Genomic DNA, 57,671 nt, shown 5'->3' with positions numbered 1-57,671 from the left:
TGTTTTGCCAGAACCCGGAGCGCTGGTCGGACAGCGTCACCGCCATCCTGATGCCCGAGGGCCACAACGCCGACGACCTGCGGCGCGTGGCGCTGGAACGCTTCAACGTCTCGCTGGGCGGCGGGCTGGGCAAGCTGGGCGGCCGCGTCTTCCGCATCGGCCATCTGGGCGATTTGAACGAGGCCATGGTGATCGGCACGCTGGGCGCGGTGGAGATGGCCATGCAGGTGGCCGGCGTGCCGCACGCGAAGGGCGGCGTGCAGGCGGCGGTGGAGGTCTATGCGAAGGGTTAGCGGGCGATCCGCGGAGGCGGAATCGCCGTAGCGGTGAATCGCCCGCTCAGCGGATGCTAACCCCGCACGAACACCAGCCCGCGCGCGCGCGCGGCATTGACCGTCAGGCTGCGGCCATCCGCGGCCAGCACCGCATCCGCCCAGCCCTCGAACAGCACCGAGGGCATGTGCACCCGCAGATGCCGCGGCGACAGCGCCGAGAGGCGCCAGGGCCCGGCATTCCGCAGCGGGCCCTGGGCGTGCAGCGCCTCCCCCTCGATGTGCCAGCGCGCGCCGAGTTCCGCGCAATGCCATGTGCCGTCCAGCGCCGGCGGGGGCACGGCTTCGGCGCGGCGGAAGCGCAGCATCTGGCCGGCATCCACCTCCACCTCCAGCACGCCGTCGCGCGGGGGGCCACCTGGAAGGGGAAGGCGCCGCGCCGGGCCGTGAGGCGGCCATCCTCGCCAGGGATCAGGGTGAAGGGCACGCCGTGCATGCGCGCCAGCAGGTCCGGCTCGATGTCCAGCGACAGCCCCGCCTCCTCGCACAGCCAGGTTCCGGCCATGCCCTCGCTCGGCACATGCGGCGGGGGCGGGCGCAGGGCGGGGTCGCCCTGCAGCGCGGCCTCCAGCACCTGCAGGGCCATGTGGTGCGGATCGAGCGAGGCATTGTTCGTGATGACGATGACGGTCAGCCGCCGTTCCGGCACGCGCAGGAAGGCGGTCTTGTAGCCGGGCCAGAGCCCGCCATGGCTGACGGTCTGGATGCCGCGCCAGTTCTCCACCTCCAGCCCCCGCGCGTAGCGGTTCATGGCGCCATTGGCGAAGGGCGCCGTCTCCTCGATCATCCCCTCCAGCTCGGATTGCAGGGTGCCCAGCGAGAGGCAGCGCGCCCAGAGCGCCAGATCCTCCACGCCCGAGACAAGGCCGCCCTCGCCCCCCAGCGGGAAGCCATGCGGCGCGCGGCGCCAGCCCCCGGCGCCATCGGGCAGGTAACCGGTGGCCAGCCCTGGCACGGGCACCGAGAGGTCCGGCGTGTGGCGGGTGCGCGTCATGCCCAGCGGGCCGAAGATGCGCCGTTCCAGGAACACCGCCAGCGACTGCCGCGCCACGCGCTCCACCACCTGGCCCAGCAGGCGGAAGCCCGTGTTGGAATAGAGGAAGCGCGTGCCGGGGGCGAAGTTCAGCCCCTCCTGCCGGGCGATGAGCGCGTCCAGCTCCACCTCGGTCACCGGCGTGGCCAGGTCCGCGCCGCCCAGCCGCGCCAGTTCCAGCACGTCGCGCAGCCCGCCGGCATTGCGCATGGCCTGGTCCAGCGTCACGGCGCCGAGTTCGGCGGGCAGCCAGGGCAGGTGGGCTCCCAGCGTGTCGTCCAGCCGCAACAGCCCATCGCGCGCCAGCATCAGGATGGCGGCGCAGGTGAACTGCTTGGAGACGGAGGCGATGCGGAAGGTGGTGGGGATGCCGATGGGCGCGTTCAGCTCGATGGAGGCAAGGCCCGCGGAACGGCGCAGCAGCAGCATGCCGTCGCGCGCCACCCCCACTGCGGCCCCGGGCGTCTCGGCCAGCGGGACGAGCATTTGACCCACACGCCGCTCCAGCCGCAGCAGGTCGAGATCACGCATCCATGTAAACTCCCAGGCAACAAATCCTTACAATGTTTCCCGCCCGCGGCGCCATGGCGGAAACACGGCGGGGTTGTGCGCCCGGACCGCCGGGCCACATGCTGCGGCGGAGGGTTGCCTGCAACTGCGCCGTTCCCGCCACCGGCCCGGAGGTATATCCTGCCCGCCGACCGTCGTGTTCACGGAAGAAATGGGGCCTGCCCGATGAAGTTGAAGCTGCGCACTGCCACCGCCCTCGCGGGTGCCTTCGCGGCCGGCATCCTGGCCGGGCCGTTCGTGGGCGCCATCGCGCAGCAGGATGGCGGCCGGGCCGAGACCTACCGCCTGTTGCAGCTCTTCGGCGATGTCTTCGCCCGCGTCCGCGCCGAATATGTCGAGCCGGTGCAGGACCGTGACCTGGTGGAGAACGCCATCAACGGCATGCTGACCGGGCTCGACCCGCACAGCGCCTACCTCAACCCCCGCAATTTCCGCGACATGCAGGTGCAGACCCGCGGCGAGTTCGGCGGGCTGGGCATCGAGGTGACGCAGGAGGGCGGCTATATCCGCGTCATCTCGCCCATTGACGACACGCCGGCGGCGCGCGCGGGCATCCGTCCCGGCGACAACATCACGCACCTCAACGGCAATTCCACCCAGGGCATGACCCTGCAGGAGGCCGTGGACACGATGCGTGGGGAGCGCGGGACCTCCCTGCGCCTGACCATCCGGCGCGAGAACACGCCCACCGCCATCGAGCTGACCATCGTCCGCGACGTGATCCGGCCGCAGATCGTCCGCTTCCGGATGGAGGGGAACGACATCGGCTACATCCGCGTCACCTCCTTCAACGAGCAGACGGAGGCCAATGTCCGCCGCGCCCTGTCCAGCCTGCGGCAGCAGGCCGGCAACAACCTGCGCGGCCTGATCCTGGATCTGCGGAACAATCCGGGCGGGCTGCTGGACCAGGCGGTGCAGGTGACGGACAGCTTCCTGGACCAGGGCGAGATCGTCTCCACCCGCGCCCGCCGCAGCGAGGACGCGCAGCGCTGGAACGCGCGCAGCGGCGACATCGCGAACGGGCTGCCCATGGTGGTGCTGGTGAATGGCGGCAGCGCCTCGGCCAGCGAGATCGTGGCCGGCGCCCTGCAGGACCACCGCCGCGCCGTGATCCTGGGCGTGCGCAGCTTCGGCAAGGGCTCGGTGCAGACGGTGATGCCGCTGGGCGGCAACAATGGCGCCATCCGCATCACGACGGCGCGGTACTACACGCCCTCCGGCCGGTCCATCCAGGCCACCGGGATCGAGCCGGACATCGAGGTGCTGGCCAGCCGCGCCACCACCACCACGGCCGAGGCGAACCCCCAGCGCGAGCGGGACCGGGAATCCAATTTGCGCCGCGCGCTGCGGGCCGAAACGACGACGCCCACCACGCCGCCCACGGTCCAGCCCGCGCCGCTGAACCTGCCGGCCGGCCTGGCCGACCGCATCCAGCGCGAGCCGCCCGAGGGGTTCCCGACGCTGGACCTGACCCGGCCGGAGACGGATTTCCAGCTCCAGCAGGGGCTGGTTCTGGTGCGTGGCCTGGTGGCCAACCCGCCGCGCCGGGCGCAGCGCTAGCCAGCGTCCGATCGTCCCCGGTGGAACCGGGGGCGTGAATCGGCCGCAGGGCAAGCGACCTAGGCCAGTCGCCGCGCCGCGAAGCTCTGGACCAGGCGCCATTCCTCACCCTCCCGCGCTTCATGGACCCAGGTGAAGGCGGAGGGTGTGATGTCGCGGAAGCTCCAGCGGCGGGCGGGCGCCACGTCGGACGTCGTCTCCAGCACCACGGCATCGCCGTTTCGCCGGGCCGTGAAGGTCAGGACGGCCCCGTGCATGGGCCCGACCCATGTGGACCGCCAGGCGCCCAGGGCCGGGTCATGGAAGCGCAGGCTGGTGCCGTATTCATAGGCGCTGACCTCACGCCGGCCGCGCGGCGGGACGATCCAGACATCCTGGATGCCGCGGCCCTCCAGCACCCGCGCGAAATGCCATTCGCCCTCCTCCTCGCGGATCAGGGCCTTGTCGGGTCCGTACCAGCGCACCTCCAGCGCCCAGCTGCCGATGAAGGGTTCGAAGATCCGCTGGTCCGGCGGGATGTCGGCATGGGGCGCGGGCGAGAGCAGGGCGTCTGCGAAAATCTGCGGGTCCATGGGCGTTCCGATCAGGCGTCGGTGGCGGCCCGACGCCGTGGCTCCTTGTCATGGAACATTACCATGGGCGGGCCGCCGGGCTGGTGTTTCGGCGCCGCCGTTGCGAAAATCTTCACGCAATCCGGTGAATCCAGCCCCATGCGCCCATTCCTGACCCCGCCCGACCCGCGCCGTGGCTGAAGGGCCGGAACCCGTGGCGCGCCGCCCATGGGGCTGGCGCCTGCTGGGCCTGTTCTGGGCCGCGGTGCTGGTGGCGCTGCTCGGCGGCGGGGTGGTGCTGGTCGCGCTCGGCCCCCCGCCGGCCGAGGAGGAGGTGGTCACCGAGTCCCCGCCGGACACCATGACGCCGGAGCCGCCGCCGGAGGCCGCGCCCGAGCCGCCACCCCCACCCCCAACCCCACCCCCCGTCGCGGCCCCGCCCGCCACGCCGCCGCGCCTTGCCTTCGCGCGCCCCGCCCCCGCCGCCCAGGGACGCATTCCGGTCGCCATCATCGCCGGCGGCCTGGGGATGAGCGCGGAGGTCACGGCCCAGGCCATCCAGTCCTTGCCCGTGGCGGTGGGCCTCGCCTTCAGCCCCTATGCGACCGAGCCAGGGCCCCTGCTGCAGCAGGCCCGGCTGCGCGGCTTCGAGACGCTGCTGGCCCTGCCGCTGGAGCCCACCGGCTTCCCCCTGAATGACCCCGGCCCCCGCGCCCTGTTGACCGGCGTGTCGCGCGCCGAGAATGCCCAGCGCCTCGAATGGCTGCTGCGGCGCCATGGCGGGCATGTGGGGGTGGTGGGCGCGCTGGGCCCGCTGCGCGGCGAGCGCTTCGCCGCCCTGCCCGACCAGTTCGACGCCATGCAGCGCCAGGTGGAGGCGGCGGGCTTCCTCTACATAGACCCTCGCCCGGGCCAGCCGGCGCCGCGCCTGGTCTGGGGGCGGAGCGTGGATGTGGTGCTGGACGCGCCCTCCACCCGCGCCGAGATCGAGCTGCGCCTGTCCCAACTGGAACGCGCGGCACGCGAGCGGGGCTCGGCCATGGGCTATCTGGGCGAGGCGACGCCGGTGGCGGTGGAGCGTGTCTCGGCCTGGGCGGCGGCCGTGGCCGCGCGGGGGCTTGTGCTGGTGCCGCCCTCGGCGCTGATGTTGCCGCCCCGTCCGGAGAATTGACCGTGAGCCTGCCCTATCGCCCCAATGTGGGCGCCGTGCTGTTCAACCCGCAGGGCCTCGTGCTCGTGGCCCGCCGCGCCGACATGCCCAATGCCGAGGGTGCGGCCGGCGGCTGGCAATTGCCCCAGGGCGGCATGGATGAGGGCGAGGACCCCGCCGTGGCCGTCTTCCGCGAACTGGAGGAAGAGGTGGGCACCGCCCATGCCGAAATCCTGGCCGAGCACCCCGAATGGCTGACCTATGACCTGCCGCCCGAATTGCTGGGCAAGGCGCTGGGCGGCAAGTGGCGCGGGCAGAAGCAGAAATGGTTCGCGCTGCGCTTCCTGGGCACGGATGCGGACATCCGCCTCGACCTGGACCCGCACCCGGAATTCGACGCTTGGCGCTGGGCGCATCTGGCTGAGCTGCCGGCCATGGCGGTGCCGTTCAAGCGCGCGATCTATGAGCGGCTGGCGGTGGATTTTTCCCGGTTTGCCGGCTAGCGCCTGATCCGCGAAGGCGGCATGCCGGAGCGGTGAATCAGCCGCTCGGACAAGGCCACCCTTGCGGCGGCGCGTGAACGCGCGAACATGGGGGCGAAGCCTGAAGGACGCCCCGCCTTGCAAAAGTTCCAGAGCACCGAGCGCTACATCGCCCCGCGCGAGCTGGAGGTGGCCGTCAACGCCGCCGTGGCGCTGCAACGCCCCCTGCTGGTGAAGGGCGAGCCCGGCACGGGCAAGACCGTGCTGGCGCAGGAGGTGGCGCGCAGCCTCGGCATCCCGCTGATCGAGTGGCACATCAAGTCCACCACCAAGGCGCAGCAGGGCCTCTATGAATATGACGCCGTGTCACGCCTGCGCGACGGGCAGCTCGGCGATGAGCGGGTGCGGGACATCTCCAACTACATCATCAAGGGCAAGCTCTGGGAGGCCTTCGAGCACGAGACGCCCGTGGTGCTGCTGATCGACGAGATCGACAAGGCGGACATCGAATTCCCGAATGACCTGCTGCTCGAACTCGACCGCATGCAGTTCCATGTCTACGAGACGAAGCAGACGGTGGTGGCGCGGCATAGGCCCATCGTCATCATCACCTCGAACAACGAGAAGGAGCTGCCGGACGCCTTCCTGCGCCGCTGCTTCTTCCACTTCATCCGCTTCCCCGACCGCGAGACGATGGAGCGCATCCTGGCCGCGCATTACCCCGATCTGCGCGCGGAACTGGCGCGGGAGGCGCTGAACGTCTTCTTCCAGATGCGCGAGGTGAACGAGCTGAAGAAGAAGCCCGCCACCAGCGAATTGCTGGACTGGCTGAAGCTGCTGATGATCGAGGACATGCCGCCCGAGGCGCTGCGCAGCAGCGACACCAAGGTGGCCATCCCGCCGCTCTATGGCGCGCTGCTGAAGAACGAGCAGGATGTGCATCTGTTCGAGCGGCTGGCCTTCCTCTCCCGCGCGCGGAGATAGGCCATGTTCGCCCCCTTCATCCTGGAATTGCGGAAAGCCGGCCTGCCCGCCTCCATCACGGAATGGCTGGCGCTGATGGGCGCGATGAAGGCGGGCGTGGCCGATTACGACATTGACGACTTCTACTACCTGGCGCGCACCACGCTGGTGAAGGATGAACGCCACCTTGATCGCTTCGATCGCGTTTTCGGCGAGGTGTTCAAGGGGCTGGAGCCGCCCACCACGCTGACCGGCGAGGTGATCCAGCGCGAACTCCCCGAGGAATGGCTGAAGAAGCTGGCCGAACGCATGTTCACCGCCGAGGAGATGGCCAAGATCAAGGCCATGGGCGGCTTCGAGAAGCTGATGGAAACGCTGCGCGAACGCCTGGCCGAGCAGAAGAAGCGCCACCAGGGCGGCAACCGCATGATCGGCACCAACGGCACCAGCCCTTTCGGCGCCGAGGGCTACAACCCGGAAGGTGTCCGCATCGGCCAGGAGGGTTCACGCCAGCGCCGCGCCGTGAAGGTCTGGGACAAGCGGGAGTTCCGCGACCTGGACGATGATGCGGCGCTGGGTTCGCGCGCGATGAAGCTCGCTCTCCGCAAGCTGCGCCGCTTCGCGCGCCAGGGCGAGGCGAATGAGCTGGACGTGGACGGCACCATCGGCGCCACCGCGCGCAACGCCGGCACGCTGGACCTGAAGATGCGGCCCGAGCGGCGCAACGCGGTGAAGGTGCTGCTGCTGCTGGACATCGGCGGGTCCATGGACGACCACGTGATGGCGTCGGAGGAATTGTTCAGCGCAGCCAAGTCCGAGTTCAAGCACCTGGTCCACCTCTACTTCCACAACTGCCCCTATGAGCGGTTCTGGAAGTCCAACCGCCGCCGTGCCGAGCAGACGGTGACGACCTGGGAAATGCTCCGCACCTATGGCCCCGACTGGCGCGTGGTGTTTGTCGGCGATGCCTCGATGGCGCCCTATGAGATCGTGGAGCCGGGCGGCAGCGTGGAGCATTGGAACGAGGAGGCGGGGAAGGTCTGGCTGCAGCGCATCACGTCGCACTTCCGCCGCGTGGCCTGGATCAACCCGACGCCCCAAAAACATTGGGGCTACACCACCTCCATCAACCTGATCCATGACGCGGTGGAGGGGCGGATGTTCCCGATGACGCTGGAGGGGCTGGATGGGGTGGCGAGGGCGCTAAGGTAGCGTTCGATCGTCCCGGCGCAGCCGGGGCGTGAATCGGCCGCTCAGATGGCGTTCGATCGTCCCGGCGCAGCCGGGGCGTGAATCGGCCGCTCAGATGGCGTCCGATCGTCGCTGGCGTAGCCGGCGGCGTGAATCGGCCGCTAAGGGAACGCCGGCCGCGCCTTACCATCTTACTATCTTACCATCTTACCCGTGATGGTCGCGGCGGGCGCGGTGCGCCCATTGGCGGCCTTCACCATGCGCCCGCGCGCGCGGAAAAGTCCAGGACAACTACCCGTTTGGCCGCAGGATCTGCCGCAGCACACTCCCCTCCGCCAGCCGGTCGAAGCCTTCATTCATCCCCTCCAGCGTGACGAAGCCGGAGCGCAACCGGTCCACCGGCAGCTTGCCGCGCCGGTAGAGGTCCAGCATCAGCGGCAGGTCGCGCTTGGGCACGCAGCTTCCCATGTAGCTGGTGCGCAGGCTGCGCTCCTCGCTCACCATCGCGGCGGGGGCGACGGAAAGGCGGGCGTTCACGTTCGGCAGCCCGGCCGTGATGGTCTCGCCCCCGCGCGCCGTGATGCCCATGGCGAGTTCCAGCGCCGGTATGACGCCCGCCGTCTCGATCACGGTGTCCAGCCCGCCGCGCGTTGCCTCGCGTACCGCGGCCGCGCAGTCTTCGTCGGCCAGGAAGGCGTCGGTGGCGCCCCATTGCCGGGCCAGCGCCAGCTTCTCCGCGCTGCGGTCCACCGCCACGATGCGCGCGGCACCGGCGGCCACGGCACCCAGCAGCGCGCTCATTCCCACGCCGCCGAGGCCCACCACCGCCACCTCCGCCCCCGGGCGCAGCTTCGCCGTGTTGAAGACGGCCCCCGCGCCCGTCATCACCGCGCAGCCGAAGATGGCGGCGTCCTCCAGCGGAATGTCCTGGTCTATCTTCACCAGGCTGTCGCGCATCACCACCGCATATTGCGCGAAGAGCGACAGGCCGGAATTGTGGTTCACGGCCCCGCCGTTCAGCCGCGCCAGGCGCCGCGCGCCGGACATCAGCGTGCCCTTGGCCCGCGCGTCGAAGGAGGCGCCGCAGATATTGGGCTTGCCGCGCGCGCAGTCCCGGCATTCGCCGCAGCTGGTGACGAACAGCGCCACCACATGGTCGCCAGGTTGGAGGCCCGTCACGCCAGGCCCGCATTCGCGTACGATGCCCGCGCCCTCATGCCCGATGATGATGGGCAGCGGGCGCGGGCGCTGGTTCTCGATGGTGGAAAGGTCCGAATGGCAGAGGCCGGCGGCGGCGATCTCGATCAGCACCTCGCCGGGGCCGGGGGTGCGAGTTCCACCTCCTCGACCGAGAGCGGATGGGTCTCCGCATAGGGGCGCGGCAGCCCCTGGGCATAGAGCACGGCGGCCTTCATGCGCATGGTCGTTTCCTTCGGCCCGGGTCCGATCGGCGGCGGTACGCCGACGTGAATCGGCCCCGCAACAACGCGCACGCTGGACGCCGTGCGCCCGGCTGTCCAGCATCGCCCCAGGGAGAAAACGCCAATGACCTGGGACCTCTACGCCATCCGCTACGCCACCAATCCGCGCCGCCTGGCGCGGGACAATTTCATCAGCGCCACCGGCGACCCGCATGACGCCGCCATGCCGATGGATTTCTTCATCTGGTGCGCGGTGAAGGATGGGCGGGCGGTCGTCATCGACAGCGGTGCCGACGCCGCCACCTGCGCCGCGCGCGGCAATGATTTCCTGCGCTGCCCGGCCGAGAGCCTCGCCGCCATCGGGGTGGACGCGACGCGGGTGGAGGATGTGGTGTCCACCCACCTGCACTGGGACCACGCCGGCAATTTCGGAAAATTCCCGCGCGCGCGCTTCCACGCCCAGCCCTGCGAAATCGCGCACGCCACCGGCCCCTGCATGTGCCAGCCCTTCCTGCGCCGCGCCTATGATGTGGAGCATGTGGTGGGCTTCGTCCGCCTGCTCTACGCCGACCGCGTGCGCTTCCACGGCGCGGAGGGCGAGGTGGCGCCCGGCATCACGGTGCGGCAGGTGGGCGGACATGCGCCCGGGCTTCAGGTGGTGCGGGTGCACACGAAGAAGGGCTGGGTGGTGCTGGCGTCCGACGCCATGCATTTCGCGGCCAATGCGCGCACCGGGAACCCCTTCCCGGTGGTGGTGAATGTGAAGGACTATCTCGACGCGCTGGCCCTGCTGCCGAAGCTGGGGGACCACGTGATTCCGGGCCATGACCCGGAGGTCATGGCGCGGCACGAGGAGGTGGCGCCGGGGATCGTCAGGCTGGCATGAGGCGCCCGTCGCGCATCGTCAGGATGCGGTCGGCCAGGTCCAGCACGCGGTTGTCATGCGTCACCATCAGCGTGGTGGTGCCGCGCGCCCGGCCCAGCCGCTTCAGCAGCGCCACCACGGCCAGGCCGTTCTCGGCGTCCAGCGCGGCGGTGGGTTCGTCGGCGAAGATGATCTCGGGGCTGCCGGCCAGCGCGCGCGCCACCGCCACGCGCTGCTTCTGCCCGCCCGAGAGCCGCGCCGGGTGGTAGTGCAGCCGGTCCTCCAGCCCCACCAGCGACAGGGCGCGGGCGGCGGCGGCCTCGGCCGCGGGCACCGCGCCGTGCACGTCGAGGGCGAGGCGGACATTCTGCAGCGCCGTCAGGCTCTCATGCAGGTTGTGCGCCTGGAAGATGAAGCCCATGCGGCGCCGCGCCTCGGCCAGCGCGGCGGCGGAGGCGCCGGCCATCTCCCGCCCCAGCACGCGCACGGATCCGGCCTGCACCGAACGCAGCCCGCCCAGCAGCGTCAGCAGCGTGGTCTTGCCGGAGCCCGAGGCGCCCATCAGCACCACCAGCGCCCCGCGCGCGATGTCGAGGTCGAGGCCGAACAGCACCTGGCGCCGCGCCTCGCCCGCGCCGAAATGGTGGTCCAGGCCGCGCACCGTGATGGCGGGGTCCATCAGAACAGCTCCGCCGGGTCGGCGCGGACGAGGCGCCGCGTGGCCAGCGCGCCCGATGCCACGCACATCACCACCGTGCCGAGCAGGACGCCCAGCAGGCGTTCGGGCGGCATCAGCACGTCAATGCCCGTCACCGCCGTCAGCAGCGCGTAGAGCCCGTAGGCCATGAGGCTGCCGGGGATGAAGCCGAAGGCGGCCAGCACCACCGCCTGCTCCATGATGATGCCGAGGAAGAAGCCCTGCCGGTAGCCCATGGCCTTCATGGTCGCGTATTCGCGCAGATGGTCCGCCACGTCCGAGGACAGCACCTGGTAGACGATGATGAGGCCCACCAGCGCGCCCATCAGCACGCCCATGCCGAAGATGATGCCCACCGGGCGCTGCGTGGTCTGGAAGGTCCGGTCGCGCGCCAGGGCCACGTCCAGGGTGCGGGCCACGGCGTCGGCGCCCGGCAGCGCGGCGTTGATGCGCGCGGCCAGCGCCGCCGCATCCTGCCCCGGCGCGGCGCGCACCAGGATCAGGTTGGGCGCGCGAAGCGAGCGGTTGCGGAACAGGCCCATGAAGCTCTGGTCCGACATCACCAGCCAGCCATCGCCGCTGAAGCTGCCGCCGATGCGGAAGCTGCCATGCAGCGTCAGGCTCCGGCCCTGGAATTCGAAGCGCTGCGGCGTGCCGGCGTCGAGGCCGGCGAAGACCCCGGGCGGCACGTTGCGCGTGGCGCGGTCAATGAAGGCGGCGCCGGGCAGGGTCAGCACGTCGCGCCGGCCTTCCAGCGCGCGCAGCGAGGGCAGGCGCGGGTCCACCCCCATCACGTCCAATGAGCGCGCGGAACCATCGGCCGAGCGCCATTCCAGCTTGCCCATGAAGACGGGTGCGGCGGCGGCGACGCCGGGCACCGCCAGCGCGTCCAGCATGCGCTGGCGCGGCAGGGGGCTGCCATCGGTGAGCGTGTTCGCATCGGGCGCCTGGATCAGGATGTCGGCCTCCAGCGCGGCATAGGGAAGGCCCACGGTGCCGGTCAGCGCGCCCATGAAGCCCAGCTGCATGAAGACCAGCAAATTGGCGAAGCCCACGCCCAGCACGGCGGCGAGGAAGCGGCCGCGCCGGTGCGCGAGCTGCAGCCAGCCGATGGGCAGCCGCCCCAGCAGCCGGGTGGCCAGCGCGATCACGGCGTGATCCGCGCCGTGACCTGGAGGTTGACCAGCGCCGCCGCGCGCCTGGCGGCTTCGCCCTCCAAGGCCACCACGGCGCGCACCACGCGCGCATCGGTGGCGGCGGCGGGGCTCGGGTCGGTCAGGGTCTGGCGCTGCACCTCGCGGCCCAGATGGTCCAGCGTGCCGTGCAGCGGCGCCTCCAACGCTGGCGAGGCGAGCGTGACTGGCGCGCCCGGGCGCAGGCGGGCCACGCGGTCCTCATGCACCTCGATCTCCGCGATCATGTCGTCGAGGCGCGCGAAGGTCATCAGCCCGGCATTGCCCGGCCGCTCGCCGGGGCGGGCGTGCAGGGTCAGCACCGTGCCCGCGCTGGGGGCCCGGATGGTGGCGCGGGCCAGGTCGGCCGCGGCGCGGTCGCGCTCGGCGGCGGCGGCGTCGAGGTTGCGGCGGGCCAGCAGGATGTCCGGCTGGGTGTCGGGCGGGCCGGCGTGGCGGGCCAGGGCGGCGCGGGCGCGGGCAGCGTCCTGCTCGGCCTGGGCGTGGGCCAGGCGCCGCTGGTCCAGCGTCTGGGCCGGCGTGGCGCCGCGCGCGGCCAGGGCCTCCGCGCGCTCCAGGTCGCGGCGGAGCACGGGGAGGGAGGCCTCGGCGCGGGCGAGCGCGGCCTCCGCCTCGGCCAGGCTGGTGGCGACGGAGAGCAGGGTCTGGGCGAGGGCCGCCTCGCGCTGGGCGCGCTGCGCCTCGGCGGCGGCCAGGGCGGCGGCGAGGGCGGGCGCGCTGTCGAGCGTGGCGAGGATGGCGCCCTCCTCCACCGTGTCGCCTTCGCGCACCCGAAGCTCCGCCAGCCGCGCATCACCACCACCGAAGGGGGGAGCGATGGTGATGACGCGGCTGCGCGGCACCAGCCGGCCGATGGCGAGCACCGGGGGTGGGCCCGCCTCCACGGATCGGGCTGGGCCCCCCTCCGCGGAGCGGAGCTGGTGTGTTTCCACGGCGGGGGCCGCGGGCGGGGGGGCGATGCGTGGCCAGGCCATGACGGCCACGGCGCCCACGGCCAGCGCCGCGAGCAGCCCGCCGAGCCCGCCCAGGCGACGGCGCGCGGGGGAGGCGCCACCTCCATCGGCAAGGCGCCGTCACGGGTGGTATCGAGGGCCACGCACCATGTTCCTTTGCGATATTGACCCTTTGGTCATTATCATGGTGCGCGCGTAAGGGGAAGCAGTAATGACCGATGGGTCAGCAAAGCCGCGCCGGCGGCGGAAGGAGGCGCGGCCGGGTGAAATCCTGGAGGCGGGCCTCGCCGAATTCACCGAGCGTGGCTTCGGCCCGGCGCGCATGGAGGACATCGCCCGCCGCGCCGGCGTGGCGAAGGGCACCGTGTTCCGCTACTTCCCGACGAAGGAGGCGCTGTTCGAGGCCGCTGTGCAGTCGCGCCTGGGCCCCGTGCTGGCCGGCGCCGAGGCGGCCCTGGCCGACCCGCCCGGCACGGCCACGGAGATGCTGCGCGCCCTTATCATCGAGGCGCATCGCGGCGTGATGGACAGCGACATGCCGCAGATCATGCGCATGGTGCTGACCGAGGGGCCGCGCTTCCCGCAACTGCTCGAAGCCTATCACCGCCTGTCCATGGCGCGCGGGCAGGAGGTGATCCAGCGGGTGCTGGCGCGCGGGGTCGCGGCGGGCGAGTTCCGGGACAGCGCCCTGCTGCGGGCGCCCATGCTGATCATGGCGCCCGCGCTGATGGCCGCGATGTGGCGGCTGAACTTCGAGCGGCTCGACCCCCTGCCCCGCGAGGCCCTGCTGGAGGGCCACCTGGAGATGGTGTTCGGCGCGCTGGCCTCCGATGGGAGGCGCGGCGAACCCGCCGTCAGCCCACCGGGTTCACCAGCTCCCCGATCCCCTCGACCGCGATCTTCACCACGTCGCCGGTCTTGAGCACCTGGGGCGGGTCCATGGCATAGCCCACGCCCTCGGGCGTGCCGGTCATGATCAGGTCGCCGGGGCGCAGCGTGAAGCCCAGCGAGAGGTGGTGCATGATCTGCCCCACGTCGAAGATCATCTTGCTGGTGCGCGAGGATTGCCGCATCTCGTCATTCACCCAGAGCTGGATGGCGATGTCGGAGGCGTCCAGCTCATCGGCCGGGATGATCCAGGGGCCCATGGGGCAGGAGCCGTCGAGCGACTTGCCCTTGAACCACTGCCCGTAGCGGCGCTGCAGGTCGCGCCCCGTCACGTCATTCGCGATGGTCCAGCCGAAGACGTGCTTCAGCGCGTCCTCGGGCGCGATGTTGGTGCCGGCGGTGCCGACGACGATGGTCAGCTCCGCCTCATAGTCCAGCCACTTCGTGATGCCGGTGGCGCCGTGGTCCGGGATGGTGGCGCCATGGGCGATGACCGTGTCCGGCGCCTTGGTGAAGAATTGCGGGAATTTCGGCAGCTCGCTGTTGGTGATGCCCCGCGTGCGGTCGCCTTCGGCCACATGGTCCATGTAGTTGCGGCCCACGCAGAAGACGTTGCGCGCCGGGCGCGGAATGGGCGCGCAGAGCGTGACCTCCGACAGCGGCAGCCGGGCGGTGGCGGCGGGGGCGGCCATGGCGGCGCGGATGGCGGAAAGCGCCTCGGCGCCCCCCTCGATCACCTGCGTCATCTCGGCATAGGGCAGGCCGGCGGCGGCGAAATCCAGCACCTCGCCGTCATTGAGCAGGGCGCCGGCGCGGGCCGGGCCGCCCCCGTGCGGGGCAAAGGTGACGAGACGAAGCGCCATGTCGTGATCCTTCCGGAAGGGTTTCCCGAATAGGGACGCGCCCGGCGCGGCTTGGCAAGCCGGGGGGGTGTTCATGGATTGGCAAGGCGGGGCGCGCAGGAAGGGCGTGGCCGACATCTTCCCGCCCCCAAGGAGCTGCCAGCCCATGACCTCGCGCTTCCTGGCCCCGCGGCGTGCCGTGCTGAAAGCGGGCCCGCTGCTGCTCGCCCGCCCGGCCGTGGCCAACCCGGTGGACGCCCTGCGCAGCCAATGGTCCCGCTTCCGCGACCAGTTCATGGCGCCGGAGGGCCGGGTGGTGGATACGGGCAATGGCGGCGTCTCCCACTCCGAGGGGCAGGGCTGGGCCATGCTCTGCGCCGTCCGGGCCGATGACCCCATCAGCTTCCACCGCCTGCATGGCTGGACGATGCGTGTGCTGAAACGCCCGCAGGATGAGCTGTTTTCCTGGCGCTATGCCCCCGCCCTCGCCACGCCGGTGAGTGACGCGAACAACGCAACCGATGGTGACCTGTTCATCGCCTGGGCGCTGCTGGAGGCCGGCGCGCGCTGGGGCGATGCGGGGCATGCGGCGCAGGGCGCGGCCTTGGCGCGCGACATCCTGCGGCGCCTGGTGCGCATGGTGGGGGCGCATCTGGTGCTGATGCCCGGCCTGCGCGGCTTCGAGCACCAGGCGCATGTGGTGCTGAACCCATCCTATTATGCCTTCCCGGCCATTCGTGCCCTGGCCGCCGCCGTGCCGGACCCCGCCTGGCTGCGGCTGGCGGCGGACGGGCTGGGCCTGCTGCGCCGGGCGCGCTTCGGCCGCTGGGGCCTGCCGCCCGACTGGCTGAAGCTGGAGCGGGAGAATGGGCGGGTCCGTCCCGCTTCCGGCTGGCCGCCCCGATTTTCCTACGACGCGGTGCGGGTGCCGCTCTATTTCGCCTGGGTGGGGCTGACCGAAGAGCCGGCGTTGACCGCCGCGGCACGCTTCTGGTCCGACCGGGCGCACCGGCATCTTCCTGCCTGGGCCGATCTCACCAATGATGTTGTATCGCCCTACGCGGCTTCGCCCGGCATCGCGGCGGTCGCGCAACTGATCCGCGTGTTGCGGTCGCCAGCCACAATCCAGACGTGCCCCACACAAGAAGGCGGCTCCGTTTCCGATTATTACTCCGCCTCGCTGTCCTTGTTGGTTGCATTGGCTGCAAGAGATTCGGGTCTATGCTGATCAAACGTCAACATTTTTGTGCAAAGATGACGAAAATTGCTGTTTCCCGATCGGGGTTTCCCGTCCATGTTAGACGCGCACCGAGGGTTCGAAAGCCAGCATCGCCATGGAGAATGACGTCGCCCGTATTCGCGCGGCCCTGAATACCCCTGGGCTGAAGTATCGCAGCTTCGGCAACCAACCCGTGCGCGGTGAGCCCGAGGCCCCGCCTCCCGCCGAGACCATGCCCGCCCCGAATGCGGAAGGGCCTTCCGAGGCCGTGCCCGAGCCGCGTCCCGCCATGGGCCCCTTTGGTCCGCTGGGCGCGGGGATGGGGCCGTTCGGACCGCTCGCCCATGCCGAGCCCGCCCCGACGCCGGCCGAGACCGCGCCTGCCGCCGCGGTTGAACTGGCCGCCGCTCCCGTCGTGCCGGAGCCCATGGTCGAACCCATGATCGATTGGGCCGCGCTCGCCGCGGCGGCGGCCGAGCCTGAACCCGCGCCGCCGCCGGCCCCCATCGCCCCGCCCGCCATCGCCCCGGTCGCCAATGCCCCGGTCGCCAACGCCGTGCCGCCCGCGCCCCCGCCGCCGCTGCTGGACCTCGCGCCCGCCCCGCCGCCGCCCCAGCCATCCCCTCCGGTCCAGGTCATGGCCCCGCCGCCGCCTCGTCCCACGCCGGTCCCGGCGCCCACGCCCGCCAGCAGCGGCTTCTCCCTGCTGGATGCGCTGTCGAGCCAGGAGATGGGCGCGCCCACGCCTCCTCCCGCCCCGCGCAGCACGCTGGCCCTGTTGCGTGGCGCCGTGGCGGCCGAGGACGCGCCCGCGCCCCCGCCGCCGCCCGAACCCTTGCCCGCGGCCGAGGTCACGACGCCGCTCGCGGAGGTGATGCGCATGATAGCCGAGGGGCTCGCCGCAAGGCAGGATGCGCGTGCCGCCAAGGCACCCCCCGCACGCTAGTCCCTGGAGCCTCCATGCCCCTTCTCTGTTTCGCCTCGCCCAAAGGTGGTGTCGGCAAGACGACGCTCGCGGCGAATATCGCCGATGCGCTGCGCCGCCAGGGGCGCCGTGTGCTCGTCATGGATTTCGACCCGCAGAACACGCTGCGCCTGCATTTCGGCGTGCCGCTGACCGATACGGGCGGCTTCATGGTGGAGCTGCCCAAGCGGCCGGACTGGCGCGACCTGGTGCGGCAGACCGCCTCCGGCGTGATGCTGCTGCCGCATGGTTCGGGCGACATCCGCGGCACGCTCGGCCTGGCCCACGCGCTGGAGCGTGACCCGGAGCTGCTGGCGGCACCCATGCGCTCCATCCTGGGCGACCCCAACCTGCTGGTGGTGGCGGACACGCCGCCGGGCGCCTCCCACGCGCTCAACATCATCGCGCCCATGGCGAGCCTGGTCTGCACCGTGCTGCTGCCCGATGCCACCAGCGCGGCGCTGATCCCGGACATCGAGAGCGGCCGCTTCCTCGGCGCGGGCACCATGGCGACGCTGTTCGCCGGAAGGCTGCGCGTGGTGCTGAACGGGGTGGACCCCAATGCCCGCCTCTCCCGCGCGGCGGCCGAGACGGTGGCGCGGCATATCGGCCCCCGCCTGCTGGGCGCCGTGGCGCGGGATGAGCTGGTGGCGGAGGCGCTGGCCGCGCAGCGCCTAGTGCTGGACCTCGCCCCCGCCAGCCAGGCGGCCGAGGACCTGCGCGAGATCGCGCGCGGGATCGAGGCCGCGCTGCCCAGCGGGCCCGACGCCTTTGGCGCCGGCTGGGGCGCGCGTTGAGCGCGGCACCCTCCCGCAGGTCCGAATGGCTCGCCCGGCTGCCGCTGGCGCGCACGAAGCTGTTCGGCACGCTGATGGCGCTCTTCGGCGGCGTCTTCGCGCTGCTGGTCATCGTCGTGCCGATGGAGGCCGAGCAGCAGGCGGTTTTCGGCCTGCTGGGCTTCCTGGTCTTCCTCATCTTCAACCGGCTGCCGGGCCGCACCGTCACCATCATGCTGGCGGTGCTCTCGGCGCTGGTGTCGCTGCGCTACATCTACTGGCGCGTCACCGAGACGCTGGACTTCCACGGCTTCTGGCAGACCTTCCTCGGCACCGGGCTGGTGCTGGCGGAACTCTATGCGCTGGTGGTGCTGGTGCTGGCCTACGTCCAGCTGCTCTGGCCGCTGGAGCGCAAGCCCGCCCCCATGCCGGACGACCCGGACGAATGGCCGGTCGTGGACGTTTTCATCCCCACCTACAACGAGGCGCTGGAGGTGGTGCGCCCCACCGTCTTCGCCGCGCTGGCGATGGACTGGCCGGCCGACAAGCTGCGCGTCCACCTGCTGGACGACGGGCGGCGCGACGAGTTCCGCCGCTTCGCCGCCGAGGCCGGCTGCAACTACATCATCCGCCCCGACAACAAGGGTGCCAAGGCCGGCAACATCAACCACGCCATGGCGCAGACCGATGGCGAATACATCGTGGTGTTCGACTGCGACCACGTGGCGACGCGCGCCTTCCTCCAGCTGACGATGGGCTGGATGCTGCGCGACAAGGGCTTGGCCATGGTGCAGACGCCGCACCATTTCTACAGCCCCGATCCCTTCGAGCGGAACCTCGTGGTCGGCCGCAAGGTGCCCAATGAGGGCCTGCTCTTCTACGGGCTGATCCAGCAGGGCAATGATTTCTGGGGCGCGGCCTTTTTCTGCGGCTCCTGCGCCGTGATCCGGCGCGCCGCGCTGGAAGCGATTGGCGGCGTGCCGACGGAGACGGTCACCGAGGATTGCCACGCCTCGCTCAAGATGCAGATGGCGGGCTGGCGCACGGCCTATCTCCGCGTGCCGCTGGCGGCGGGCCTCGCGACGGAGCGCCTGGTGCTGCACATAGGCCAGCGCATGCGCTGGGCGCGCGGGATGATCCAGATCCTGCGGATCGAGAACCCGCTATTTGCCCGCGGGCTCAACCTCCCGCAGAGAATCTGTTACTTTTTGTCAACCATTCATTACCTTTTCCCGCTGCCGCGCTTCGTATTCCTCACCGCGCCGCTCGCCTTCCTGATCTTCCAGGAGAACGTGATCGCGGCCTCGCCGCTCGCGATCGTGGCCTATGCGGGGCCGCACATCATCCACTCCATCGTGACCGCCTCGCGCATGCAGACCACGACGCGCCATTCCTTCTGGTCCGAGATCTACGAGACGGTGCTGACCGTCTATCTCCTGCCCGTGATGCTCGCCACGCTGCTCGACCCCAAGCGGGGCAAGTTCAACGTGACCGACAAGGGCGGCACGCTGGAGGAAGGCTATTTCGACATCCGCGCCGTCGGCCCCAGCATGATCCTGGCGCTGGCGCTGATCACGGGGCTGATGCTGGGGGTCTATGGCCTCTCCACGAACCCGCCCGCCAGCCTGGAATTCCAGGCCTATGCGCTGAACGTGTTCTGGGCGCTGCTGTGCCTGATCTCGGTTCTGGCCGGCATCGCGGTGGGGCGTGAGCGGCGGCAATTGCGCGAGCGCGCGCGGGTGCGCGCCACCGTGCTGGCCAGCGCCATCCTGCCCGATGGCCGCCGCGTCGAGGGCGTGACCGAAGACCTTTCCCTGGGCGGTGCCGCCCTGCGCCTGGACCGCCCGGAGGGCGTGGAGGATGACGCGCTCGTGACCATCGAAGTGGATACCGGCATGGACCGCACCCGCGTGCCGGCCGAGGTGCTGCGCTGGCAGGAGGGCCGGCTGCAGGTGCGCTTCGCCCCGCAGGACATGCGCGACGAAGGCGCCATCGTGCGCGTCGTGCTGGGCCGGGCCGATGCCTGGGTGGATTGGGACGACGTGCCGGCCGACCGCCCCCTGCGCTCGCTGCGGGACGTGGTCTTCACCATCGGCGGGCTCTTCGCCGGTGAATCCCAGTTCTCCCGCCCGCGCCATGCTGCGGCCAAGCCCGTCCAGGCCGCGCCGCCCGTGGCCACCTTCCAGGAGGAGGAGGAGGACGAGGAGGAGGCCCCGCCGCCCCGCCGCCGCCGCTTCTGGCACCGCACCGCCGCCACGGCCACGCTGGTGCTGGGGCTGCTGGTGCCGGGCTTCGCGCTGGCCCAGGGCGCCCCGCCGCCGCTGGCGCCCCTGCCGCCCCCGCCGGGCGCCACCCGCCCGCAGGCGGCGCCGCCCGCGGCGCCCAGCCTCGCGCCCCCGCCGGCGCCGAGCCTGGCGCCCGTGCCGCCCCCGGCCGCCCCGCTGACGCTGGTGCCGCGCCCCGCCGCCCCCTTGGGCGCCCCCTCGGCCGCCCCGCCGCCCGTCGCGGCCCAGCCGCCCGCCGCTGCCGCGCCCGCGGCGCAGCCCTTCGGCCTGCCCGGCCTGTTCGGCGCCGCCCCCGCCACGGGCATCCGGCAGGAGACGCGCACGCTGAGCCAGCTCGGCCTCGCCGGGCCCATGCAGCTGCGCGGCGTGTCGGATTTGCAGGGCGTGCTGTTCGGCGTGCGCGGCGACGAGGTGGTGACGCAGGCGGTGCTGCTGCTGGAGGGCGCCACCTCGCCCGCGCTGATTCCCGAGCTCAGCCAGATCGCCATCACCATGAACGAGCAGTTCGTGGGCGCGGTGCAGCCCGACCGTGGCCGCCCGGCCTTCGGCCCGCTGGAATTCCCGATCAACCCGGCCTTCTTCTCGGACGCGAACCGGCTGAACTTCCGCTTCTCCGGCCGCTACGCCATCGAGTGCAACGACCCCGTCTCCGGCCTGCTCTGGGCCTCCATCTCCAACAACTCCACGCTGACGCTGACGCTGGAACGGCTGCCCACGGTGCGCGACCTGGCGCGCCTGCCCGAGCCCTTCTTCGACCCGCGCCTGCTGCGCGAGCCGCTGGTGCTGCCCATAATCATGCCGGGCAGCCCCTCGGACGACATGATCCGCGCCGGGGCCATCGTCTCCTCCTGGTTCGCCATCCAGGCGGATTATCGTGGCGCCACCTTCCCCGTGGCCTCCGAGATCCCGATGCAGGGCAATGCGGTGGTGTTCCTGGCGGGGCTGGACAGCGTGCCGGGGCTGGCCATTCCGCGCCTGGATGGCCCGACGCTCGCGGTGGTGGACAACCCCAATGATCCGCTGGGGCTGCTGCTGGTGGTGGCCGGGCGCACGGGCATCGAGATGGTGGCCGCCGCCACCGCGCTGGGCGCGGGCCGCGAGGCGCTGACGGGTGAACTCGCCTTGGTCAGCGCGCAGGACATCCCGGCGCGCCTTCCCTATGACGCGCCGCGCTGGGTCCGCACCGACCGCCCCGTGCGCTTCGGCGAGCTGATGGATCCCTCGGAGCTCCAGGCCTTCGGCTATGTGCCCGGCCCCATCCAGGTGCCCTTCCGCACGGCGCCCGACCTCTACACCTGGCGCGGCCGGCCCCTGCAGGCCGATATCCGCTTCCGCGCGCCGCCCGGGCCCATCCTGGATGTCGCGGTGTCGCGCATGGATGTCGCCATCAACGACGTCTTCCTCCGCTCGGTGCCGCTGGCGGGTTCCGATCCGGGCTGGCCGCTGAGCTGGGTGCGCGAGCAGTTCTTCTCGACCGATCGCGGCCAGGCCAATGTGGGCATGCCCACCTATCTGATGTTCGGGCAGAACGAGTTGCAGCTGCGCTTCGACATGCGCCCGCTGCACCGCGGCGACTGCGTGGCCGTGCCGGGCGACATCCGCGCGGCGGTGGACCCGGACAGCACGCTGGACCTGACGCGGGCGCATCGCTTCGCCACCCTGCCCAACCTCGCGCATTTCGTCAGCTCGGGCTTTCCCTTCACGCGGCTCGCGGATTTCGCGCAGACCGCCGCCGTGATCCCGGAACGCCCCACGGCGGCCGAGCTGGAATCGGTCTTCACCCTGATGGGCAAGCTGTCGGCCATCGTGGGCTACCCGCCCATCGGCATGCAGGTGGCCCGGCCCGACGGGTTGCAGGCGGTGGCCGACCGCGACCTGCTGGTGTTCGGTGAGCTCTCCCGCCAGCCCGCCCTGGCGCGGCTGCTGGCCGATGGCCCCATCCAGATGGAGGGCAACCGGCTGACGGTCCGCGTCAATGACGGGCTGCCCGCCTTCCGGCACATCTTCGGCGGTGAGCGGCAGGAGATGGTGGACCGCGTCTCCGCCCAGCTCGCCGCCCCCGGCGAGGCGCTGGGCGCGCTGATCGGCTTCCAGAGCCCGCTGCGCGCGGGCCGGTCGGTGGTGGCGCTGACGGGCTCCAGCCAGGAGGGGGTGGAGGCGATGATCGTGGCGCTGCGCGACCGCGAGCAGCTGCCGCGCGTGCAGGGGGACCTGGCACTGCTCTCGGGCGGGCGGGTGGATGCCTTCCGCATCGGCCCGACCTATACGGTGGGCTTGCTGCCGCCCTGGCTCTGGCCGGAATACTACCTGGGCAACAACCCCTGGACGCTGGTGCTGGTGACGACCCTGGCGCTGATCCTGCTGGCGGCCCCGCTCTACTGGGTGCTGCGCCGCCGCGCCGCGCGCCGCCTGAGGGAGCGTTCGCTGTGACGCCGCGCCGCGCGCTGCTGGCCACGCCGGCCCTCGCCCTCGCGGCGGGCGGTGCGCGCGCGCAGGGCACGGGGGATTCCCTCGTCCTCGCCGGGCAGCAGGGCTGGCTGTTTCCCTTCTGGGACAACCTCACCCAGCTGGACGAGGTGGCGATGCGCCAGGTCCTCGCCCTGCACACGGAAGTGATCGCCCTGCTCAAGCGCGGCAACATCGAGGTGGCCTACTGCCTGATCCCGATGAAGGCGCGCATCTATCGCCGCTTCCTGCCGGCCGGGCGGCGCATGGCCCCGGTGGTGGAGCGGCGCTATTCCAACCTCGTCTCGGCGCTGCGGGCGGCGGGCGGGCTGGTGCCGGACCTCGCGGAGGCGCTGGGCCAGGCCTCCGCCACCGACCCGCATTGGCCGGTCTTCTTCCGCAGCGACACCCACTGGACGCCGGTGGGCGCCGAGATCTGCGCGGTCGCTTTGGCAAGGGCCATGCGCGCGCAGTTCCGCCTGCCGCCGCCGCCGCAGGCGGGGGTGCGGCTGGGCAGCATCCGCATGCTGCGCCTGGCGGTGGGGGACCTGGTGCAATACCTGCCGCCCGAGCAGCGCGGCGCCTTCGGGCCGGAGGAAAGCCCCATCCGCAACGTGCTGCCCGCCACCGCCGGCGCGGCCGCGCTTCTGGAGGAGGATGCCTCGGACATGCAGGTGGTGGGCACGAGCAATGTCCAGCCGCGCTTCAACTTCGTGCCCGTGCTGTCGAATCAGATGGAGCGCGCGGTGGGTCTGTCCTGGCTGCCGAACAATGTCGGCCCCTATGCGGCGCTGCTGGAGTATGTGCGGGGCAGCGAGTTCCGCCAGCGCCGCCCGCGCGTCATCGTCTGGAACCACCTCGAGAGCGACATGTCCACGCCCATCAACAACCCGAACTGGCGGCAATCGGGCCTCAACGCCGAGAGCTTCCTCAATGGCCTGCGGCAGGCGGTGCTGGCATGAGGCGCCCGCTTCTCGCCCTGCTCGCCGCGCTGGGGCTGGCCCTGGCGCCGCCGCAGGAGGCCCGCGCCCAGGGCCAGGTCTATGAGCCCGCGCCGCCGCCCGGCTCGGCCTATGTGCGGCTGATGAACACGCTGCCGGCCGAGGTGGCGGTGCGGCCCGACTTCCTGCCGCCGCAGCGGCTGGGCGTCGCGCTGCCACACCAGCGCGTCACGGCCTATACGGTGGTCGAGAACGTAGCCGGCCGCACGCTGCGCCTCGAAATCACGGAAGGGCCGCGGCGGGGCACCGGCACGCTGACCGTGACGCCGGGCAGCTTCGTGACGGTGCTGGTGCATCGCGGGCCCGGCGGCAACCCGGCCATGACGGCGCTGGTCGAGGACACGGACTTCAACCGCGCCCGCGCCCGCATCGCCTTCTACAACGCCCTGCCCGATTGCCCGGCGGCCGGGCTGGCGCTGCTGCCCGGCGGGCAGGCCGTGTTCAGCGACGTGCCCGCGCTGCAAAACCGCGCGCGCAGCGTGAACCCGGTGCAGGCCCAGGTGCGGGCCACCTGCGGCGAACGCGTCTCGCCCGAATTCGGCCTGCACGGGCTGGAGGCGGGCGGCATGTATTCCATCTGGCTGGTGCCGGGCCCCGGGGCCGCGCCGCTCGCCTTCCTGCTGCGCGACAGCACGGCGCCCTTCCGCCGATGACCCGCGCCGCGCCCCGCCGCCGGATGCGCCGCGCCATGGCCGCGCTGGGCCTCGCGCTGCTCATGCCCGTGGCGGGCGCCCAGGCGCAGCGGCCGGAGGACAACCGGCTGAGCGGCACGCTGGGGGCCACGGCCGCCCTGTTCGAACAGGCGCTCTACTGGCTGTCGCAGAACCAGCCCGAGCGCGCCTTGCAGACGCTCGACCGCATCCTGCTGGTCGAGCCCGACAATGTGGATGCCATGGTGGCCAGCATCGAGGCCGCGGCACTCGCCGCGCAGCCGGCCACGGTGCAGCGGAACCTGGCCAATCTGCGCCGCCTCATTCCCGGTGACCCACGGCTGGCCACGGCGGAGGAGGTGGCGCGCCTGCTCTCCGACGACGCCGCGACGCTGATCGCGGCCCGGCAGCTCGCCACCGCCGGCCGCCAGGCGGAGGCGGTGGAGCGCTACCGCCAGCTGGCCGGCGGGCGGGCGGTGCCGGTGGCCATCGCCAATGAATACTATCAGGCCCTCGCCGCCACCTCGGAGCAGGGCTACCGCGCCGCCGTGGCGGAATTGCAGGACCGCGTCTCGGCCGACCCCAATGAAAGCCGCCTCGCCTTGCTGCTGGCGGAGCTGCTGACCTATCGCGAGGACACGCGGTCCGAGGGCATTGACCGCATGCAGTTCCTCTCGGCGCGGCCGGGCATCCGCGACGCCACGCGCAACCCCTGGCGCCAGGCCCTGCTCTGGAGCGGCGACGACCCCGAGACGGCCGCGCGCATCAACGCCTATCTGCTGGTGTTCACCGGCCAGGATGGCGACCTGGACGCCAAGCTGGAACGCATCCAGGACGCCGGCGTGACGCCGGGGCAGGAGGCGCGCGCGCTGGCCTGGGCCCGCATCACCGAGCAGCGCCTCATGGATGCCGAGGTGCAGTTCGAACGCGCCCTGCTGGAGGATGCGGAGGATGCCGAGGCGCTGGTGGGCCTCGCCGTCATTCGCAAGATCCAGGGCCGCTTCGCCGAGGCGCGGGAATTCCTCGACCGCGCCATCGCCTTCGCGCCCGACCGCCAGGAGGAGTTCGAGCGTTCGGTGGGCAGCCTCGACCCGGTGGAGGTGGGTGTGCGGCAGGGACCGCCGCCGGTGCCGGCCTCGGTGCTGGCCTGGCGCGCCATGGCCCGCAACGACCTCGACCGCGCCGACCGGCTGGCCCGCGTGGCGGCGCGGCAGCGCGGCGAGGAACGCATCCAGGGCGAGCTGATCCTGGGCTCGATCGCGCTGCAACGCGGCGAGCTGGCGGCGGCCGAGCAGCGCTTCCGCGCCGTGCTGGCCCTGCGCCCGCGGCAGGAGGACGCGCTGCAGGGCCTCTACACCGCCCTGCAACGCCAGAACCGCTTCGCCGAGGCCGAGAGCCTGCGGCGCGAGACGGGCCTCGCCCCCAGCCAGGCCGCGCGCGTCGCCCATGCGGGCGCGCTGGTGGAGAATGCGCGCCGCCTCGACCATCCCGAGCAGGCGCTGGAGCAGCTGCGCGCGGCCATCGCGCTGAACCCCGCCAACCCCTGGCCCGTGGTGGACCTGGTGCGGCGCCTAAAGACACTTGGCCAGGCGGAGGAAGCGCGCCGGCTGGAGCGCGGGCTGGAGGCGCGCACCGACGCGGAATCCTCCATGGCCGCCGCCCTGCTGGCCTTCGACGACGAGCGCTTCGGCGATGCGCTGGCGCTGTTCGAGCGCGTGCCCGCCCGCCTTCGCAACCCGGACATGGCGCGCATCGCGGCGCTGACGCGGCGCGAATTCGAGGTGCAGCAGCTGGAGGACGCGGTGCGCGCCCGCCGGCCCGACGCGCTGCGGGCGATGGTCGCCGCCGCCGGCCAGCGCGACCCGGGCGGGCTGCTGGCGCCGGCCGTGATCCGGGCATTGGGGCGGCTCGACGAACCCCAGGCGGCGGTGGAGGCGGCGCAGGCCGCGCTGCGCGCCAACCCCGATGCCAGCGTGATGTCGCGCATCCTGATCGCGGGCGCGCTGATCCAGGCCAAGCGGCCGGCGGTGGCGCAGGAGATCACCTCGCCGCTCACCCGCGCACAGAACCTGACGGCGGAGGAGCGGCGCGAGCTGAACGCCGTGCTGGATTTCGAGGCCATGGCGGTGGCCGATGACGCCACCCTGCGCGGCCGCTTCGCCGAGGCCGAGGCCGCGCTGACCGCCCGCGACGCCCAGCGCGGCGCCGCACCCGCCGCGCGCAACCAGAACCTCGCCATGGTGCGGCTGCTGATGGCCCGCCGCCGCCTGCCCGAGGCACGGCGCATCGTGGAGGACATCCTGCGCGAGGACCCGCGCAACCATGAGGCGCGCATCGCCCTCGTGGACATCGCGGTCGAGCAGCGCGACTGGGCCGCCGCCCATGCCGCGCTGGTGGAGGGCGCCTTCTTCTCGCCGGGTGATCTCAGGATGACGCTGGCCGAGGCGCGGCTGAACCGCGCCCAGGGCAACCAGGCCGCGACCCTGCGGCTGATGGAGGCCGCTGCCGCACGGCGCCTCGCGGCACTCCGCGCCGATGGCGAGGTGGGGGCCGCCGCCGCGGCCGCCGAGGCCATGCGCCCCGGCGCGGGGGCCGCGCGCGCCGTGCGCCTGACCGATGCGCTGACCTCGCAGATCGCGCAGGAGCTGATCCGCGCGCGCGACGAGGCGGCGGTGTGGCTTCAGAGCGGCGTGCAGATCCATGCCCGGCCCGGCTCGGGCGGCACCTCGCGCCTGACCACGCTGACGGCGCCGACCGAGGTCTCGGCCCCACTGCCGGGCGTGGGCGGCAGACTGACGCTGGGCGCGGACATGGTGGCGCTGCAATCGGGGCGGCTCGGCTCGGGCTTCCGGGACCAGCAATCCTTCGGCACCAACCCGCTCTTCCTCCAGCGGGACGTCACCGCGCCCGCCTTCCAGCGGCCGCAGGGCAATATTGACGGCGTGGCCCTGCGCATGACCTGGCTGCGCGAGAACATGCGGGCGGAGGTGGGTTCCACGCCGCTCGGTTTCCATCGGCCCACCTTCACCGGGATGCTGGAGGCGGTGCCGCGGATCACGGAGGGGCTGCGCCTGCGCCTGACGGCGGAGCGCACGCCCGAGACCAGCTCCATGCTGTCCTATGCGGGCTATCAGCAATCGCCCTCGCACGGGCCTTTCTGGGGCGCGGTGACGCGCACGGGCGGGCGCGTCACGCTGGAATATTCCACCAGCGACCGGCTGGGCTTCTATGGCGGCGGCGGCGCCCACATGCTGCGCGGCACCAATGTGGTGGACAACACGCGGTGGGAGGTGTTCGGCGGCGTCTACTACGCCGTGCTGCGCCAGCCGGGGCAGCAGGTCACGGTGGGCGTGGATCTGCGCCACACCGGCCATTCGCGCAACGCGGGCGGCTTCACCTTCGGCCATGGCGGGTATTTCAGCCCGGCGCGCTCCTTTGTCGGCTCCTTGCAGGGCGAGTATCGGGCGCAATGGGGCGACTGGACCTTCCGCGGCATCGGCGCGGTGGGGTGGCAGAGCTTCCGCACGGCGCTGGCCCCCGTCTTTCCGACCAACCGGGGCTACCAGGCGGCGCTGGAGGCGCAGGCGGCGGCCAACCCGGGTGTCTTCGACACGCATATCGGCGGGCAGCGCAGCAGCGGGCCCACGGGCAGCATCTTCGCCAATCTGGAATACGCCATGACGCCCAACCTGCGCCTGGGGGCGGCGGCCCGGTATGAGCGGGTGGGGAATTTCGCGGACACGGCGGGCTTCTTCTACCTGCGCTACCGGCTCGACCGGCCGCGCGCCGACCTGGAGCCGTTGTTCGCGGGCGCGCCCACCGTGTACCCCAATGTGAACGACCCGATGGTGAGCAGCTATCGCGCCGGCGCGCCGGAACTGGTGCGGATGCCCTCGGGCGCGACCCGTCCCGTATGGTGAGTTGGCTTCGCGCCCTCGGGGCCCTTCTGGTCCTGACTGGGCTGGCGGCCCTGGCCCCTCCCGCGCTGGCCTCCTGCCCCGGCCCGCTGGACATGCGCACCCTGCCGCCCGATGCCCGGCCCGCGCCCCACCCCTGGCCGCAATGGGCGGAGTTGAACCGGGCCCTGTCGCGGCGGCTCTCGGCCATGCGGCTGGAGGAGGTGGAACTGGTCTTCCTGGGGGATTCCCTGGTGGCGGGCTGGACGCCCGCCCTGTTCCAGCATTTCTACGGCCACCGCCGGGCGCTCAACATGGGCGTGGCGGGCGACACCACCCAGACGCTGCTGTGGCGGCTGCGCCAGGGCGGCTGGCCCGCCGCGCTGCGCCCGCGCGCGGTGGTCGTGCTGGTGGGCACCAACAATGCCGGCTTCGGCTGGCATGCCCTGCCCACGGCCCAGGCCATCCTCAGCGTGGTGGAGGAAATTCGGGCCCGCGCCCCCGGCGTGCATGTGGTGCTGGTCGGGCTGCTGCCCCGCGGGACCGAGCCCGATGACGCGGGGCGCGCCTTCAACCAGGAGGTGAATCGCTTCCTGGCCCCCTGCCCGGATGGGCGCACGCTGTTCGGGCTGGATGCCGCGGATGTGCTGCTCGATGGCAGGCAGCGCCTGACCTCTCTGGTGTCCTACGATCAACTGCATTTGACACCTTATGGTTACGCTATACTTTCCACAGCATTGGAAGGCGCCCTGCGCGCCGCCCTGGAGGCCCGCGCGCCGGCCGTCCGGTAGGGCGGCATCCGGGGTCGATCACGAGGGGAAGCGGCGCCGATGACCCACCTGCCCACACCCGCCCTGAAGCGTCGCGGCCTTGTGGCGCTGGCGGCCGGCGCCACCTTGGCCGCGCCCGCCGCGCAAGCGCAGCGCCTTTCGGCCATCCGGGGGCGGGATGGGTGGCTCTTCGCGCCCTGGGACAATGTGCAGCAGGCCGACACCACCAACCTGCCCCGGGTCTGTGAAATCCTGGCCGAGGCGGTGGGCATGCTGCGCGCGGCCCATGTCGAGACGGTCATCACCCTCATCCCGTCCAAGGCCATGGTCTATCGGAACATGCTGCCGCCTGGCATGGCGCCCTCGCCCGTGGCGCTGCGACGCTATGAGGCCGCCCGCGCCGCCCTGACCCAGGGCGGTGTCCGGCTGGTGCCGGACCTGATGACGCCCATGGCGCGCGAGGCGGCCGCCAGGCCCGAACCGCGCCTGTTCTTCAAGGCCGACACGCATTGGACGCCGGCCGGCGCGGAGCTGGCCGCGGGGGTCATGGCCTCGGCCATCCAGGCGGCGTTCCGTTTTCCCGCCAGTCCCGGGCCTGGTGAACGGCTGGGGCCGCAGGTGCAGCGCGTCAGGGGGCGCAATGACCTGCTGGACTTCGTCCCTGCCGCCGAACGGCGGGATTTTCCGGCCGAACCCTTCCTGATACGCGCGCCCATTCCCCGCGGCGGCGCGGCCCTGGTGCAGGAGGACCGCGCGGATGTGGCGGTGGTCGGCAGCAGCTTCCTCTCGCCCGAGTTCAACTTCGCCGCGGCGCTCTCGGCCGGGCTGAACCGGCCGGTCGCGCTGGACTGGAAGACGGCGAATTTCGGCCCCTATGAGACGCTGCTGTCCTACCTGCGCTCCCAGACCTTCCAGCGCCAGCGGCCTTTGCTGCTGGTGCTGAGCCTGCTGGAAGGCGCGATGGTCCTGCTGCCCAGCAACCGCTCCGCCTTTCCGCAGCACGCGATGAGCACCGACGCCTTCCTCAGCGGGGTGCGGGCGGCGCTGTAGCCCTTTCGGTGTTGCCGAGCGGCTGATTCACGCCGTTGGTGAGCCCATCTCAACGCATCCCGCTCTCACGCCAGCCGTCCAGGAATTCCCGCTCGGCGGGGCTGATGGGCTGGCCCATGACGCGCTCCGGGAATTCCCAGATGACGAGGCGCGGCGGCGTCTCGCGGAAGGTGGCGCCGCCGAAGAAGGCGGCCGCCGCGCCATGGAAGCCGCCGCCCGCCTGGGCCAATGAGGTGACGGCCGCCCCCAGCGCCTGTTGCAGGGCGCCATGGAAATTGGCGTTGAGCGAATAGGAGGAACCGAGCAGCACCACCTCCGGCACCGCCTCGTCCAGCAGCCCGCCGCCTTCGCCCGCCGGCACAGTGGTGGTGGCCTCGTGCTGGCGGTCGCGGCGGGGGCGCCAGGGGTCGGGCAGGAGGTCGAGGCCCATCAGCCGCAGCAGGTCGGCCGGGGCCTCGGTCTCGGTGGGCGCCCGGGTGGTGGCGATTCCGGGGCGGCGTTCGAAGGGCAGGGCGCGGGTGGCCTCGGCGATGGCGGCTGCGGCCACCACGGCGCCCTGCTGGTTCCAATGCGTGTCGGTGCGCCAATAGGCCGGTTCGCGCGCGGCCAGCGCCGAAAGCGCGGGCAACAGCGGCGCCTGGGGCAGGCCGGAGAGCGCGGCCTCCAGCGCCGGCAGCCGCGCCTCGGCCTGGGCGGAGCGGGGGGCGCCGCAGAGCATTCCCTCCTGCACCCGCGCCTTGTCCGGCACCACGGCCAGCACCAGCGCGATGCCGCGCGCGGCGAGCGCGGCCTGGATGCGGCGCAGCGCCTCCACGCGCGCGGCCATCGCGGCCTCGGCGCCGTCGAAGGGGCGGAGTTCCTCGGTGAGGAACAGCCAGCCCTCGCAGCCCACCCGCACCGCTGGCCCGCCGGAGTTGAAGATGCCCCAGCGGAACAGCCCCCCCGCCGCGCGCACCCAGGGGTCGGCCGGCAGGTGGTGCGCGAGCACATGGTTCACCGCCGCCGTGGTGCGCCCATCCAGGAAGGCCTCGGCGTTCAGCGTGGGGGCGAGGCGCGCCTGCGCGGCGTCGGAGCGCAGGGCGGCCACGCCCTGATAGACGCCCCAGCCCAGCAGCGCCGTGGTCAGCAGGGCCAGGGCGGTGGCGGGGGTGCGGGTCCAGCTGGTCATCGGCGGCGCCTCAGAACTGGAAATACAGGAATGGCACGGCCGCGCGGCTGTAGAGCAGCACGAGGCCGAGCAGGAAGGCCGCGAAGGGCCACCACATCCAGACGGGACGCGACAGGCCGGACAGCCCCTCGGGCGAGAGGCGCAGGAAGGGCAGGCGCCCCGCCAGCAGCGGCAGGTAGACCAGGCCCAGCGCCAGCCAGAGGAACCACCATTGGTCCGGCGTGATTTGCCAGGCGAGCGCGTCCGAGATGCCGCCCCAATTCGCCCCGAACATGGCGGCGTAGAGGGTGAAGGCGGATGCGAAATCCGGCGCGCGGAAGGCCACCCAGCCCAGGATCACGGCCAGCATCAGCAAGGCATGGCCCAGGATCCAGGGCATGGGGCCGCCGCCCGAGGCGCGCCAGAAGCGGTGCAGGGCCAGCAGGGCGCCATGCCAGAAGCCCCAGACGATGAAGGTCCAGTTCGCGCCATGCCACAGCCCGCCGATCACCATGGTCAGCAGCAGGTTGGCATAGGTCCGAACGGGGCCGTGCCGGTTTCCACCCAGCGAGATGTAGAGGTAGTCGCGCAGGAAGCGGCTCAGCGTCATGTGCCAGCGCTGCCAGAATTCCTGGATGTTGCCGGCGAGGTAGGGGTTGTCGAAATTCTCGGGAAAGCGGAAGCCGCACATCATGGCCAGCCCGATGGCCATGGCCGAATAGCCCGCGAAGTCGAAGAAGAGTTGCAGCGTGTAGGCGATGGCGCCGACCCAGGCCTCGGCGGTGGTGGGGGCGGGCAGGGCGAAGACGGAATCCACCACGGGCGCCAGCGTGTCGGCCACCAGCACCTTCATGGCGAAGCCCACCATGAAGCGGCGCGCGCCCAGGCCGAATTTTTCCAGGCTATGGGTGCGGGCGCGCAGATCCTCCGCCACCTCGGCATAGCGCACGATGGGCCCGGCGATGAGCTGGCTGAACATGGCCTTGTAGGCCGCATAGGCCACGAAATCCCGGCTGGTCGGCACGTCGCGCCGATACACGTCCACCAGGTAGCTGACCGATTGCAGCACGTAGAAGGACAGGCCCACGGGCAGGATGATCTGCGCCCAGGGCATGGGCGTGCCGCCCAGGGCCATCACCGCGTCGTTGAAGGTCTGCACGCCGAAATTGGCGTATTTGAACCAGCCCAGCACGCCAAGCTGCCCGGTGAGGCCCAGCACCAGCAGCCGTGTCCGTGCGGCTTCGCTCCGCCCCTCCATGGCCTGCGCAATCCAGAAGCTCCAGACCGTGACGCCCACCAGCAGCGCCAGGAAATCCACCCGCCACCAGGCGTAGAAGCCCCAGGAGAAGGCCAGGATGACGGCGTTGCGCGCGCGCGGGGGCTCAGGAAATAGGCCAGCAGGAAGGCCGGCAGGAACAGGAACAGGAATTCGAAGGAGGCGAAGATCATGCGCGGCGGGCCCGGGCGGGACGGGAAGGGGGGCGCATGGGCGGGGTCCGGCCTCGGAAAACCTGGGGTTTCGGGCTAGAACAGAACGCGGCGCGCCGCAATCGCTGATGACCCGGCCGCGCGGGCCGCCTATGATGAAGTTGTCGCAAGGATAGAGCGGGAATGCGGGCGTGAAGGCGAAGCTGCAGATGGCGGACCAGGGTGCGCTTTCCTACCTCGCGCGGCGGGGCGTCTCGCCGCAATGGCGGGGCTTCGTCCGTGCCCTGATGGGGATCGCCCAGGCGCATCTTCCCGGCGAGGCGCGGCAGACCTTCCTGCGCGCCCTGGGCGAGGGAATGGCGCGGGAGATGAAGCTGCCGCCTTGCGACAGCCTCTCGGCGCTGGAGGCCGCGATGAACGCCGCCCTGGCCGAGGCCGAATGGGGCTATGTGGAGGTCTCGCTGGACGAGGCGCAGGCGGCCATGGTGCTGCGCCACGCCGCCGCCCCCCTGGTCTCCCTGCCCGAGGACCCCGCCGGCGCCTGGATCATCCCGGTGCTGGAGGGGCTCTACCAGGCCTGGCTCGACGCCCAGCCCGGCGCGGTGGAGGGCGTGCCCGTGCGCCAGGCCGCGCATGAGGGCGCGCTGGTGGTGCTGCGCTACGCCCAGGCGGCGTAAGGCGCTCCATCGGGGGCGCGCGTGACGGCGCGCCATTTTTGTGCTAGGGTTCCAGGATTCGTGAGGATGGTCGGCGTGCGCCAGGGCCTGATGCACCGGATGTTAAGTGCCCGGGGCGCAGGCTGAGGTCGGTGACGCTGCCATATCTGTCGGACGGCAGGAGCAGCGAACGCCATGGCCACCCCTTCCCGCGGCAAGCCGGCCACCGCACCTCCCGCGCCGAAGGCGCCAGCGGCCAAGGCGAAGGCCCAGGCGAAGGTCAGTAAGCCGGCGCCCGTGAAGTCTCCTCCGGCCAAGACGGCCGCCAAGACCAAGCCGGCCCCGGCCGCGAAGGAACCACCGCCCCGGGCAAGGGTTGCGAAGGTAGCCCCGGCCCCCGAAGTCAAGCCGCCCGCGGCGCCGCCAGCGCAGCCCCAGCGCCCCGTCGAATTCCACAGCAAGGTATCATCCCGTCCCGTGACCAAGTCCAAGGCGTCCACCACCGCACCCGACACCAACCGCCCCGCTTCCGAGCCGGCCGCGGAGGCCCAGGCGACGCCCCGGCCCTCCATCGTGATCGCGGCCCCCACCGACACGCCCTCGCGCGGGGGCGGGTCCATGGCCGCGCGCGCGGCGGCGGGCCGGCCCAACATGCCGCCCTCCTTCGCCGTCCGCAGCCCGGGCCGCCCGGGCTTCGCCGAGGGACAGAACCCCGCCCCGCGCCCGCCCGCCGCCAAGATCGAGCTGAAGGCCGGGGACCATGTGGTCTATCCCACCCATGGCGTGGGCATGGTGCAGGGCATCGAGACCATCGAGGCCGCGGGCCACGCGCTGCAGATGGTCGTCGTCACCTTCGAGGAAAACCGCATGACGCTGCGCGTGCCCGTCACCAAGGTGGCGACGGCCGGGCTGCGCAAGCTGTTCACCCCCAAGGAGTTCGAGCAGGCCATTGATACGCTGAAGGGCCGCGCGCGCATCAAGCGCACCATGTGGTCGCGCCGCGCCCAGGAATACGAGGCCAAGATCAACTCCGGCGACCCCATCCAGATCGCGGAGGTGGTGCGCGACCTGCAGCGCAACGCCGGCCAGCCCGACCAGTCCTTCAGCGAGCGCCAGATCTATGAGCAGGCGCTGGAGCGCCTGGCCGCCGAATACGCCGCCATCGAGAAGATCGACCGGCTGGAGGCCAGCGACCGCCTGGTGGCCTTCGCCAAGTCGAGCGCATGAGCACAGCGGAGGAGGTCATCGCCGAACTCGAGGAAGGCTTCGCCCTCTTCGACGACTGGGAGGACCGCTACCGCTACCTCATGGAACTGGGCCGCGAGCTGGAACCGCTGGCGCCCGAGGAGATGGTGGAGGCCAACCGCGTCTCCGGCTGCCAGTCCCGCGTGTGGCTGACCACGCGCGCGGAGGGCGGCCGGCTGCGGCTGCGCGCCGCCAGCGATGCCGCCTTCGTGCAGGGCATCCTGGCGCTGTTGCTGCGCGTCTATGACGGCCGCAGCCCCGCCGAGATCATGGAAACGGGGCCGGAATTCCTGGGCCGCCTCGGCCTCGACGAGGCGCTGAGCATGTCGCGCCGCAACGGGGCGGCCGCGGTGGTCGGGCGCATCCAGGCCGCGGCGCAGCGCATGGGGGCCGAGGCCGCGGGCTGAAGGCGACGGTCACGCCCCCAGCAGCGGCAGCCCCGCCTCCAGCCGGTCGGCCGTGCCCTGGATGGCGTGGCGCAGCGCCTCGTCATCGTAATATCCGCCGACCACATGCAGATGATGGCTGATGGCGCGGCGGAAGGCCTGGAACAAGGCGCAGTCGGGCGCTTCGGGGGCGGTCCAGAAGCGGTCCCGGCCCGATTCATGGGTCAGTCCCGGCACGCGGTACACCGCCTCGCCCAGTGCCAGCAGGGGTTTGCCGGCCTCCAGCGCGTTCATGCCGGCGGTGCTGTTCACCGTGATCACCCCCGCCGATCGTGCCAGCAGGGCGCCGATCGGCACGCCATCCACGAAGTGCACCCGCCCCGCCACACCGGCCGCGCGCGCCATGCGCATCACCCGCCGCGACCACCACTTCAGCCCGGGGTCGAGCGGATGGACCTTGAAGGCCAGGTGGGCCTGCGGCGGCGCATGGGCGGCGAAGCTCGCCACCGTCTCGCGCATGGGCGTGTCCTGGTCGGGAAAGGGCGAATAGGCGCGGAGCGAGAAATCCATCTCCATCTGCATGGCGAAGACGAAGAGCGGCGCCTCCGCCGGCAGCCGGTCCAGCAGGCGCTGGCCGAGCCGCCGCGCGAGGGGCCGCAGCGCCAGCCGCACCCCGGTCCCCAGATAGATCGGGATGGGCGAGTTCAGCAGATGCGTCTCGAAATGCCGGAAGGGCCAGGGCAGCATGTTGGCCATGTGGAAGGCCCAGTCCCAGCGGGCCTGCCGCGCGAAGCTGTCACGGAAGGGCGTGGGGGAGGCGAGCGGCGGCGAGGCCTCCGCCAGGCGCAGGATCTCCGCCGGCTCGCGCGGGAAGTGGGACATGGCGTTGTGCCCGTCCCGCTCCAGGATGATGCGGTCCGGCCGGAGATAGCCGTAGTCGGTGGCCGCGACCGGGATGGAGCGCGCCTGCGCCGCTCCGATGGCGATGCGGTGATAGACGCGCTGCTCGCCCAGCAGCACCAGGTCGGTGATGGCCTCGCGGTCCAGGAATTCGCTGATGAAGCGCGGCCAGTCGGCCAGCCGTCCGGTGAAGTCCACGGCCCCCGGCCCGCGCCAGAACAGCTTGTCGCCCAGGCAGAGGTTGATGCGGTGGGTGGCGTGGCCGCGCGCGCGCAGCTCCGCCGCCAGCCGGTCGAAGAAGGGGCTGATGGGGCCTTGCAGGAAAAGGAAGCGCTTCACGCCCAGCCCCCCGCGGGCGCACGCCAGGCGGCCGCCACGTCACCCTTCCCCAGCAGCTTCACGCCCGCCGCGCGCCGGGCGGCGGGGGTGGGCCAGCCGCGATAGGGCAGCGTCTCGGGCGGCGCGGGCGGGGCCTCGCCGGCCGCGATGCGCGCCAGCACCTCTTCCAGCAGCGGCAGGGCGGCCAGGTGCAGGGCGCGGGCGGCGGCGCTGGCGCTGGTGCCGGGCGGCAGGGGCACCGCCTGCTGCGCCCAGACGCCGCCCGCATCAATGCGCGGCGCCATCTGGTGGATGCTGACGCCCGTGGCGCCTTCGGCCAGGCCGTGGAAGGTGGGGATGGGCCCGCGGTGGCGCGGCAGCAGCGAGGGATGCACGTTGATCGCCCCGCGCGGCGGCAGGGCCAGCGTCTCGGCGTCCAGGATGCGGTCCAGGTGGTAGCAGACCAGCAGCTCCGCCCCCGCGGCGCTGAGCGCCGCCCGCATCGCCTCGGGCGCGCCCAGGCGCAGCGCGGGGATGCCGCGCGCGGCGCAGAGGGCGGAAAGGCGGGGGGGCTTTCGCAAGGCCCCGCCCAGCATGGGCAGGGCATGGTTGACCATGAGATAGGGCAGCAGCCCCAGGCCGCCCCGCCGCAGCGCGCGCCAGGTCGCGCTTGTGGCGCGGAAGGGGGAGGAGTGCCCCACCAGCACGAGGCGCGGCCCCAGGCTTTCGGCGAAACGCAACGTGGCCTCCGCGCTGGCGGCGCCCTCCAGGGTGAACAACGCGACCCGCAATTCCTCACGCCGCCTCCCGGGCGGCGGCGCGCAGCGCCTCGATGGTGCGGTCGAGATCGGCCTCGCTGTGCTCGGAGGAGAGGAAGAAGCGCAGCCTTGCCTGCCCCTCCGGCACCACGGGGAAGCAGATGGGCTGCACATTGATGCCCGCGGCCACCAACCGGTCCGCCACGCGCATGGCCGTATAGGAATCCCCCAGCACGATGGGCACGATGCCGAAGCCCGTGGATTGCCCGGCGTCGAAGCCCGCCGCGCGCGCCTGGTCGCGGAAGCGGCGCGCATTGGCCTGCAATTTCGTCACCCGCCAGGGCTCGGCCGCGATGAGGCCCAGCGCCGCCTCGGCCGCCGCGGCCAGCGGGGGCGGCAGGCCCACGGAATAGACGAAGCCCGGCGCCGTGTGGCGCAGCATGTCCACCAGCGCGTGGCTGCCCGCGATGTAGCCGCCGGTGGAGGCCAGCGCCTTGGACAGCGTGCCCATCCAGATGTCCACCTCGCGCGGGTCCACGCCCTGCGCCTCGGCGATGCCGCGGCCCGTCGGGCCCAGCACGCCCAGCGAATGCGCCTCATCCACCATCAGCCAGGCGTCATGCTTGCGGGCCAGGGCCACGAAGGCCGCCAGCTCCGGCACCGTGCCGTCCATGGAGTAATGGCCCTCGATGAGGATCAGCGCGCGGTTGTGCCGCCCGCGCTCCGCCGCCAGCACCGCCCCGGCGGCGGCCGCGTCATTGTGCGGGAAGGCCATGCGCCGCGCGCCGGACAGCCGCATGCCCTCGGCCGCGCTGTTGTGGATCAGCGCGTCATGCAGGATCAGGTCGGAGGGGCCCACCAGGTGGCCGATGGTGGTCACATTGGTGGCATGGCCCGAGACCATCGCCACCGCATCCTCCACCCCATGGTGCCGGGCCAGCGCGGCCTCCAGCGCCGCATGCACCGGCCGCTCGCCCGAGACATAGCGCGAGGCCGAGGCCGAGACGCCATAGCGCGCGATGGCCGCGGTCGCCGCCGCATGGATGCGCGCGTCCCCGTTCAGCCCGAGGTAGTTGTAGGAGGAGAAGTTGATCATCTCCCGCCCCGCGATGCGCGTATGCGCGCCCGCGATGCCCTCATGGCTGTGGAAATAGGGGCTGCTGATGCCGGTCTGGCGCGAGAGGTTGCGCACCGCCGCCACCTCGCGCGAAGCGGGCAGCGTCGAGAAGTCGCGTGCGCTGGTGCTGGCGGGCGCGGCGCTGGGCGCGTTCATGCGCCCCAGCAGCGCCGCGCGCTCCTGCGGGGAAAGGCCGCGGCGACGCGGGGGGCCGCCGCTCATTCCGCCGCCTCGCGGCCGGGCTTCAATCCCTCCAGCAGCAATTGGGCCACCCTCTGCACCGTCAGCCCCTCGCCCACGCCCTGGAGGGGCAATGACACCGAGAAACGCCGTTCCAACGCCGTCCGCAGTTCCAGCCCGCCCAGGCTGTCGAGGCCGAGGCCGGCGAGCGGCGCGTCGAGCGCGATGCTGTGGGCGGGCAAGCGCAGGATCCGTCCGATTTCGACGCCCACCATACGCTGGATCGCCTCCCGTGCGGCATCTTCCGCCATGGCGCGCAGCGCGGGGAGTGAGATCTCCTCCGCCTCGCCTTCCGCCCCCACCTGCCCGGCCAGGGCCAGGAAGGGCGGTTCGGCCAGCAAAGCCAGGCTGCGGCGCGCGGCGGGCCAGTCGAGCCGCGCCACGCCCGCCACCGCGACCCCGGAGGCGAGCAAGGCCGGCAGGCGGTCCAGCGCCTCGCGCGCGGTCAGCGCCACGGCGCCCAGGCGGCGGGCCAGGCCCTCGGCGCGCGCCTCCTGGCCGGCCAGCATCCCGGCATCGGAGATCGGGCCCCATTGCACGGCCAGCGCCGGGCGGCCCTGGGCGCGGCGGCGGCGGGCCAGCGCCTCCATGCCCGCATTGGCCGCGACATAGGCCGCCTGGCCCGGGCTGCCGATGGGCACGGTGGCCGAGGAGAACAGCAGGAAGAGGCCGGGGGCATCGGGTTCGGTCAGCCGGTCGAGGTGTTCGGCCGCCGTCACCTTGGCGTCCCACACCGCGCGGGCGGCGCGGATGTCGAGTCGCGCGGCCACGCCGTCCGACAGCACGGCGGCGGCATGGACCACGCCCGTGATGGGCGCCTCGGCGCGCAGCGTGTCGAGCGCGGCGGAAAGCGCCGCGGCATCGGTGGCGTCGCAGGCGAGCAGGCGGGTCATGGGGCCGAGGCTCGCGGCCGCCTCCACCGCACCCGGCGCCGCCGCGCCCCGGCGCGAGAGCAGGGCGAGGCGCCGCGCGCCCTGCCCGGCCAGCCAGCGCGCCGCCTCCAGCCCGAAGCCCGTGGTGCCGCCGACCACCACCACCCAGCCATCGCCCCATCGGGCCTGGAGGGGCGTCCAGGCGGGGTGGGCGCTGGCCTCGATGGCTTCCTCCGGCGGGCGGATGACGAGCTTGCCCACATGCCCGCCCGCCTGGAGGCGGCGGAAGGCGTCCTCCACCGTCGCGGCGGCGTGGACACGCACGGGCAGGGGGCGGAAGACCCCCTCCTCCAGCCGGCGCATGAGGCTTTCCAGGTGGCGGCGGGCCAAAGCGGGGCGGGCGCGGGCCAGCTCGTCCACATCCACCGCGAAATAGCTGACATTGCGGCGCAGCGGCCGCAGGGGCGCGCGCCGCGCCTCCGCATAGTCGCGCTTGCCCAGTTCGAGGAAGCGGCCGAAGGGCGCCATGAGGGAGAGGCTGCGCTCCATCGCCTCGCCGGAGAGGGAGTTCAGGCAGAGATCCACGCAGCCCTCGCCGGGCGGCGCGGGCCAATGGGCGCGGAGTTCCTCGGCGAAGCTGGCGGAGCGGCTGTCCAGCGCCACCTCCGCCCCGGCGGCGCGCAGCAGGGCGCGCCGGGCCTCGGTGCCGGCGGTGGCGGCCACGCGGGCGCCGGCGGCGAGTGCCACCTGCAACGCGGCCAACCCCACCGCGCCCGCCCCGCCATGGATCAGCACGCGGTCGCCGGGGCCGATGCGGCCGAGTTCCTCCAGCGCATGCACGGCGGTGAGGAAGGCCACGGGAAGCCCCGCCGCCTCCTCGGGCGAGAGCCAGCCGGGGCGGGGGACCAGCGCCTCCTCCCGCGTCACGGCGCGGGTGGCGAGCGCGCGGGGCGCCACGCCCAGCACGGCCTGGCCGGGCGCCAGGGCGCAGCCGGGCCCCACAGCCTCGACCACGCCGGCCAGTTCCATGCCCAGGCCCGGCCCGGCGAAACCGGCGCGGAGGATGTCCTCAGGCAGCAGCCCCTGCGCCCACATCACGTCGCGGAAATTGAGGCCCACCGCCTGCACGGAAAGCCGCACCTCGCCGGGGCCGAGGGTGTGGGCGGTCACATCCGGCGCCGGTTGCCAGCCCAGCGTGCCGAGCTGCCCCGGCACGCCGACCCCAAGGCGAAGCGGGCCGGGCGGCGGCGGCGGGGCGGGCACCCCGGCGGCCACGCGCGGCACCAGGCGCCCGGCCGGGGTCAGAAGCTGCTCGGCCTCCGCGTCGGGGGGCGTGAGCAGGGTGGCGGCGAGGCGCCTTGCGGCGGCTTGGGGGTCCAGCCCCAAATCCAGGTCATGCCGGCGCGGGCGCAGCCCCGTCATCTCATTGGCCAGGACGCGGCCCAGCGCCAGCAGCCCCGCGGCACCCGGGCGGGTGGTGGCGCCACGGGTGATGAGGTGCAGCCCCTCCGCCGCGCCCTCGGCCGTGGCGGCGAGCTGCGCGACGGCGGCCAGCCCTTCCGGCCCGGGCTCGGGCCAGGCCAGCAGGGTGGCGCCACGCAGCGCGGCGGGGGCGGGGTGGTCGGGCAGGCGGGAGACGCGGGCGCCGGCGGCGGCCAGCGCCTCGGCCAGGGCATGGGCCCATTCCTGCTTCGCCGGGCCGTTCCAGAGGGCGAAATGCCGGCCCATGGCGGCGGGCAGCAATTGGCCGCTTTCCGGCATGGCGGCGGCCACCAGCGCGGCGGGCCAAGGCAAGGGCGGCAGGGGCAGCACGCGCGGCCGGTCCCAGCCGCCACCCAACAGGGCGGCGTTCCAGCCCGCCGCGTCCAGCAGGCGGCGCGTGGTCCACCATTCGGCGGCCAGCCCCTCGGTCATGTCCCAGAACAGGGCGGGCAGGGGTTCGGCCAGCAGCAGGGCGCCACCGGGCGCGGCGGCGCGGCGCAGCCCCTCGGCCAGGGCCTGGCCGCCCGCGCGGCGGGGCGAGAGGGCGAGGGCCAGCACCAGCTCCGCCTCGGCGGGCGGGGCGTCGGGGCCGGCGGGGTCCCATTCCGCCAGTTCCACCCCCGGCGGCACGGGCGGCGGGCGCTGGCCGGGCAGGTGGGTGGCGATGAGGCGCGCGGCGGGCGGCAGGGCGGCGCGCAGCGCGGGCAGCAGCGGGCCTTCCGTGGCGCCGGCCAGCAGCACGCGGCAGGGCCGGTCGGCGGGCCAGCCCTCCAGCAGCCGGGCCGCGCCATGGGCCAGGGCGGCACCCAGCAGGCGCAGGCTCTCCGCATCGGGCGAGAGCCGCGCGGGCGGCATGGGCAGGCCCAGCAGCGCGGCGGGCAGGGCCTCGGCCGCCTCGGCCAGGGTGGCGAGTTCCTGGGCGAGGGCGGGCGCGTCCAGCATCACCTGCTGCCAGATGGCATGGGCGGCGGGCAGTTCCTGCGCGGCCGGCCCCAGATGGGCGCGGAGCGCCAGGGCCAGCGGGCCCTCGGCGGTGGCGAGCCCGGCCTCCTGCGCCGCCGCCGCCGCATGGGCGGAGAGCAGCAGCGCGGCCTCCTCCAGCGGGGCGCCGGCGGGCGGCGGGTCGAGCGCGGCGGGGTCCAGCGCGGGGGCCGGTTCGGGCCAGCCCAGCGGCACCGCCGCGGGCACCCATTCGCCGTGGAAGACGGGCGGTGCCGCGGCGCGTTCGCCGAGCGGCACGCGCTGGAAGGTGGCTTCCTCCAGCCGGGCCACGGCGCGGCCCAGCGCGTCGCGGAGCGTGATGCGGGCGGCCACGCCCCGTTCGCCGGGGGCGGTGATGGCGATCTCCGCCGCCACGGCCACGCCCCCCTCGCGGCGCGCCAGCACCCGGCCGAAGCGCACGGGCAGGAAGCCGTCGCGCGCCGGGCCCTCCTCCGCGCCGCCCAGCAGGCCGAGCAGCCCTTGCAGCGCGCCGTCCAGCCGCACCGGGTGCAGGTGGAAGGCGTCGTCCGGCGGGGCGGTGGCGGGCAGGTCCAGCTCCAGCCGCACCTGGCCCGTCTCGCGGCAGGTGGCGAAGCGGGTGACGGGGCGGAAGGCCGGGCCGTAGTCGAGGCCGAGCCGCGCGGCCGCCTGGGTCAGCGCCGCGCCGTCCTGCCATTCGCCAACAGCTTCGGTGGGGCCTTCGGGTTCGGGCGGGGGCGGCAGGGCGGAAAGGCGGGCGGTGGCGTGCAGCGCCCAGGCCTCGGTGCCCAGGCGGCGGCGGGATTTCAGGCGGAAGTTGCCTTCCTCGTCGAGCCGCGTGCGCAGCTCCCGCAGCGCGTCGGGCACCAGCGGCAGGGGGCGGAGGATGGTGAAATCCGTCACCTCCAGCCAGGGGGTGGCGGCGTGGCGCAGGAAACCCGCCTCCAGCGCCATCTCCACCATGGCGGCGGCGGGCATGATGGGCTGATGCCCCAGCGCATGGTCCGCGAGCCAGGGGGCGCCGGAGGTGTCGAGGGTGTTGCGCCATTCCTCCCCCGCCTCGCCATGGCGGTAGCCGAGCAGCCCGCCCTCGGGCGGGGTGTGCAGCAGGGGGCGGGTCTCGACGCTGCGCGGCAGCCAGTGCGGCTGGGGCTCCAGCGGCAGGGCGGGCAGGGCGCGGAATTCCGCGGGGCCCTGGAAGGCGCGGCTGGCGCGCGGATCGGCCCCCTGGGCCGTGGCGGCGTCGGCCAGGGCCGGGAAGGGGTTTGCCTGCCGGGCGCGGTGCGGGCGCAGCGTGGCCATGCCGGGCACCTCGCGCCCCGCCGCGCGCAGCAGGGTGCGGAGATAGCCCTGCAACAACGGCCGCGGCCCGATCTCGACCAGCAGGGCGGGGTTGCGGGCCAACCCCGTGGCCATGGCATCGGCGAAGCGCACCGGCTCGCGCAGGTTGCGCCACCAATAGGCGGCGTCGCATTCGGCGGGGTCCAGCGCCTGGCCGGTCACGGTGGAGATGAGGGGCACGCCCCCCTCCCGCCCGCGCAGCCCGCGCAAATCCCGCAGCAGCCCGGCGCGCACCGGGTCCATGGCCGCCGAATGGAAGGCGTAGTCGAGGTCGAGCGCCAGCCAGGCCCAGCGGCGCGCGGCGGCGGCTTCGGCCAGCCGCGCCAAGGCGGGTTCCGGCCCCGCCACGGTCAGCGAGGCGGGCGTGTTCACCGCCGCGATCTCGATGGGCCAGTCCTCGCCGGCGGAACATTCGGCCAGCACGGGCAGCGCGTCCTCGGGCGAGGCGCCCAGCACGGCCATGCGGCCCACGCCGCGCCGTGCCTCCTGGTGGCGGCTGCGCGCGGCGATGAGGCGCGCGGCCTGGCGCAGCGAGAGCAGGCCGGCCGCCTCGGCCGCCGCCACCTCGCCCACCGAATGGCCGATGCAGAAGGCGGGGGTGATGCCCTCCGCCGCCAGCGCCGCGACGATGGCGTGCTGGATGGTGAACAGCAGCGGCTGGGCGATGGCGGTGCGGGCGAGTTCCGCCTTCGTCACGCCGCGCTCCAGCATGGCGGCGACGGACCAGCCGAGATGCGGCGCCAGCGCGGCATCGGCGCGTTCCACGGCGGCGCGGAAGGGGGCGCTGCCGCGCATCTCGGCCGCGCCCATGCGGGCCCAGGCCGCGCCATTGCCGGTGAAGAGGAAGCCCACACCGACCCCATGCCCGGCCTTGCCGGTGGCGAGGCCCGGAACCTCCTCGCCGCGCGCGAAGCCGGAAAGGGCGCGGGCCGGGCGCGGGCCGCGCAGCACGAGGCGATGGGCGCGCAGGGCGCGGTGCCGGGCTTGGCCGCGTGCCAGGGCGGCGGCGCGGTCGGGCGGGACCTTGGCCAGCAGTGCCGCCCAGTCGCCCGCCAGCCGGCGCAGCGCGGTGTGGCTTTGCGCCGAGAGGATGAGCGGCGGCGCCTCCCCGGCATCGGCGCGTGCCACAGGGGGCGGGGGTGCTTCGCCCAGCAGGGCGCAGGCATTGGTGCCGCCGAAGCCGAAGGAATTCACCGCCACCGCCCCGCCCGCGAAGGGCATGGGCCGCGTGGCCGGAATCAGACCCAGCCGGTCGAAGGGGATGTTGGGGTTGGGCGTCTCGCAATGCAGCGTGGCGGGGATGCGCCCCGTCTCCAGCACCACCAGCGCCTTCAGCAGGCCCACCAGCCCCGCCGCCGCCTCGGTGTGGCCGATATTGCTCTTGACCGAGCCGATGGGCAGCACGGTGCGCCGCCCCTGCACGGCCTGGGCGATGGCCGCGGCCTCGATGGGGTCGCCCGCCGGGGTGCCGGTGCCATGCGCCTCGAAATAGCCGAGCCCCGCCGGCTTCACGCGCCCGGCCCGCAGCACCGAGGCGATGAGGGCCGCCTGCGCCCCCGCATCGGGCAGGGAGATGCCATTGGTGCGCCCCGCCCCGTTCACCCCGCTGGCGAGAATGACGCCGCGCACGAGATCGCCATCGGCGAGCGCGGCGGCCAGCGGCTTGAGTACCAGCACCACCCCGCCCTCGGCCCGCACATAGCCATCCGCCCCCGCGCCGAAGGCCTGGCAGCGGCCGCGCGCGCTGAGCATGCCCGCGCGCCAGAAGCCGCCGAAGGGGAAGGGCGAGAGCAGCATGTTCACGCCGCCCACCACCGCGGCCGGGATGCGCCCGTGGCGCAGCGCCTCGCAGGCCTCGTGCAGGGCGACGAGCGCGGAGGAACAGGCCGTGTCCACCGTCATGGCCGGGCCGCGCAGGTCGAAGACATTGCCGATGCGGTTGGCCAGGATGGAGAGCGCGCTGCCCGCCATGGTGTAGCGGTCGCCCGCGCCGGTGTCCTCCTGGTGGAGGTTGCCGTAATCCGTCGTGGAGCCGCCGACATAGACGCCGATGGGCTGGCCGGACACGCGGTCCTCGGGCCAGCCGGCATCTTCCAGGGCGCGGCGCGTCAGCACCAGCAGCAGGCGCTGCTGCGGGTCCGTCTCATCGGCCTCGCGCGGGGAGATGCCGAAGGCGGGCGCGTCGAAGCCCGCGACATCGCCGATGGTGCCGGCACGGAAATGCGGGGCGCGGCCGACCTCACCCGGGCGGGGGTGCAGGAAGCGGGCCTGGGTGAAGCGGTCGGCGGGCACCTCGGTCACGGCGTCCAGCCCCGCCTCCAGCAGGCGCGCGAAAGCGCCGAGGTCCGGCGCGCCGGGCAGGCGGCAGGCCGCGCCCACGATGGCGATAGGCGGGCCGCCGCCGGCCAAGGTAGGTACGGTCATTCTCATGCCCCCGCACGCAACCGATGCCGGTCGGGCCCGGTATCGGCGGCGGTGCCGCGAGATATCATGTTACAACACATGAAATCGCGATGAAAGAAACGACCCCGGAAAATCAACCAAAGATATGTCGCGCGCGGGTGAAGCACTATGCCAGGGCTTGGAGTTGCGGGCCGCGAGGCCCCCTGCGCCGGCATCGTTATTCCTGCAAAAGCGTGGCGAGCGCCCGTTCCTGCACCTCGGGGCGCGGCTCGCGGCCGCAGAGGCGGTCCAGGAAACGCTCCGTTTCGCGGAAATGGTCGCTCCAGCTGGGCATGCGCCACTGGGTCAGGCGCTGCAACTGCGCCTGGCGACGGGCATTGCCCGGCTCGGCCAGGGCGCGCACCGCCCCGGACCAGCCGTGGAAGTCGAGCGGGTGGAAGAATTCCGGCACATGGCCGCCCACCTCCCGCGCCGGCGGAATGTCGGAGGCGATGACGGGCGTGCCACAGGCCAGCGCCTCGGCGACGGGGATGCCATAGCCCTCGGCGAAGCTGGGCGAGAGCAGGGCCGCGGCGCCACGGACCAGCCGTGCCACCTCGGGGTCCGGCAGGCGGCCGCATTCCTCGACCAGCCCGCCGAAATCCACGCGCTCCAGCATGCGGAACACGTCCTCATTGTCCCAGCCGCGGCGGCCGATGATGCGAAGCCGGGGGGTGCCCGGCTGCCCCTCCCGCGCAAATTGCCGCCACATCTGCAGCGCGAGGAGGTGGTTCTTCCGCGGCTCGATGGTGCCGACCATCACGACATAGGGCGCGGCGCGCGGGGTTTCGGGCATGGGGAGGGCGGCGTTCGGCAAATCAAGCCCGAGGCCCACCGCCTGCACCGGCGGCTGGGCGAGCCCCGCCTCGCGCAGGCGGGTATGGAATTGCAGCGCGACATGCCTGGTGGGCGTGATGACCCCGGCCGCGAGGGCGGAGATCACGCGCAGGCGCTGGGCATGTTGAACAGTGGAGTGCGGGCGGCAATACTCGGGAAAGCCGAGCGGGATCAGGTCATGCAGCATGGGCACGAATCGCGCGCCGGCGGCCACCACGCCCGCGATCGCGCCCTCCTTGTGAACCGCCCGGTGCGAGGTGACGAGGAAGACGCTGTCCTTCTTCTGGCCGAGGCGCTGCGCCAGCGCCCAGCGCCCGCCGCCCCAGAGCCGACGCGACAGCGCCGCCGCGGCCATGGCCCGGAACCGCGCGAGCCCGCCCTCCTTGCCCGGCGCGACCACCGCGTCGGCCTCGGTCAGCAGCGAGCGCGCGAAACCGTCCGGCAGGGCCGCGAACCATCCCCAGGGCGACTGCGCGACGAAGGTGACGCGGCTTTCGGGCAGGGCACGCCAATGCCGCGCATGTGCGATCTCGACGCGGTCCACGCCGCTCGGCTGTCCATGCCATGCGAGCCCCAGCAGGCGCGAGATGTCGAGGACGATATGCACGGCTCGATTGTCCCCATTTTTGCAATTTTGGAAAGAGATCGTTTACGCAATGCGTAAGGCGCGGAGCATATTTCAGGGGCTTCGCAAATGAAGGATGACGAAAAAATGAGCATCTGGCGTCAGCCAACCACTATCGAACATATCACTGCCCGAGCCACAGGCACCGTAAACGGCTATCTTGGCATTCGTGTGACCGAAATCGGCCCTGATTACATTCTGGGCGAAATACCTGTCGATGAACGACACGTTCAGCCCTTCGGCATGATCCATGGCGGCGTCTCGGTGGTGCTGGCGGAGACACTGGGCAGCCTGGCCTCCCTGATGGCCTGCGAGCCTGGTTTCATCGCCGTCGGGCTTGAAGTCAACGCCAATCATCTTCGCCCTGTTCCGAAAGGAGATGTGGTCCGTGGTCGCTGTACTCCCGTCCGGATCGGACGCAGTGTGCATGTGTGGAACATCGAGCTGCGGCGCGGCGACGGGCATCTTTCTTGCGTGTCCCGTCTGACCACTTCCATCATAGAGGCACGCACCGAATGACACGACCCAAGATTGCGCTGATCGGCACGGGCGGCACCATCTCTTCCCTCGGGGAAGATCCTTTCGACATCATTGATTACGGGCGGCACGGGCGCATCATGAATGCGCAGCAGTTGCTCGATTATTGGCCACAAATCGCGCAGGTCGCGGATGTGCGCCCGGTGAAATTCTCCGCCCTGCCCTCCACCGCCATCGGGCCGGTGCAATGGCTGGAGCTGGTGCGGGCCTGCCACCAGGCGGTGGCGGACATGCCGGAGCTGGACGGCATCGTGGTGACCCATGGCACGGCCTCGCTCGAGGAGACGGCGTATTTCCTCTCGCTGACCGTGAAGCTGGACATTCCGGTGGTGGTGGTGGGGGCGCAGCGGCCTTCCTCCGGCCTCTCCTCCGATGCGGGGATGAACCTCGCCAATGCCTGCCGCGTGGCGGGTGATCCAGGCGCGCGGGGCCTCGGTGCGCTGGTGCTGCTGAATGACGAGATCCATGCGGCGCGCGAGGTGACCAAGACCAGCACCAGCCGGCTGCAGACCTTCCGCAGCCCGGATTTCGGCTGCCTGGGCCATGCCGACGCCGACAAGATCGCCTGGTATCGCCGCCCGCTGCGGCCGGTGGGCAAGGCCACCGAATTCGACGTGGCGGGGCGGGAAAGCCTGCCGCGGGTGGACATCGTCTATTGCTATGGCGGCGCCGATGGCGCGGCGGTGGACGCCTTCGTGGCGGCGGGGGCGGAGGGGCTGGTCTCGGCCGGCTTCGCGCCTTCCTTCGTGACGCCCGAGATGGCCGAGGCCTTCACCCGCGTCATGGCCGGCGGCGTGGCGGTGGCGGCCAGCACGCGGGCGGGGTCGGGGCGGATGTTCTACACCACCCGCATGCGCGAGCCGGGCTTCGTGAACGCTGACAACCTCAACCCGCAGAAGGCGCGCATCCTGTTGATGCTGGGGCTGACGGTGACGAAGGATGTGGCGGGGCTGAACGCGATCTTCGAAAAGTATTAGCCGAGCCTGGAATACCCCGCGCGCCAGGCCTCCGGCATGGGCGCGGGGCGGCGCGTCTCGCGGTCGATGAACACGATCACGCTTTCGGCCGTGGCGAAGCAGGTCTCATCCTTGAACAGCCCCTGCGCGATGGTGATGGAGGAATTCCCCACCCGCGCGATGGCGCTGCCGATGCGCACCTGGCCGGGATAGAAGATCTCGGCCAGGTATTCGATGGACACCTTCCGCAAGGCCGACGCCATGCCGCGTTCGTGCGGCAGGCCGGAAACGGCGCAGATGATGTCGCCGCGCCCGGCCTCGCACAACGCCGCGATGGAGGCGTTGTTCACATGCCCGTTGAAGTCGGTGTCCTGGATGCGGAGCTTTTCTTCCGTCCAGAAGGGATATTCGCTCCGCATGCCGGTCAGAACGCGCTCAGCCCGCCATTGCGGATGGTCACCTGGCTGGCGGCGCAGATGTTCACGCCCCGCAGCTCCGCCGCGCGGCCATTCACCCACACCACGCGGAAGTCGTAGCGGGTGGCGTTGGCGGCCTGGTAGTTCACGAAGCGGCCGGGCGGCAGCATGGAGCTGCCCAGTTGGTCACGCCCCCAGGCATTGATGGCCGACGGGCTGAAATACAGTTCGCGCACCGTCAGGCCCGACTGGTTGGCGATGCGGAAGCGCGTGTCACAGCCGGGGGCGGGCCGAAAGGGCACCACCTGTTGCTGCACCGGTGCCACATAGACGGGCTGGACCACGGTGGGCCCCTGCTGCGGCACGCAGGCCGCGAGCAGGGTGGAGGCGGCGAGAACCCCGGCGGCGATGAGCTGCTTCATGGTCGTTTCCTACCCGATGACGCCGTCATGTTACCCAGGATTCCCTTACTGGAAAGCTAGGGTAACGTCTGGCATCGCCAGCCGCCCCCGCGCCTTCAGGCGCGGCCAGCGGCCCCCCGCGCCGTCAGGCGCGGCCAGCGGCCCCCCGCGCCGTCAGGCGCGGCCAGCGGCCTTGTCCGCCTCGTAGCGCGCCTTGTTCTCGGCATTGGCCGGGTAGAGGCCGGGCAGGGCCATGCCCGCATCCACCTGCTTCATGATCCAGCCTTCCAGGCGCTCCTGCTCGATCGCCTCGGTGGTCACGGCGTCCACGATGTCGGCCGGGATCAGCACGCAGCCATCGGCATCGGCCACGATGATGTCACCGGGGAACACGGCCACGCCGCCGCAGCCGATGGGCTCCTGCCAAGCCACGAAGGTGAGGCTGGCGACGGAGGGCGGGGCCGCGCCGCCGGCGCACCACACGGGCAGGCCGGTGGAGTTCACGCCCGCCACGTCACGCACCGCGCCGTCGGTCACCAGGGCGGTGACGCCGCGCTTGGCCAGCCGCGCGCAGAGGATGTCCCCGAAGATGCCGGCATCCGTGACGCCCATGGCGTCGGCCACCGCGATCACGCCCTCGGGCATCGCCTCGATGGCGGCGCGGGTGGAGATGGGGTTGGACCAGGAGGCGGGGGTGGCCAGGTCCTCGCGCGCGGGGACGAAGCGCAGCGTGAAGGCCTCGCCCACCAGGCGCTTGCCTTGCGCGGCCGGGGTGAAGGGCGCGGCGCCGCGCATCCAGACGGAGCGCAGCCCCTTCTTCAGCAGCACGGTGGTCAGCGTCGCGGTGGTGATCTTCTCCAGCGCGGACTTGGTCTCGGGCGAAAGCGGCATGGGGCGGGCTCCGGTGCGAATTCGCGCCGGTTTTCCGCCCGCCCGGCCGCTGCGTCAATCAGGCGGTCTTTTCCACCACGAGGCCCAGCTCCTCGATCATGCGTTCGCGCATCAGGAATTTCTGCACCTTGCCGGTGACGGTCATCGGGAATTCCTCAACGAACTTCACGTAGCGGGGAATCTTGTAGTGGGCGATCTGGCCCTGGCAGTAGGCGCGGATCTCTTCCGCCGTCGCGCTCTCGCCGGGCTTGAGGCGGATCCAGGCGCAGAGCTCCTCGCCGAACTTGGTGTCGGGCACGCCCACCACCTGCACCTCGGCCACCTTGGGGTGGCGGAAGAGGAATTCCTCCACCTCGCGCGGGTAGATATTCTCGCCGCCGCGGATGACGAGGTCCTTGATGCGGCCGACGATGTTGCAGAAGCCCTCCTCGTCGATCACGGCCAGGTCCCCGGTGTGCATCCAGCGCGCGGCGTCGATCGCTTCCGCCGTACGCTCGGGGTCGCCCCAATAGCCCTGCATCACCGAATAGCCGCGGGTGCAGAGTTCGCCCGGCGTGCCGCGCGGCACGATGCGGCCCTCCGCGTCCACGATCTTCACCTCCACATGCGGGTGGATGCGGCCGACGGTGGAGACGCGGCGCTCGATGCTGTCCGTCGTGCTGGACTGGAAGCTGACGGGGCTGGTCTCGGTCATGCCATAGGCGATGGTGACCTCGCGCATGTGCATGTCGTTGATGGCGCGGCGCATCACCTCAATGGGGCAGGGCGAGCCCGCCATGATGCCGGTGCGCAGCGTCGTCAGGTCGAACTTGGCGAAGTCCGGGTGGTTGAGCTGCGCGATGAACATGGTGGGCACGCCGTAGAGGGCGGTGCAGCGTTCCGCCTGCACGGCCTCCAGCGTGGCCAGCGGGTCGAAGCCCTCGCCGGGATAGACGATGGCGGCGCCATGCGTGGTGCAGGCGAGGTTGCCCAGCACCATGCCGAAGCAGTGGTAGAGCGGCACCGGGATGCACACCACGTCCTGCTCGGTGAAGCGCTGCGCCTCGCCGATGAAGAAGCCGTTGTTCAGGATGTTGTGGTGCGTCAGCGTGGCGCCCTTCGGCGCGCCGGTGGTGCCGGAGGTGAATTGGATGTTGATGGGGTCGTCGCATTGCAGCGTGGCCGAGACCTCATGCAGATGCGCGCGGGCGGCGTCGCTGGCCGGCTCCATCAGCGCGGAGAAATTCAGGTAGCCCTTGTGGGTCTCGGCGCCGATCTGGATGCGGTGGCGCAGCAGGGGCAGTTTCTCCGCCCCCAGCACCTCCAGCATGGTGACGTATTCGGAGGTCTTGAAGCGCGTGGCCGTGATGATGGCGGCGCAACCCGCCTTGTTCAGCGCGTATTCGACTTCCGTCAGCCGATAGGCCGGGTTGATGTTCACCAGGATCAGCCCCGCCAGCGCGGTGGCGTATTGCGTCAGGGCCCATTCGCTGTTGTTGGGCGACCAGATGCCGATGCGGTCGCCGGGCTTGAGGCCGAGTGCCAGCAGGTTGGCGGCCACATCCTCGGCGCGGCGCAGCATTTCCCCATAGGTCCAGCGCACGCCCTGGTGGCGAACGATGAGGGCCGGGCGGTCGGCGAATTGCCGCGCCGCGCGGGTGAAATGCGTGCCGATCGTCTCGCCGAACAGGGGCGTGGACGAGGCGCCATGGACGTAGCTGTCGGCCATTCGGCCCTCCCTGGGATTTGATGCGATTCTACAGGGATTCTTGGGCCCGCGCGATGAGTCGTTCCAGCGGTTCGGCCACGTCCAGCACCAGGGGGTTTTCCTCGGCGCCCGGGGGTTCGAGGGTGGCGAACTGGCTGGCCATCAGGCTGGCCGGCATGAAATGGCCGGGGCGGGCCGATTGCCGGGCGGCGATGAGCGCCGGCGCGCCTTCAAGGTAGATCAGGCGCAGGCTCGGCGCGGCCTGGCGCAGCCGGTCGCGATAGGCGCGCTTGAGCGCCGAGCACGCCACCACGCCGGGTTGCGCCGCCAGCCAGGCGCCCAACGCGTCGAGCCAGGGCCAGCGGTCCTCGTCGGTCAGCGGCGTGCCGGCCTTCATCTTCGCGATGTTGGCGGGCGGGTGGAAGGCGTCCGCATCGGCGAAGGGGAGGGACAGCGCCTCGGCGAGCGCGGCGCCGAAGCTGGATTTTCCCGAGCCGGAGACGCCCATCACCAGCAGCCGACGAGTCATGGCTTGGGCGGCTCAAGATGCCCCCCGAAGCCCTTCCGCATCGCGCTCAGCGCCTTGTCGGCGAAATTCTCCTCGCCCCGGCTGCGGAAGCGGGCGAAGAGGCTGGCGGCCAGCACGGGCACGGGCACGCCGTTCTCCACGGCCGTGTCCACCGTCCAGCGCCCCTCGCCGCTGTCGCCCACACGGCCGGAATAGGTGGACAGGTCCGGGTCCTGCGCCAGGGCCTGGGCCGTCAGGTCCAGCAGCCAGGAGGCCACGACGCTGCCGCGGCGCCAGGCCTCGGTCACGTCCTCGAGGGCAAAGTCCAGGGGCGCGGGGGCGCGGCGCAGCAGGTCCAGCCCCTCGGCCATGGCCTGCATCATCCCGTATTCGATCCCGTTATGGACCATCTTGGCGTAGTGCCCCGCGCCGTTGGGGCCGCAATGCACATAGCCGCGCGGCGGGCGCGGGTCTCCGGCGCGGCCGGGCGTCGGGGATGCGGCGGCCTCGCCGGGGGCGAGGGCGACGAAGAGGGGGTCGAGCCGCGCCACCACCTCCGCTTCGCCGCCGATCATTAGGCAATAGCCGCGCTCCAGCCCCCAGACGCCGCCGGAGGTGCCGATGTCGAGGTAGTGCAGCCCATGCGCGCGCGCCTCGGCCGCGCGGCGGGCGCTGTCCTTCCAGAAGGAGTTGCCGCCCTCGATCACCACGTCGCCGGGCGAGAGCAGGCTGTGGAGTTCGCGCAGCGCGGCCTCCGTGGGCTCGCCCGCGGGCAGCATCACCCAGACGAGGCGCGGGGCGGGCAGGGCCGCCACCAGCGCGGCCAGGCTGTCCGCACCCTCGGCGCCCTCCGCCACCACCGCCGCCACCGCCGCCGCGTCGCGGTCGAAGCCCGCGCCCGGGATGCCCGCGCGCATGGCCCGCCGCAGCAGGTTGGCCCCCATCCGTCCCAAACCGACCATTCCCAGGCGCATCGCGCTTCCCCCGCCGTTCTCCGCATGATGTGATGCCGGCAAAGAGGAGGAAAGCCAATGCGCGCATTGCCCGCCCAAGGCCAGGACTGGCCCGCCCTGAAGCAGGCCCTGCAGGAGGCGAAGTCCCGCGACTATTCCTGGCGGCGCGGCCGGCTGGCGGTGTTCTTCTATTACCTGGACGAGGCGCTGGAGCGCCTCCAGCAGGAGGCCTACATGACCTTCTGGACCGAGAACAATCTCGGCCAGCGGGCCTTCCCCTCCCTCGCGAAGCTGGAGGGCGAGGTGGTGGAGATGGCGCTCTCCCTCATGCACGCGCCCGAGGGGGCGGCGGGCAGCTTCACCTCCGGCGGCAGCGAGAGCATTTTTCTCGCATTGCTGGCGGCGCGGGAGCGCGCGGGGAAATCCAACCCCAACATCGTGATCCCGGACACGGCGCACCTCACCTTCGACCGCGCCGCCTGGTATCTCGGCATAGAGGTGCGCCGCGTGGCGGTGGACCGCGAACGCCGCAGCGACGTGATGGCGATGGCGGCGGCGGTGGACTACGACACCATCGCGCTGGTCGGTTCCGCGCCCAACTACCCCTTCGGCGGGATTGATCGCATCGAGGCGCTGGGTCAACTCGCGCAACAGCATGATCTCTGGCTGCATGTGGATGCCTGCGTGGGCGGCTTCCTCAACCCCTTCCTGTCGAAGCTGGGCGCGGATGTGCCGGCATGGGACTTCTCGGTGCCCGGCGTCACCTCCATCAGCGCGGACATCCACAAGCACGGCATGGCGCCCAAGGGCGCCTCGCTGCTGCTGGTGCGCGACGCCGCGCTGCGTCAGCACCACCGCTTCGAGAGCAGCGCCTGGGCGCGCGGCACCTATGCCGCCTACACCGCGCAGGGCACGCGGCCTGGCGGCGCGGTGGCGGCGGCCTGGGCGGTGATGATGCATCTGGGCGAGGCCGGCTACCTCGACTGCGCGCGGCGCATCATGGACGCGCGCGCCACCATCGCCGCCGGCGTGGCCGCCATTCCGGGGCTGGAGGTGCTGCCGGGCAATCACGCCATCATCGTCTATCGCAGCACGGACAAGGCGCTGGCCATCGGCCGCATCGCGACGGCGATGGATGGGCGCGGCTGGCTGGTGTCGCGCCAGGCGGAGCCGGATGGCATCCACCTCCACCTCAACCCGCTGCACGCGGAGGTGGCGGAGGAATACCTCGCCGACCTGCGCGCCGCCGTGGCCGAGGCGCGGGAGGGGGCGGCGCCGGAGATGGCCGCTGGGCGCGCCTATTGAAGCTGGACGTCCTCGTCATCGGGGGCGGGCAGGCGGGGCTGGCGGCGGGGTATTTCCTCCGCCGCACCGCTCTTTCCTTCGAGATCTGGGATGAGGGCGAAACACCAGGCGGCGCCTGGCCGCGCGCCTGGGATTCGCTGACGCTGTTCTCGCCTGCCGCGCATTCCTCCCTGCCCGGTTGGCCCATGCCGGCGCCGGAGGGCGGCGGCTATCCGCCGCGCGATGCGGTGGTGGCGTATCTCGCGGCCTATGAGGCGCGCTATTCCCTTCCAGTGCGCCGCCCGCGCCGCGTGACGGCGGTGCGCGCCGGCACGGAGGCGCTGGTGGTGGAGGCCGAGGGCGCCACGGCCCAGGCCCGTCACGTCATCAGCGCCACCGGCACCTGGGCCGCGCCCTTCATCCCCGACCTGCCCGGCCGCGCGGAATTCCGTGGCGTGCAGCTCCATTCCGCCCATTACCGCCGGCCGGAGCCCTTCGCCGGGCAATCCGTGCTGGTGGTGGGCGGCGGCAATTCCGGCGCGCAGATCCTGGCCGAGGTCTCGCGCCACGCCGCAAGCTGCACCTGGATCACGGAGCGCGACCCCGTCTTCCTGCCCGATGACGTGGACGGACGCGTGCTGTTCGAACGCGCCACCGCCCGCTGGCAGGCCGAGCGCGAGGGCAAGCCACCGCCGCCGCAGCTGGGCGGCCTGGGCAACATCGTGGCCGTGCCGCCGGTGCGCGAGGCGCGGGCGCGCGGCGTGCTGGTCTCGCGCCCGCCCTTCGCGCGGCTGGAGGCGGAGGCGGCGGTATGGCCCGATGGCACGCGCATCCCGGCCGACGCCATCATCTGGTGCACCGGCTTCCGCCCCGCCCTGTCGCACGTGGTGCCGCTGGGCGTGGTCGAGGCGGATGGGCTGGTGCGGGTGGACGCGGAAGGGCGCAGCCTTGCGGAACCCCGCCTCTGGCTGCTGGGCTATGGCGACTGGACGGGCATGGCCTCCGCCACGCTGGCCGGTGTCACGCGCGCGGCGCGGGCGGTGGCGCGTGGGATCGCGGGGTGATGTCATGCGCCGGGCATGCGCCTGTCATCGCCGCGTCATGCGAGGTGCCTAGACATCCGGAGGAATTCTCGTGAAGGGCCAGCCATGACCGACATCGCCAGCGACATCCAGCGCCTGCTCGAACACAACGCCAATGGCGCCTATGGCCTCAGCGGCGTGAACCAGCAGCAGCACGCCCTCCAGGCCGCCTGGCTGGCCGAGCGCGAGGGCCAGCCCGAGGCGCTGGTCGTCGCCGCCCTGCTGCACGACATCGGCCACATGGTGCATCATCTGGGCGAGAACCCCGCCGAACGCGGCATTGACGACCGGCATGAGGAGGTGGGGCAGGAATTCCTCGCCGCGCATTTCGGGCCGGAGGTGACGGAGCCGGTGCGGCTGCACGTCGCCGCCAAGCGCTATCTCTGCGCCAAGGAGGCGGATTACTTCGCCAAGCTCGCCCCCGACAGCGTCCGCAGCCTGGAATTGCAGGGCGGCCCGATGTCGGCCGAGGAGGTCGCGGCATTCGAGGCCCTGCCGCAATATGCCGAGGCCGTGCAGCTGCGCCGCTATGACGAACAGGCGAAGGTGAAGGGGCTGGAAACGCCGCCCGTGGCGCATTTCATGCCGGCGGTGCGGCGCTGCCTGCGCGGGTAATTTTTCTTCAGCTTTGCGCGCGCATGCTGCGCGGATGCGCGCGCTTCTCCTGCTGCTTCTCGCCACCCCGGCCTTCGCCCAGCCCGTCTGTGACGCGGCGCGGCTTGGCACCGTCTCCTGCCAGGCCGGGCGCATGTGCGAGTGCCGCTTCGAACGCGGCGGCAGCCTGACGGGGCTGCCGGATGGCTACCGCTGGGATTGCGGCACGCTGCGCCCCAGCTGCCCCAGCCAGGAACTCCGCCCGCAAAGCCCCTGGCCGCCCTACATGCCCCCGCCGCAAATCCTGCTGGAGCGGCAGATCAATCCGCCGCGCCCGCGTTATTGAGGCGCAAGGTTCACCGCCCGGGCCGCAGCCGCTTCTCCGCCTCCACCACCAGCAGCAGGACGACACCCATCCCCAGCACGATGGCGCCCTCGCGCCAGCCCAGCGGCGCCGTCTCGAACAGCAGCTGGAAGGGCGGCAGATAGGTCAGCGCCAGCTGGGCGGTGATGGCCGTGGCCAGGCCGGCCAGCACGGCCGGCGTGCCCAGCACCCCCTCCCAGGTCAGCGAACTGCCATGCACGTAGCGGACGCTGAACAGGTAGGCGATCTGCATGACCACGATGCCGTTCACCACCATGGTGCGCGCCACCTCCAGCGGCAGCCCCTGCGCCTTGGCCCAGAAGAAGACGCCGAAGGCCCCGCCCGCCATCAGCAGCGCGGTGAAGGCGATGCGCCACACGAGATCGCCCGTCAGCAGGGGTTCGCCGCGCGGGCGGGGCGGGCGGCGCATGGTGCCCGGCTCGGTCGGCTCGAAGGCCAGCGGCGTGCCGAGCGCCACGGCGCAGACCATGTTCACCCACAGGATCTGCACGGGGGTGATGGGCAGCGTCATCCCCACCGCGATGGCGGCGAGGATGGTCATGGCCTGGCCGCCATTGGTGGGCAGCGTCCAGCGGATCACCTTGCGGATGTTGTCATAGACGGTGCGCCCCTCGCGCACCGCCGCCACGATGGAGGCGAAATTGTCATCGGCCAGCACCATGTCGGCGGCCTGCTTGGCGGCCTCGGTGCCCTTGGCGCCCATGGCGACGCCCACATCGGCGCGCTTCAGCGCCGGCGCGTCATTCACGCCATCGCCCGTCATGGCCACCGTCAGCCCCTCGGCCTGGAGCGCGGTGACGAGGCGCAATTTGTGCTCCGGCGTGGTGCGGGCGAAGACCGTGGCGCGGGAGGCGGCCTCGCGCAGGGCGGATTCGTCCAGCGCGTCCAGCTCCTGGCCGGTCATGGCCACGGGGTCTTCCGCCAAGCCCAGCTGCCGGGCGATCTCGCGCGCCGTCGCGGCATGGTCGCCCGTGATCATCACCACGCGGATGCCGGCGGCGCGGGCGTCGCGCACCGCCTCCAGCGCCTCGGGGCGGGGCGGATCTATGAAGCCCACCAGGCCCAGCAGGCGCGCCCCGCCGGGCAGGGCGTCGGGCGCGGGCAGCCCGCCCGAGGGGACGTGCAGGGCGGCGAAGGCCAGCACGCGCTGGCCCCGCGCGGCCAGGGCTTCGGCGCGGGCGTGCCAGTCGGTGCCGTCTGGCGCGCAGAGATCCAGCACCCGTTCCGGCGCGCCTTTCAGATAGGCCACATCCGCGCCCTCATGCAGCGTCGCCATGAAGCGGTGGGCGCTGTCGAAGGGGATTTCGTCGAGGCGGGGGCGGACGGCGCGCTCGGGCTCCGGGTCCAGCCCGGCGCGATGGGCCAGGGCCAGCAGCGCGCCCTCCATCGGGTCGCCCTCCACGCGCCAGGCGCCGTCCACCTCGCGCAGCTCCGCGTCGTTGCAGAGCAGCCCGGCGCGGACCAGTTCCAGCAAAT

General features: G+C 72.3%; 47 protein-coding genes (2 of these 47 cut by a window edge). 26 read left to right on the top strand and 21 right to left on the bottom strand.

Features of this window, described 5'->3' with window-relative positions:
* Positions 1–293 carry the 3' end of a pyridoxal-phosphate-dependent aminotransferase family protein gene (locus tag ICW72_RS12875; protein WP_191083077.1) on the top strand. It extends 916 nt beyond the left edge of the window, so the window shows 293 of its 1,209 coding nt (coding positions 917–1,209); its start codon lies off the left edge, out of view; it ends in the stop codon at positions 291–293.
* A 103-nt stretch (positions 294–396) separates the two neighbouring features.
* Here the strand turns inward: ICW72_RS12875 and ICW72_RS12870 are convergent, their stop codons facing one another.
* Positions 397–1,896: a serine hydrolase domain-containing protein gene (locus ICW72_RS12870; RefSeq protein WP_191083076.1), complete on the bottom strand. Its 1,500-nt coding sequence runs from the start codon at positions 1,894–1,896 to the stop codon at positions 397–399.
* A 204-nt stretch (positions 1,897–2,100) separates the two neighbouring features.
* On the opposite strand from ICW72_RS12870, the gene ICW72_RS12865 reads away from it, so the two are divergent.
* On the top strand, positions 2,101–3,495 hold the full coding sequence (locus ICW72_RS12865; RefSeq protein WP_191083075.1) for a S41 family peptidase: 1,395 nt from the start codon (positions 2,101–2,103) through the stop codon (positions 3,493–3,495).
* Positions 3,496–3,554: 59 nt separating this feature from the next.
* Here ICW72_RS12865 and ICW72_RS12860 read toward each other — a convergent pair whose 3' ends face one another.
* Entirely contained in the window at positions 3,555–4,067 is a 513-nt protein-coding gene (locus tag ICW72_RS12860) for a hypothetical protein (protein WP_191083074.1), read from the bottom strand.
* A gap of 172 nt (positions 4,068–4,239) precedes the next feature.
* On the opposite strand from ICW72_RS12860, the gene ICW72_RS12855 reads away from it, so the two are divergent.
* The 4 genes from ICW72_RS12855 (at position 4,240) to ICW72_RS12840 (ending at position 7,853) form a co-directional block, all read left to right on the top strand.
* Positions 4,240–5,217: a divergent polysaccharide deacetylase family protein gene (locus ICW72_RS12855; protein WP_191083073.1), complete on the top strand. Its 978-nt coding sequence runs from the start codon at positions 4,240–4,242 to the stop codon at positions 5,215–5,217.
* Entirely contained in the window at positions 5,214–5,699 is a 486-nt protein-coding gene (locus ICW72_RS12850) for an RNA pyrophosphohydrolase (protein ID WP_191083072.1), read from the top strand. The genes ICW72_RS12855 and ICW72_RS12850 overlap by 4 nt, the downstream gene beginning before the upstream one ends.
* Before the next feature lie 117 nt (positions 5,700–5,816).
* Complete coding sequence (locus ICW72_RS12845; protein WP_223880571.1) at positions 5,817–6,662, top strand: AAA family ATPase; 846 nt, start codon at positions 5,817–5,819, stop codon at positions 6,660–6,662.
* A 3-nt stretch (positions 6,663–6,665) separates the two neighbouring features.
* Positions 6,666–7,853, top strand: coding sequence for a vWA domain-containing protein (locus ICW72_RS12840; protein ID WP_191083070.1), 1,188 nt, complete (start codon positions 6,666–6,668; stop codon positions 7,851–7,853).
* Between the two features lie 270 nt (positions 7,854–8,123).
* On the opposite strand, the gene ICW72_RS12835 is transcribed toward ICW72_RS12840, so the two are convergent.
* Positions 8,124–9,143, bottom strand: coding sequence for a zinc-binding dehydrogenase (locus ICW72_RS12835; RefSeq protein ID WP_223880570.1), 1,020 nt, complete (start codon positions 9,141–9,143; stop codon positions 8,124–8,126).
* A 234-nt stretch (positions 9,144–9,377) separates the two neighbouring features.
* Here ICW72_RS12835 and ICW72_RS12830 point away from each other — a divergent pair, with 234 nt between their 5' ends.
* Entirely contained in the window at positions 9,378–10,139 is a 762-nt protein-coding gene (locus ICW72_RS12830) for an N-acyl homoserine lactonase family protein (RefSeq protein ID WP_191083069.1), read from the top strand.
* Here ICW72_RS12830 and ICW72_RS12825 read toward each other — a convergent pair.
* From ICW72_RS12825 to ICW72_RS12815, 3 genes are read right to left on the bottom strand one after another with little or no spacing between them, the layout of a single operon-like run.
* Entirely contained in the window at positions 10,126–10,797 is a 672-nt protein-coding gene (locus ICW72_RS12825) for an ATP-binding cassette domain-containing protein (protein WP_191083068.1), read from the bottom strand. The genes ICW72_RS12830 and ICW72_RS12825 overlap by 14 nt on opposite strands.
* Positions 10,797–11,966: an FtsX-like permease family protein gene (locus ICW72_RS12820; RefSeq protein ID WP_191083067.1), complete on the bottom strand. Its 1,170-nt coding sequence runs from the start codon at positions 11,964–11,966 to the stop codon at positions 10,797–10,799. The genes ICW72_RS12825 and ICW72_RS12820 overlap by 1 nt, the downstream gene beginning before the upstream one ends.
* Positions 11,963–12,871 (bottom strand): HlyD family efflux transporter periplasmic adaptor subunit, encoded by a 909-nt coding sequence (locus ICW72_RS12815; protein ID WP_191083066.1) that lies wholly within the window; start codon positions 12,869–12,871, stop codon positions 11,963–11,965. The genes ICW72_RS12820 and ICW72_RS12815 overlap by 4 nt, the downstream gene beginning before the upstream one ends.
* 301 nt (positions 12,872–13,172) lie before the next feature.
* On the opposite strand from ICW72_RS12815, the gene ICW72_RS12810 reads away from it, so the two are divergent.
* Complete coding sequence (locus ICW72_RS12810; protein WP_191083065.1) at positions 13,173–13,883, top strand: TetR/AcrR family transcriptional regulator; 711 nt, start codon at positions 13,173–13,175, stop codon at positions 13,881–13,883.
* On the opposite strand, the gene ICW72_RS12805 is transcribed toward ICW72_RS12810, so the two are convergent.
* On the bottom strand, positions 13,816–14,712 hold the full coding sequence (locus ICW72_RS12805) for a fumarylacetoacetate hydrolase family protein (protein WP_191083064.1): 897 nt from the start codon (positions 14,710–14,712) through the stop codon (positions 13,816–13,818). The genes ICW72_RS12810 and ICW72_RS12805 overlap by 68 nt on opposite strands.
* Before the next feature lie 145 nt (positions 14,713–14,857).
* Between ICW72_RS12805 and ICW72_RS12800 the strand changes: the two genes are divergently transcribed.
* The 9 genes from ICW72_RS12800 (at position 14,858) to ICW72_RS12760 (ending at position 29,747) form a co-directional block, all read left to right on the top strand.
* Positions 14,858–15,919 carry a glycosyl hydrolase family 8 gene (locus ICW72_RS12800; RefSeq protein WP_191083063.1) on the top strand — a complete coding sequence of 354 codons (1,062 nt, stop codon included), beginning with the start codon at positions 14,858–14,860 and terminating at the stop codon, positions 15,917–15,919.
* A 106-nt stretch (positions 15,920–16,025) separates the two neighbouring features.
* Entirely contained in the window at positions 16,026–16,856 is an 831-nt protein-coding gene (locus ICW72_RS12795) for a hypothetical protein (protein ID WP_191083062.1), read from the top strand.
* Positions 16,857–16,870: 14 nt separating this feature from the next.
* The gene (locus ICW72_RS12790) at positions 16,871–17,671 is read left to right on the top strand and encodes a cellulose synthase operon protein YhjQ/BcsQ (RefSeq protein WP_191083061.1); all 801 of its coding nucleotides are present in this window, start codon (positions 16,871–16,873) and stop codon (positions 17,669–17,671) included.
* On the top strand, positions 17,668–22,365 hold the full coding sequence (bcsA, locus tag ICW72_RS12785; RefSeq protein WP_191083060.1) for a UDP-forming cellulose synthase catalytic subunit: 4,698 nt from the start codon (positions 17,668–17,670) through the stop codon (positions 22,363–22,365). The genes ICW72_RS12790 and bcsA overlap by 4 nt, the downstream gene beginning before the upstream one ends.
* Positions 22,362–23,342 carry an alginate O-acetyltransferase AlgX-related protein gene (locus ICW72_RS12780; protein WP_191083059.1) on the top strand — a complete coding sequence of 327 codons (981 nt, stop codon included), beginning with the start codon at positions 22,362–22,364 and terminating at the stop codon, positions 23,340–23,342. The genes bcsA and ICW72_RS12780 overlap by 4 nt, the downstream gene beginning before the upstream one ends.
* On the top strand, positions 23,339–24,034 hold the full coding sequence (locus tag ICW72_RS12775) for an ABC transporter permease (RefSeq protein ID WP_191083058.1): 696 nt from the start codon (positions 23,339–23,341) through the stop codon (positions 24,032–24,034). Before ICW72_RS12780 ends, ICW72_RS12775 begins: the two co-directional genes overlap by 4 nt.
* Positions 24,031–27,951 (top strand): cellulose synthase subunit BcsC-related outer membrane protein, encoded by a 3,921-nt coding sequence (locus ICW72_RS12770; RefSeq protein ID WP_191083057.1) that lies wholly within the window; start codon positions 24,031–24,033, stop codon positions 27,949–27,951. Before ICW72_RS12775 ends, ICW72_RS12770 begins: the two co-directional genes overlap by 4 nt.
* Before the next feature lie 92 nt (positions 27,952–28,043).
* Positions 28,044–28,718, top strand: coding sequence for a GDSL-type esterase/lipase family protein (locus ICW72_RS12765; RefSeq protein WP_191083056.1), 675 nt, complete (start codon positions 28,044–28,046; stop codon positions 28,716–28,718).
* Positions 28,719–28,757: 39 nt separating this feature from the next.
* Positions 28,758–29,747: an alginate O-acetyltransferase AlgX-related protein gene (locus tag ICW72_RS12760; protein WP_191083055.1), complete on the top strand. Its 990-nt coding sequence runs from the start codon at positions 28,758–28,760 to the stop codon at positions 29,745–29,747.
* A 49-nt stretch (positions 29,748–29,796) separates the two neighbouring features.
* On the opposite strand, the gene ICW72_RS12755 is transcribed toward ICW72_RS12760, so the two are convergent.
* Together ICW72_RS12755 and ICW72_RS12750 are read right to left on the bottom strand one after the other, a co-directional pair.
* Complete coding sequence (locus ICW72_RS12755) at positions 29,797–30,915, bottom strand: alginate O-acetyltransferase AlgX-related protein (RefSeq protein ID WP_191083054.1); 1,119 nt, start codon at positions 30,913–30,915, stop codon at positions 29,797–29,799.
* 10 nt (positions 30,916–30,925) lie between these two features.
* Positions 30,926–32,212 (bottom strand): MBOAT family O-acyltransferase, encoded by a 1,287-nt coding sequence (locus ICW72_RS12750; protein ID WP_223880569.1) that lies wholly within the window; start codon positions 32,210–32,212, stop codon positions 30,926–30,928.
* Positions 32,213–32,513: 301 nt separating this feature from the next.
* On the opposite strand from ICW72_RS12750, the gene bcsD reads away from it, so the two are divergent.
* The 3 genes from bcsD (at position 32,514) to ICW72_RS12735 (ending at position 34,630) form a co-directional block, all read left to right on the top strand.
* Entirely contained in the window at positions 32,514–32,999 is a 486-nt protein-coding gene (gene bcsD, locus ICW72_RS12745; protein WP_191083053.1) for a cellulose biosynthesis protein BcsD, read from the top strand.
* Positions 33,000–33,455: 456 nt separating this feature from the next.
* A complete protein-coding gene (locus ICW72_RS12740) occupies positions 33,456–34,205 on the top strand; it encodes a CarD family transcriptional regulator (protein WP_223880568.1) in 750 nt (249 codons plus the stop codon).
* Positions 34,202–34,630: a SufE family protein gene (locus ICW72_RS12735; protein ID WP_191083052.1), complete on the top strand. Its 429-nt coding sequence runs from the start codon at positions 34,202–34,204 to the stop codon at positions 34,628–34,630. Before ICW72_RS12740 ends, ICW72_RS12735 begins: the two co-directional genes overlap by 4 nt.
* A gap of 9 nt (positions 34,631–34,639) precedes the next feature.
* On the opposite strand, the gene ICW72_RS12730 is transcribed toward ICW72_RS12735, so the two are convergent.
* From ICW72_RS12730 to ICW72_RS12710, 5 genes are all read right to left on the bottom strand, one after another.
* On the bottom strand, positions 34,640–35,848 hold the full coding sequence (locus tag ICW72_RS12730; protein ID WP_191083051.1) for a capsule biosynthesis protein: 1,209 nt from the start codon (positions 35,846–35,848) through the stop codon (positions 34,640–34,642).
* Complete coding sequence (locus ICW72_RS12725) at positions 35,845–36,606, bottom strand: formyltransferase family protein (protein ID WP_191083050.1); 762 nt, start codon at positions 36,604–36,606, stop codon at positions 35,845–35,847. Before ICW72_RS12725 ends, ICW72_RS12730 begins: the two co-directional genes overlap by 4 nt.
* Before the next feature lie 16 nt (positions 36,607–36,622).
* Positions 36,623–37,924, bottom strand: a complete 1,302-nt coding sequence (locus ICW72_RS12720) for an aminotransferase class I/II-fold pyridoxal phosphate-dependent enzyme (RefSeq protein WP_191083049.1) — start codon at positions 37,922–37,924, stop codon at positions 36,623–36,625.
* Positions 37,921–45,021 (bottom strand): type I polyketide synthase, encoded by a 7,101-nt coding sequence (locus ICW72_RS12715; protein WP_191083048.1) that lies wholly within the window; start codon positions 45,019–45,021, stop codon positions 37,921–37,923. The genes ICW72_RS12720 and ICW72_RS12715 overlap by 4 nt, the downstream gene beginning before the upstream one ends.
* A 196-nt stretch (positions 45,022–45,217) precedes the next feature.
* Entirely contained in the window at positions 45,218–46,483 is a 1,266-nt protein-coding gene (locus tag ICW72_RS12710; RefSeq protein WP_191083047.1) for a glycosyltransferase family 4 protein, read from the bottom strand.
* Positions 46,484–46,570: 87 nt separating this feature from the next.
* On the opposite strand from ICW72_RS12710, the gene ICW72_RS12705 reads away from it, so the two are divergent.
* On the top strand, positions 46,571–47,020 hold the full coding sequence (locus ICW72_RS12705; RefSeq protein WP_223880567.1) for a PaaI family thioesterase: 450 nt from the start codon (positions 46,571–46,573) through the stop codon (positions 47,018–47,020).
* Positions 47,017–48,015, top strand: coding sequence for an asparaginase (locus ICW72_RS12700; protein WP_191083046.1), 999 nt, complete (start codon positions 47,017–47,019; stop codon positions 48,013–48,015). Before ICW72_RS12705 ends, ICW72_RS12700 begins: the two co-directional genes overlap by 4 nt.
* Here ICW72_RS12700 and ICW72_RS12695 read toward each other — a convergent pair.
* From ICW72_RS12695 to gnd, 6 genes are all read right to left on the bottom strand, one after another.
* Positions 48,012–48,413, bottom strand: coding sequence for an acyl-CoA thioesterase (locus ICW72_RS12695; RefSeq protein ID WP_191083045.1), 402 nt, complete (start codon positions 48,411–48,413; stop codon positions 48,012–48,014). The genes ICW72_RS12700 and ICW72_RS12695 overlap by 4 nt on opposite strands.
* 5 nt (positions 48,414–48,418) lie before the next feature.
* Complete coding sequence (locus tag ICW72_RS12690) at positions 48,419–48,832, bottom strand: hypothetical protein (RefSeq protein ID WP_191083044.1); 414 nt, start codon at positions 48,830–48,832, stop codon at positions 48,419–48,421.
* A 153-nt stretch (positions 48,833–48,985) separates the two neighbouring features.
* Positions 48,986–49,702, bottom strand: a complete 717-nt coding sequence (locus ICW72_RS12685) for a ribonuclease activity regulator RraA (protein WP_191083043.1) — start codon at positions 49,700–49,702, stop codon at positions 48,986–48,988.
* Between the two features lie 58 nt (positions 49,703–49,760).
* Positions 49,761–51,410, bottom strand: a complete 1,650-nt coding sequence (locus tag ICW72_RS12680; RefSeq protein ID WP_191083042.1) for an AMP-binding protein — start codon at positions 51,408–51,410, stop codon at positions 49,761–49,763.
* Between the two features lie 28 nt (positions 51,411–51,438).
* The gene (locus ICW72_RS12675) at positions 51,439–51,918 is read right to left on the bottom strand and encodes a gluconokinase (protein WP_191083041.1); all 480 of its coding nucleotides are present in this window, start codon (positions 51,916–51,918) and stop codon (positions 51,439–51,441) included.
* Complete coding sequence (gnd, locus tag ICW72_RS12670) at positions 51,915–52,871, bottom strand: phosphogluconate dehydrogenase (NAD(+)-dependent, decarboxylating) (RefSeq protein WP_191083040.1); 957 nt, start codon at positions 52,869–52,871, stop codon at positions 51,915–51,917. Before gnd ends, ICW72_RS12675 begins: the two co-directional genes overlap by 4 nt.
* 57 nt (positions 52,872–52,928) lie before the next feature.
* On the opposite strand from gnd, the gene ICW72_RS12665 reads away from it, so the two are divergent.
* The 4 genes from ICW72_RS12665 to ICW72_RS12650 all read left to right on the top strand — a co-directional run bounded on the left by ICW72_RS12665 (position 52,929) and on the right by ICW72_RS12650 (position 56,156).
* Positions 52,929–54,155: a pyridoxal phosphate-dependent decarboxylase family protein gene (locus ICW72_RS12665; RefSeq protein ID WP_191083039.1), complete on the top strand. Its 1,227-nt coding sequence runs from the start codon at positions 52,929–52,931 to the stop codon at positions 54,153–54,155.
* Positions 54,152–55,198, top strand: coding sequence for an ArsO family NAD(P)H-dependent flavin-containing monooxygenase (locus ICW72_RS12660; protein WP_191083038.1), 1,047 nt, complete (start codon positions 54,152–54,154; stop codon positions 55,196–55,198). The genes ICW72_RS12665 and ICW72_RS12660 overlap by 4 nt, the downstream gene beginning before the upstream one ends.
* A gap of 84 nt (positions 55,199–55,282) precedes the next feature.
* Positions 55,283–55,831 carry a phosphonate degradation HD-domain oxygenase gene (locus ICW72_RS12655; protein ID WP_191083037.1) on the top strand — a complete coding sequence of 183 codons (549 nt, stop codon included), beginning with the start codon at positions 55,283–55,285 and terminating at the stop codon, positions 55,829–55,831.
* A gap of 34 nt (positions 55,832–55,865) precedes the next feature.
* Positions 55,866–56,156 carry a hypothetical protein gene (locus ICW72_RS12650; RefSeq protein ID WP_191083036.1) on the top strand — a complete coding sequence of 97 codons (291 nt, stop codon included), beginning with the start codon at positions 55,866–55,868 and terminating at the stop codon, positions 56,154–56,156.
* A 10-nt stretch (positions 56,157–56,166) separates the two neighbouring features.
* On the opposite strand, the gene ICW72_RS12645 is transcribed toward ICW72_RS12650, so the two are convergent.
* A protein-coding gene (locus ICW72_RS12645; protein ID WP_191083035.1) for an HAD-IC family P-type ATPase crosses the window boundary here: on the bottom strand, positions 56,167–57,671 show its 3' portion. 1,138 nt of this gene lie beyond the right edge of the window; the window shows 1,505 of its 2,643 coding nt (coding positions 1,139–2,643); its start codon lies beyond the right edge, outside the window — the gene reads right to left on this strand; the stop codon is at positions 56,167–56,169.

The organism is Roseococcus microcysteis (genome assembly GCF_014764365.1).
Lineage (GTDB): Bacteria > Pseudomonadota > Alphaproteobacteria > Acetobacterales > Acetobacteraceae > Roseococcus > Roseococcus microcysteis.
The sequence above is the reverse complement of the archived record's forward strand: the minus strand, read 5'-3'. Positions and strand labels throughout refer to the sequence as shown.

Coding starts and splice junctions, on each gene's coding strand:
- ICW72_RS12825 (WP_191083068.1), bottom strand. CDS start 10,797: ATGGACCCCGCCATCACGGTGCGCGGCCTGGACCACCATTTCGGCGCG.
- ICW72_RS12715 (WP_191083048.1), bottom strand. CDS start 45,021: ATGACCGTACCTACCTTGGCCGGCGGCGGCCCGCCTATCGCCATCGTG.
- ICW72_RS12655 (WP_191083037.1), top strand. CDS start 55,283: ATGACCGACATCGCCAGCGACATCCAGCGCCTGCTCGAACACAACGCC.
- ICW72_RS12695 (WP_191083045.1), bottom strand. CDS start 48,413: ATGCGGAGCGAATATCCCTTCTGGACGGAAGAAAAGCTCCGCATCCAG.
- ICW72_RS12805 (WP_191083064.1), bottom strand. CDS start 14,712: ATGGCGCTTCGTCTCGTCACCTTTGCCCCGCACGGGGGCGGCCCGGCC.
- ICW72_RS12650 (WP_191083036.1), top strand. CDS start 55,866: ATGCGCGCGCTTCTCCTGCTGCTTCTCGCCACCCCGGCCTTCGCCCAG.
- ICW72_RS12700 (WP_191083046.1), top strand. CDS start 47,017: ATGACACGACCCAAGATTGCGCTGATCGGCACGGGCGGCACCATCTCT.
- ICW72_RS12860 (WP_191083074.1), bottom strand. CDS start 4,067: ATGGACCCGCAGATTTTCGCAGACGCCCTGCTCTCGCCCGCGCCCCAT.
- ICW72_RS12870 (WP_191083076.1), bottom strand. CDS start 1,896: ATGCGTGATCTCGACCTGCTGCGGCTGGAGCGGCGTGTGGGTCAAATG.
- ICW72_RS12685 (WP_191083043.1), bottom strand. CDS start 49,702: ATGCCGCTTTCGCCCGAGACCAAGTCCGCGCTGGAGAAGATCACCACC.
- ICW72_RS12690 (WP_191083044.1), bottom strand. CDS start 48,832: ATGAAGCAGCTCATCGCCGCCGGGGTTCTCGCCGCCTCCACCCTGCTC.
- gnd (WP_191083040.1), bottom strand. CDS start 52,871: ATGCGCCTGGGAATGGTCGGTTTGGGACGGATGGGGGCCAACCTGCTG.
- ICW72_RS12810 (WP_191083065.1), top strand. CDS start 13,173: ATGACCGATGGGTCAGCAAAGCCGCGCCGGCGGCGGAAGGAGGCGCGG.
- ICW72_RS12775 (WP_191083058.1), top strand. CDS start 23,339: ATGAGGCGCCCGCTTCTCGCCCTGCTCGCCGCGCTGGGGCTGGCCCTG.
- ICW72_RS12840 (WP_191083070.1), top strand. CDS start 6,666: ATGTTCGCCCCCTTCATCCTGGAATTGCGGAAAGCCGGCCTGCCCGCC.
- ICW72_RS12795 (WP_191083062.1), top strand. CDS start 16,026: ATGGAGAATGACGTCGCCCGTATTCGCGCGGCCCTGAATACCCCTGGG.
- ICW72_RS12755 (WP_191083054.1), bottom strand. CDS start 30,915: ATGACCAGCTGGACCCGCACCCCCGCCACCGCCCTGGCCCTGCTGACC.
- ICW72_RS12830 (WP_191083069.1), top strand. CDS start 9,378: ATGACCTGGGACCTCTACGCCATCCGCTACGCCACCAATCCGCGCCGC.
- ICW72_RS12680 (WP_191083042.1), bottom strand. CDS start 51,410: ATGGCCGACAGCTACGTCCATGGCGCCTCGTCCACGCCCCTGTTCGGC.
- ICW72_RS12665 (WP_191083039.1), top strand. CDS start 52,929: ATGCGCGCATTGCCCGCCCAAGGCCAGGACTGGCCCGCCCTGAAGCAG.
- ICW72_RS12760 (WP_191083055.1), top strand. CDS start 28,758: ATGACCCACCTGCCCACACCCGCCCTGAAGCGTCGCGGCCTTGTGGCG.
- ICW72_RS12735 (WP_191083052.1), top strand. CDS start 34,202: ATGAGCACAGCGGAGGAGGTCATCGCCGAACTCGAGGAAGGCTTCGCC.
- ICW72_RS12865 (WP_191083075.1), top strand. CDS start 2,101: ATGAAGTTGAAGCTGCGCACTGCCACCGCCCTCGCGGGTGCCTTCGCG.
- ICW72_RS12765 (WP_191083056.1), top strand. CDS start 28,044: ATGCGCACCCTGCCGCCCGATGCCCGGCCCGCGCCCCACCCCTGGCCG.
- ICW72_RS12720 (WP_191083049.1), bottom strand. CDS start 37,924: ATGAGCGGCGGCCCCCCGCGTCGCCGCGGCCTTTCCCCGCAGGAGCGC.
- ICW72_RS12770 (WP_191083057.1), top strand. CDS start 24,031: ATGACCCGCGCCGCGCCCCGCCGCCGGATGCGCCGCGCCATGGCCGCG.
- ICW72_RS12800 (WP_191083063.1), top strand. CDS start 14,858: ATGACCTCGCGCTTCCTGGCCCCGCGGCGTGCCGTGCTGAAAGCGGGC.
- ICW72_RS12705 (WP_223880567.1), top strand. CDS start 46,571: ATGAAGGATGACGAAAAAATGAGCATCTGGCGTCAGCCAACCACTATC.
- ICW72_RS12790 (WP_191083061.1), top strand. CDS start 16,871: ATGCCCCTTCTCTGTTTCGCCTCGCCCAAAGGTGGTGTCGGCAAGACG.
- ICW72_RS12675 (WP_191083041.1), bottom strand. CDS start 51,918: ATGACTCGTCGGCTGCTGGTGATGGGCGTCTCCGGCTCGGGAAAATCC.